The organism is Candidatus Salinivivens marinus, from assembly GCF_965655845.1.
GTDB lineage: Bacteria > Pseudomonadota > Alphaproteobacteria > Rhodobacterales > Rhodobacteraceae > Salinivivens > Salinivivens marinus.
This window is the reverse complement of sequence record NZ_CBFHHX010000005.1, coordinates 1-57,671: the sequence shown is the minus strand read 5'-3', so window position 1 is coordinate 57,671 and position 57,671 is coordinate 1. Positions and strand designations below refer to the sequence as shown.

The following is a 57,671-nucleotide window of genomic DNA, read 5'->3' as shown; positions in this document are numbered from 1 at the left end:
AATTTGCATAATCTTTGCCTCAGATGAAGTGAGATAGATTAATTTTCCATTATCCCATAATTCATTTCGTTCTGTATCAAAACTAACGTCTCCAAATGACAAAATTGGATTATCCTTATTCCTAGTCAATGAGATTTCACCGGTCCGCCTTAAGATAGCCTGTATTCTGAGGAGTAATTCCATAGGTTCAAAAGGTTTTGGCAGGTAGTCGTCTGCTCCTGCTTCAAGCCCCAGTATTCGGTCTTCTGCTTCACCTCTAGCTGTTAATAATAGAATAGGTGTTTTATCGTTTTTTCGTAAGTCCACTGTTAACTCAATTCCGCTTTCCCCTGGCATCATTACATCAAGAATAATTAGGTCAAACTCTAGGGCTAAGAGAAGGCGGCGCGCTTGTTCAGCATTATGAACAGTGGATATAAGATAACCATTTTTATTCAGGAATTTTTCTAAAAGATCACAAATCCTAGTATCGTCATCTACTATAAGTATGTGTTTTTTCTCTTCCTTCATTCAACTGCTGCGTAATTTTTTGTAAGTAACTTGAAGTTTGGGATCCATCATTGCCTCGAGAACCTGTTTGAAGCCAGTTACCGCGTCCGGTCCAACTCGGCGATATGCCTCACGCATTCTGTGACTTTGGGCAGTGGAAAGCTGTTTTTCGAGCGATTTGCCGTTATCTGTGAGATATAAATGCCGTTCTCTTCGATCTTTTGTTCCAATTTTTAGAGTTACTAATTCATCTTGGATAAGCGTTCTTAGGACCCTGTTTAAAGATTGTTTTGTGACCCCTAATATCTTGAGTAAATTGTTAACATTGGTGCCCGGCACACGATTTATGAAATGCATTGCTCTATGATGAGCTCGGCCGTAATTATATTTTTCAAGAATCCTATCGGGGTCGGCTGTAAATCCCCGATATGCAAAAAACATAGCTTCAATACCTTGTCTCAGCTGCTCATCAGTAAGGAAAAGGAGACTTTCGCCGGTTCGATCATTTTGCATTCGCTCAAATTACCTTTTTTAAGTCAAATATTCATGGCTATTTTACGTCAGTCTTGTTGACATTCCAATGCTTAACTGCTAGCGATTATCGATTTTTTTGGTATTTTATATCCGTATCGGCCCTTTAATTCTGCGGGGAGATGCAGATTTTGACTGCTTAGTTGAGAGGGAATAATTATGTCAGGAAGCTACGACGACCGTGATGGCAAAATTTGGATGAATGGTAAGTTGATAGAATGGCGTGATGCAAATGTTCATATCTTAACGCATGCGATGCATTATGCTAGTTCAGTTTTTGAAGGTGAGCGCGCGTATAATGGAAAAATATTTAAAAGTGTATTGCATTCTCAGAGACTTTTAAAATCAGCGAAAATGGTAGATTTTGAAATTCCTTACAGCGTTGATGAAATTGAAAAAGCCAAATACGACGCTTTACGTGCAAACAAACTAGAGGATGCTTATGTACGAGCAGTAGCTTGGCGCGGTGCCGGGGAGGATATGGGTGTTGCATCACTGCGAAATCCTGTAAATCTGGCCGTCGCTACCTGGTCTTGGGGTAATTATTACGGCGACGCTAAGATGAAAGGTGCAAAATTAGACGTGGCAAAATGGCAGCGGCCAGATCCGAAAACTGCACCCTTTGAAGCTAAGGCCGCCGGTCTCTATATGATTGCCACAATGTCAAAGCACACAGCAGAAGCCAACGGGTGTTCAGATGCCATGATGATGGATTATCGGGGCTACGTTGCAGAGGCAACTGGAGCAAATATATTTTTTGTTAAGGATGGTGAAGTTCATACTCCTACGCCAGATGCGTTCCTAAATGGATTAACACGACAAACAGTTATTGAGATGCTTACCAAGATGGGAGTCAAGGTCCATGAAAGGCATATTTTGCCGGGCGAATTGGAAGACTTCAGTCAATGTTGGTTGACTGGGTCTGCAGCCGAGATAACTCCAGTTGGGCAAATTGGTAATTATAATTTTGAGGTGGGAGAGCTTACGCAAGCAGTATCAAAAAATTACGAACAATTAGTTCGTGAATAGTTTCTATAATGTTATACAGAGCTCTTCACTTGCGACACAACGGCGCTAAATAAAAAACCACGTGCAGGAGTGCTGGACGATCGGTTAATTGGGCGCTAAATACTATTCGATTCTAATTGTTATTTTAACAATCACACTGAAATATAATGGAGACATCCTGTGTCAGATACTCACGAAGCAGATGGTACTAGACGAGATTTTTTATATTATGCAACGGCAGGGGCTGGAGCTGTGACGGCTGCGGCAGCAGTATGGCCATTAGTAAACCAAATGAATCCATCTGCTGACGTTAAAGCACTCGCATCTATTAGAGTTGATGTTTCAGAAGTGGAGCCAGGAACACAGTTAACTGTTAAATGGTTAGGTAAGCCAGTATTTATACGCAGACGTACTGAAGATGAGATTCAAGAAGCCCGATCCGTTTCTTTAAACGATTTGCCTGATGGTACTGCACGTAATGAAAACATACCTGAAACAAGCGCAGCTGATGAAAATCGGTCTTTGGACGAAGCCGGTGAATGGCTTGTGATGATGGGTGTTTGTACCCATCTCGGCTGCGTTCCATTGGGAGATGGCGCTGGTGAGTTTGGTGGTTGGTTTTGTCCATGCCATGGATCTCATTACGATTCTTCGGGGCGCATTCGAAAGGGTCCGGCACCAGAGAACTTGCCCGTACCTGTGGCCTCATTTGTTGACGAAACTACGATAAAACTTGGTTAAAGGAATATATTGAGATGGCTGGAATACCTCATGATCATTACGAACCAAAAACTAAAGGCGCAAAATGGCTAAGTAGTCGATTGCCGATTGTTGGGTTGCTTTACGATACAATAATGATACCCACGCCAAAAAACTTGAATTGGATGTGGATCTGGGGGATCGTTTTAACCTTTTGCCTTGCCCTACAAATTATAACTGGGATTGTCCTGGTAATGCATTACACGCCGCACGTGGATATGGCATTTGCTTCGGTTGAACATATCATGCGAAACGTGAATGGCGGGCACATGATACGCTACCTGCATCAAAATGGTGCATCATTGTTTTTTATAGCCGTATACGCACACATATTTAGAGGTTTGTATTATGGCTCATATAAGGCACCAAGAGAGATCACGTGGATCATTGGAATGTTAATTTACCTACTGATGATGGGCACAGCCTTCATGGGGTACGTTTTGCCATGGGGTCAAATGTCTTTCTGGGGCGCGACCGTGATTACGGGCTTATTTGGCGCAATACCGTTTATTGGCGAGCCTATTCAAACATTGTTGTTGGGTGGACCAGCAGTAGATAACGCCACTTTGAACAGATTTTTCAGTTTGCATTATCTATTTCCTTTTTTAATCGCTGGACTGGTCATAGTGCATATTTGGGCTTTTCACACTACTGGGAATAATAATCCAACTGGCGTGGAAGTGAGAAGGACATCAAAAGCAGAAGCAGAAAAGGACACTGTTTCTTTCTGGCCCTACTTTGTGATTAAGGATTTATTTGCATTGGCAGTCCTTTTAGCGGTCTTCTTTGCAATAGTTGGGTTTATGCCGAACTACTTAGGACATCCGGATAATTATATAGAGGCTAATCCTTTATCAACACCTGCTCATATTGTGCCAGAATGGTACTTCTTACCCTTTTATGCAATTCTTCGAGCATTCACTGCTGAGGTGTGGGTGGTACAGTTTGCGTCATTCATAACAGGTGGAATTATTGATGCAAAATTTTTCGGAGTGCTAGCAATGTTTGGCGCTATTATTGTATTGGCTTTGGCGCCATGGCTCGATACATCAAACGTACGATCCGGCCGTTACCGACCTATGCTGAAATGGTGGTTTGGTATTCTTATTTTTGATTTCTTTGCGCTGATGTGGCTGGGAGCAATGCCCGCTGAAGAGCCATATGCAACTTTATCATTGATAGCTTCTGCATATTGGTTTGGTTATTTTCTGATTATATTGCCATTACTTGGTATAATAGAAAAACCAAACGCTCAGCCGACGACAATTGAGGAAGATTTTAATAATAAATATTCAAAGGATGGTGGCAATTCGGATGGTTTTTATTCGAAACCAGATGCTACTCCGGCCGAATAATGATTGGAGACAAGATGTACCTATTTAAGTCAACTTTTGTAGCTTTGGTAGCTGGCTTCTTTTCCAGCGCTACATTTGCTGCTGGGGGTGGTAGTTATGTAGAAGATTTTGATTTTTCCTTCGAGGGGCCTCTTGGTACATACGACCAAACCCAGCTCCAGCGCGGGTTAAAAGTGTACACTGAAATTTGTTCTTCGTGTCACGGATTAAAATATGTCCCTCTAAGGACACTCGGTGATGAAGGCGGGCTAGGCTACTCTGAAGAGCAAGTTCGCGCTTACGCTGAGTACTACGAAGTATACGATGCAGAATTAGACGATTATAGGGCTGCGGTGCCGTCTGATCATTTTCCAGCTGTAGTTGACGCTGGTGCTCCTGACCTTTCACTTATGGCAAAAGCAAGGGCGGGCTTTCATGGTCCCTATGGAACCGGTCTAAGTCAATTAGTCAATGGTATGGGGGGAGCAGAGTATATTGCGTCTTTATTAACTGGATATACTGGGGAAGAAAAAGAAGAGTATGGCTCCGTTTTTTATGAAAATACGGCGTATCCTGGAAAATGGATAGCTATGGCCCCACCTTTGTATGGCGAGGACGTCGACTTTGATGATGGGCACGCGAATGACTTATACAGTGAAGCAGAGGATGTTGCGGCTTTCTTGATGTGGGCTGCAGAACCTAAAATGATGGCTAGAAAACACACTGGTTTTGTGGGAGTATTATTTTTGGTTGTTTTGTCGATTTTACTTTATCTGACTAACAAGCGCTTATGGGCTCCTATCAAAAAAGGAAGAATATCTACTTAAGTAGTATTTTGTCGAATAAGGCATAAAAACCTAATCGTTATCTGAATGTTCAGAACCTGCACCTAGTTGTCGACTCTCTTCGGTAGCCGGCGCATAAACTAAATTTGACCATGCCTCAATAGCTTTCAATGTTGTTTTGTCTATTGAGATCCTCGTTACTAGGTTTTGTTTTTTATCTCTACTATCTACTATTTTACGAAAGTAAATTTCAGTGACTTTCTTCTTAAAATATGAACGATTACCAAAGATTAAGTCACCTTCTAACTTAAATACTTCGTTTTCTAATGTTATTTCTAGCGGAGGTTTTTTAAAATCTCTATCAATAGATATTAATCCTAAGATTATAAGTGGATCGTAAAACTCACCAGCAATTTTATCAGATACTTCATAAACCCGAGTGTCGGGTATGGTCAAAATTTGGTTAATCTTGCTATTTTCGGTGTTCAACGCCTCAAGTAGAATATTTGGTGCTGGGAATTGATTTATTGCAAGTGCAAGGAGAGCACTGGATAAATCTTCACAAACTCCCCAGTGATGTCCTTTTCCTCTAAGGCTTTTTTTACAAAGTGAAACAAATTCGTTTTTTGATAAATTCAAATTGATTTCTGTTCTGGATATGTCCAATTATCGCAATTTTCTTCGTTAAGAGTCTCAGGCATTGGGGCGCCCTTAAACATATTTATTCTTACCCATCTGTCTGATCTTGGATCAAAGTGAAACGCGCCGAAAAATGATAGTTTTGCTCTAAGCAGGTCGATAGGAATGACATCTCTAGAAATCGTATTGTCTTTTATTTCTGCATACGGACTGGTGAAAACTATCTGACACCTGCGTATTATATGACGATGCTCTGGATGCTTCATAAGAAACTCGGCAATACTTTTGTTGCGCTGCCATTTTAATAGGTCAGCGTACATCTTAGCTACATCACGGCCAGGTTGCAGGGGCTGTTCATAAGACCCTATACCATTTTCTTTATAACGGTCCCCAAGGCGCGGTTCCAGTTTCTCTTCAGATATGTACCAGGCAAGCTGATTGTTTTCTGAATTATCCCAATTTATCTTAAGTGCAAAATCATAATGCTGTTCGGTCTTATTTAGAAAATCGCTAATCAGCATTGAGCCGTTAATCTTATTCTTAGATTGATTATTATCACTCATTTCACTACTTAGATTGTCAATTAAGTTACCAAATGGTTCTAATATAATGGATACCAGTAGTTCTTGTGCTTCCTCTCCCAGGGTTTCCTCGGCCCATTTATACAATGCATCAAAGGGATATGGCCTCTTAAAATTAAACTTTCCTATATGATGATCCAAAGTAATTTTGTCTCGTATTAATTCATTTAATTTTGCAATTTGCAATTCATGTTGTGAATGCCAACTCTCAATTAAATAATTGCTCCTTTTTATATAATTTTTAAATAAGTCGACACATTTCTGCTTTGGCGTTTTGAGGCTTCGAATTCGTGCTAAAGCTGTTTCTTTTGCATTTATCCAGTTGTTTAGGAGTTGTGGATGATTAATTAAAAACGGAGCCATTCCGAGTCCAGTAGAGTTTCCTACTCCAAGCATTTTGCTAATTCTTGGCTCAAGATTTACAAATCTCGAGGGATTTTTTATTTTTGCAGCGTGCTGTAATAAATCAACTACAAATGCTCGTATCATATAAACTGTGAGCATCTCTGCCTGAAATGGAGCGGCAAATTCGGAACGATCTGAAATTTCTTTATAATCAATAGCTCCAAATTTTCCGGAACCGTAAACAGCTGTAGTTCGCATAAGATATCCGACTTTTTCTATTTCCTGAATATCTGGTTGTTTACCTTCAGATAAACAGTCAACAACGTAGTCCCAGAGCCGAACGGACTTATTTGCTCTCGATAAAGTAATTTCTTTTTCACTTACCCGACCTGCTTCTTGAACGGGAACATTATTCCTTAACCGATCGATGTCCGTCTTTGATGGAATACCATCAAAAAGTACAAAAGTAGCATCCCATTTTGTAGCAATTACTCGATCTGAACGAGCTTCATCAGAAATTTTATGTGCAAAAGCAACAAGTGAATAAGCTCTATTCAGTAATTGATATGTGTAGACTGCCGTACCAGAACAGTCGACATTTATGTCAAATACTCTTCTCTTAAATTCCCATCTTTCGGCTGAGATCCGCCTCAAAAGAATTCTAAGAAAAGACAAGCGTGATTGGTGAAAAGAACCCAATCTACTTAGGCGCATCACTTTTTCAGCAGGCCGTAGACCCACTTCATAGTCGGAATTATTTTCATCAAATAGTATCGGCATAAATCAGGTTTTCACTTATTCCAAATTCTATTTACCTATTATTTTTATTCTAAATAGTGTCGAGCTTAGTTTGATCTTTATAGTCTTTATTGAGTTGAAAATAAAGTGTAGTGATTATTTTAGCTAAAAGTAATATTTATAGTAGATGAGTTATGTTTTCCCGTCCAAAAGACGTTTGAGTTGAGATAAATGTTAGCCTTTTGCCCAGTATTTCACTTGCGTATAATAAGAAATAATTTCGAGACATTGAATGCACCAGAATCTGTTCAAATGGAGTGACAAGTCATCTTTTATTTCTCCACGCTCTAAATCAAGAGATAAAGCAGATATTGCTAATCAGCTTGCACTATTTTTTGAGATACTTCATTCAGGGAAAACTCCCAGAATAAATTCTGATGGTATCACTTCGCACAAACCAGTAATTGGTGGTGGGTTTCAATCTATATCAGGCGGTTCAACTGGGCTTCCAAAAATCATAGAACGAACTTGTATTAGTTGGATATTAAGTTTCAATATTAACAATAAATTTTTTAACCTTAGCGGCTGTAAGGTGGCTTTATTCGGTTCTTTAAATCATAGTTTAGTGCTTTATGGGGCACTAGAAGGCCTTCATTTAGGTTGTGAAGTTCATTATCTAGAAGGTCAAAGTCCAACCAAGCAATTAGAATATTTGGAGCGTGAAAATATCGAAATACTTTATGTTACGCCTACACAATTAAGGCTCATGTTGACCGCTAAGTATAAGAATTATCGTATTAAAAGTTTAAAATATGTATTTATCGGCGGTGGTTCGACAGAACAAAACACACTAATGGAGCTATCAGAACTAGCCCCAAATGCCGCGTTAAAACAATTTTATGGTTCAAGCGAAACGAGTTTTATTTCCATATCAGATAAATTTACACCTAAAGGTTCAGTTGGTAAGGCTTACAAGGATGTGGAGATAATCCTAGGTGCATCGCCTAATGAGCCGGTAAAAAAAGGTGAAATTGGTAGGGTCTGGGTTCGTTCGCCTTATTTGTTTTCAAAGTATGTTGGTGAGAATGGTATTAATTCAAACCAAGTCTCGGGTTGGGTAAGCCCGGGAGAATTGGCAAAATTTGATCAGGATCAAAACCTGTTTATTTTGGGCCGAATTGATCGAATATTTAAAATTAAGGATCAAAGTATAATACCTGAAGAAATTGAGAGATATCTACTTGCAGAAAAAAAAGTCAAGATGGCTGCGGTAGTAAAAGAATACGATATTCTTAGAGGTAACAAAGCTATTGCTTACATTGCAACAAGTGATGCAGTGAATGTAGAAAAGCTCATAGATGAATGTATTTCACTAATTCCACCACTTGATGGCTCATTAAAAATAATTGAACTTACCTTGGCAAACTTTCCACTTTTGCCATCAGGAAAACCAGATTTTTGCAAGTTAGAACTGCGGGGCGTGTAAAATGCAATCTGCCTATATTGTTGGCGCAAAAAGATCAATTGTATCTCCAATTAATGGCCCCCTTTCCTCATTGAAAATAAATGATTTAGCAGCGCCAGTTATAAATAATCTAATCGAAACCAGTGGAATCAAGTTCGATGACGTTGATGAATTAATTGTATCGAATGCTCTTGGAGCGGGGGGTAATCCTGCGAGATCAATTGCTCTTGAAAGTAAATTGCCAGAAAGAGTTGCTGGTCTTAGCATTGACCGCCAATGTGTAGGGGGGCTTGACGCGATATTGCTTGGTATAAAATTGGTGCAAGCGGGTAGCGCCAATATAGTAGTCGCCGGGGGTGTTGAAAGCTTTTCAAATAGGCCCATTCGATTAGCGCAGGAATATGATAAAATATTAGTTCCCTATGATGCTCCTGCATTTACACCAAATTTGTACCAAGAAATTCAGATGGCAGAAGCTGCTTTTAATATTGCAGAGCAATTTGGATTTACACAGATGGATCAAGATATGTTTGCAATTAATAGTCATGTAAATGCTCTAAAATCAAAAAAATATCTAATCGATGAGATTGTAAACATAGGTCCGGAAAATACTTTATTTGATCCATATGCCAGGAATTTGAATCTCAAACTTTGTGAGCGTGCTCCCAAATTATTTGGTTCGGTAACCTATGCAAATACAGCAATTTCAGCAGACGCAGCATCCTTCGTAGTGATTTGTAGAAATATAATTAAGGGTAGAAAAGCCTTAAAGCTCATTTCTGGTGCTACAGTAGGTGCAAATCCAAAATTGCCTGGTCTAGCTCCTATAACTGCTATTGAAGAGGTTTTCCAGGCCTCTGGTTTAAGACAAAAAAATATTAATCAGGTTGAAGTAATGGAGGCTTACGCATCACAAGCCATGGCATGTCTATCAGAGTCTGGTCTTGGGAATGTCAAAACTAATCCAAAAGGGGGTGCTCTTGCCAGAGGGCATCCTATTGGAGCATCAGGTACTATACTAGTTACAAGACTATTTTCTGATTTATCGCCAGGAGATTGGGGACTGGCGGCCATAGCTGCGGCGGGGGGTATAGGAAGTGCAGCTATATTTGGTTGTTATGATTAACTTAAATCCGTGACAAAACATTTTCAGGACGGAGTTTGAATAAGGTGTGGGTGAGCATGGCACAGAGAAAAGCTTTTATACAATCTCCCGGTAAATAAATTAATGCAATTAATGCAGCTTCGGAAATAGACTTATCCAAAATTATAGACATTCCAACGATACCAGGAATATATAATATAAGAATTCCGCCTATAACGGCTCCAAGCAAGGACGAATAAAATACATTAATAAGTTTTAATTTAGAGGTAATCCAACCTGCGACAAAGGCCGCCAGTGGGAATCCAACAATAAATCCAACACTCGGACTGGCGAACACTCCTAGGCCACCGCGCCCTCCTGATAGTAATGGAAGACCTAATGCGGTGAGTGTTATGAAGAGTAAAACAGCCAAAGCCCCTCTTTTTGCTCCTAAAACTGTTCCACATAACATAATCCCCATACTTTGAGCAGTAATTGGTACTCCTGAAGCAAGCATCATTTTCGGCGCAAGCCCAAGAACTGCAATCAAAGCTGCAAACAAAGATACCAGAACTATCTTTTTTTCCATGTTGTTAATTTAAACCTTTAAATTTGATCTTGATCGAAGTGACTGTGCGACATGATCTGCGTCGTCCATAACAGTTAAAATTAGTGGCAAAATGATTTGCCACGAGGGCCGTTTACCCGATCTGCATTTGTATGCAAGGTGTAAAATTTTATGTCTCTCGAGCACAATCGGTGTGAACCTGATAAAAATTATTACGCAAAGTGACACGGCCTGGATATTTATTTTCGTAAATCGTAATGGGCTAAGTATTTTTTCAATAATTTCAGAAATCTCACCCATGTTTGTTGAGCATGTGACGATGTTAGCGAGACTGACAATTAATAATAGCCTTAGTATAATTGAAAGCCCCTGCGATAAGTCGCCCGTAAATAGATGCCAAAATGCTATAATTGCGACAAAGGGTAACAAGGGATTTAAAAGCCCCAAGCTAAATTTTAGAATTTGCCATCCGAATAGAAATTGAAATGAAATTGTTGCCACAAATAAGAGAAACATAATTGTAGTTGAGTCTATGAAAAAAATTCCACTAGTTGCTATAGCTAGAAGTGCCATCTTTAGACCGGCTGGCATTTTCTCTAACCAAGTTTGCTTAGGATAACGAAGAGCTAACATTATAGACTTAAATGTTTATGCATATGCTTGGAATATTCTGGTAATACCGACTTGGGTGGTCCATCTAGAAACATCTTTCCATTATCTAACCAAATGATGCGTTCACAGCTTTGAAGACTCGGCAAGTCATGAGTTATGTGTATCACCATCTGCGGTAAGTCTTTTATATAAATATCTAATGCTTTTTTCGTTGGTAAATCTAATCCTGAGAAAACCTCATCTAAAATTAAAATAGCCGGGTCCATTGCAAATACGCTCATTATACATAAGAGCTGTCTTTGCCCTTGAGATAATGTTGCTGTGGACAATCCAATCCAGCTAGATTTATTGAATTTTTTTAGAGTTTCGTTAGTTTTCTTTTTTATTTCTGATTTCGAATACCCCAAATTTTTCAGTCCAAATCCGATTTCATCCTCAACTGTTCCAAAAATTATTTGATGGTCAGGATTTTGAAATACTATTCCAATATTCAAACTGGGATGGTTTCCAGTAATTTTGTTAGTATGTACTTCGAGCTCACCTTTACTTGGCTCAATCAATCCACATAAAATTTTTGCTAATGTGGATTTCCCCGAACCATTTCTTCCTATAATGCCAATTGATTTCTCCTCCAACGTAAATTTTAGGTTTTCTAGGATAACTTTTCCGAAAGCAGTGTAGGAGACTTCGTTTAAAACAAGTTTAGGCATAATCAATCGGTTGCCCTTTTTCAGTTTTATCAATGTACTTTAAATAAGTAGTACCTGGGTTCCTACTTTGGTTAAACTGAATAATTCGTTAATATGTTCGTTATATAATCCAATGCAACCATTGGAAGATCTGCGTCCAATTTTTCGAGTATCATGTGTGCCGTGAATTCGGTAATATTGCCAGCTCAAATACAGAGCATGAGTGCCCAGTGGGTTGTCTGGGCCAGGTGGCATAAATTCTGGCCAATCAGGGTTTCTTTCAAGCATAGATGGTGTAGGCCGCCAGCTTGGACCTTCAACTTTTTTGATAACTTTGGTACGGCCGCGACGGGTCAATTCGTCTGACATTGGCACACTAGATGGATATAGATTGTAAATATCCGCATCTTCTGACCAAAAATGTAACGCTCTTGAAGTCATATCTACGAGGATTGCACCATTCTTCAAATTGCTAAAGTAAGGACGCCAATCCAGTGCACGGAAACTTGAGAGATTGTGGCGTTGAGATTTTGTAATTTCTTGCTCAATTTCAGTAGTGTCTTCAGAATTAACATTTGACTGTGACCAGACGGGAGTACTCACAGAGGCAAATGACGCCATTACAAAAGATCTTCTTGACCAAGTTCCCATAACTAATTCCCAAACTTTAAATTTGATATTGCCATTATGTTTTATTTACAATCTAAGCAAAGAGTAAATAGTTAAGTTAAATAAAACTGTGGATGATATGCTTAAAGTATCAATATATTGGCATTTACAGTTCGAACTGGGATAAGAATGTTGAATATTAGGTGGCTCTTAGTTTTTTCGATACTTTGGTTATCAGGCTGCAACGCATTGGGGTCTCCAGAACTAGGTCCAGATGGAAAACCTCTGCCGAAAATATACAAATTAAATAGACAAAATGTTGCCGAAGTTAAATTCCGGATGTTAGACGCAGTAAACGCCCTTAGAGTTGCCAAAGGTATTCAGGTTTTAGAATTCAATTCAGAATTAAACGCGGCTGCAGCTACGCATGCCCGGGATATGTCCATACAAAATCGACCTTGGCATTTTGGTTCAGATGGCTCATCTCCTTTAGATAGAGTAGCCCGAGTGGGATATGAAAAGGTCTTTTTAGGCGAAACAATTTCAGAAACTTACGAAAGCGAGATTACAACATTAACAGCATGGATTAATAGTGAAAACACGAGAGATGTTATACTTGATCCTAGAGCAAACGAATTAGGATTTGCGTGGTATCAAGAGCGCAATGGGAAAATCTGGTGGACTATGATCCTTGGTGGTAAATCACTATCTATGGTTCAATAAAAATTGGCGTACCAATTTTTACTAAGTTATAAATTTCGCGGATTTCTTTATTGCTCACTGCAATACAGCCAGCTGTCCAATCTTTTTGAAACCAGCGGAAAGGTTTATCTGTACCGTGTATAAAAATATCGCCGCCTGGGAGTTTGCCCTTTAACTTTGCAAACTGTTGATCTTTTTGGTTTGGGTAAGAGATTCCAACAGATAGATGATATTTGCTGTTAGCGTTCTTCCTATCAATTTTGTACGCTCCCTCAGGAGTCTTGCCATCGCCCTCAAAATTTTTGTGGCCCTTTGGGGCGAAGCCTAGATCTACCTTGTACGACTTAATCACTTCATTACCGCTAAATAAATATAGTTTTCTCTCACTTTTCTTTACGACAATTTCAGTTACTTCGCGCGATTTAGTTGCTGAAAGTACAGAGCTAGTGGTTAAAATCCAACCAATGCCGGAGAAAATAAAGTCTCTTTTTAACAAAACGGACCCCTGTCTGTAGCAAGTGCAAAATTAATATTTATTCATTATTTAGCGTGAAAAACTTATATGATTTAGATTTAAAGTTCAAACTGCCATCTGGTCAATGCCGATAAAACCACCTGCTTGTTGCTCCCAATACTTTGAGTATAATCCACTGTTCTTTAGTAACTCGCGATGTGTCCCCTGTTCCAGTATTCTCCCCTCATGTAGTACAATAATTCTATCCATTTTTACAATGGTAGATAGACGGTGAGCTATTGCAAATACAGTTTTGTCACGCATTACATAATCTAGAGCGAGTTGAATTTTAGCTTCGGTATCGCTATCCAGAGCACTAGTAGCCTCATCTAAAATTAATATTGGAGCTTTTTTCAGGATTGCGCGCGCTAAAGCAATTCTCTGACGTTGACCGCCCGAAAGCTTCACACCTCGTTCTCCAAGGTATGCGTCAAAACCCGTACGGCCTTGATTGTCAGTAAGATCCATTATGAATGGATATGCTTGAGCCTTCTGTGCTGCGTCAATAACATCATCATAGGATGCAATAGGATTGCCATATAATATATTTTCATAAGCAGACCTGTTGAACATAGATGTATCCTGCGTTACCACCGATATCTTACTTCTAAGGCTGTCCTGGGACACTTGCGATATGTCTTGGTCCGATATTAAAATTCGTCCACCTTCTGGATCATAAAATCTTAATACCAGATTGACTAATGTAGATTTTCCTGCACCTGATGCTCCGACTAAGCCAATTCTTTCCCCCGCAGAAACATCAAGTGAAAGGTCGTTTATCCCTCCAATTTCTTGCCCATATTTAAACTTTAAATTTTCAATTTTAATTCTTGGCTCTGCAATTTTTAATTTTTTTGCAGCCTTTTGATCTATAAGGGTATATCTTGGCGTAAGCGTTTTGATACCATCCTCAATTTCACCTATCTGAGCATAAATATTCATAAGAGTGAAACTTACCCAGCCCGTCATTTGTGCGAGTCGCAGAGCTATAGCTCCAGCGATTGTGACCTCGCCGACTGAGGCAAGGTTATTGACCCAAGAGAGCAACGACAAACCGATGAGACCTACTGGTATTAAACCAGCTAGCGTCAAAAGCACGATACGAAACTCTAACATAGTTTTTTGTCTATCGATGGAACGGCTAAGGTATTTATCCATTGCCAAAACTGCAGCATCGTTTTCATGGGAAATATGGGCGAATTGCTTCACCGTTTTTATGTTGCTAATGGTGTCTATAATTTGGCCGGATACCATCGCCTTTGAATCTGCATAAGACTTTGACTTTCGTCTTATCCTCGGCATGTATATTTTAATAAGTGCAATATAAGTTATTAACCAGACTGCTACAAATGCTGTGCTCTTTAAATCAAAAGAACCGACAATTACCATTGCAGCAATTACCGACGCCAAAGCATAGACACCTGTTTGTAAAAAATCTGTAATTAATGTCGACAAAGAATTGGCAGTTTGCAGTTGTTTCTGGGCTATCCTGCCGGCAAAGTCGTTATCGAAAAAACTTACCGATTGGCCAAGGGTCCATTTATGAAGTCTAAGAAGGGTCATATTAAGTATTTTTGGGCCCAGAACTGCTTGAAAAAGTGCGCTTAGACAAAAGCTTAGTGGCCTGAAAAATAAAAAAATTAATACACAAAAAAACAAAAGAAGTTTATTTATATTGAAAAAAAAGGTGCGATCATCAGCGACTTGTGCTGCATCTACTACCCACCCAAGTGCAATAGTAGTTATCATCTCAAATGATCCGGCTAATGTGCTTGCCGCTGCACCAAGAAATATGAATTTCCAAGTCCCACCACAAGACCAAACTATAAACTTCCAAAGTTCTTGCGGCGGCGGAGATGCACTTTCTTTCTTGTAGTCAATCTTATTGGATAACCAGCTAATCATTTAACAGTCGTTTGTATGAATCCACCAGACTGCTGTGCCCACAATTTGGCATATAGACCGTTATTTGCTAATAGGTCAGTGTGAGAGCCATCCTCGATAATGCGTCCATTATTCATAACAAGTATCCGATCCATATTGACAATTGTTGAAAGCCGGTGTGCTATTGCGATCACAGTTTTTCCCTCCATCAAATACGAAAAAGTTTCTTTAATCGCAGCTTCTATGTCGCTATCTAGCGCACTTGTGGCTTCGTCCATAAGCAAAATTGGCGCATCCTTTAAAATGACACGAGCGAGTGCAATTCGTTGCCTTTGGCCTCCGGATAATTTAACCCCACGCTCACCAACTTTAGAGGAGTAGCCTTGATTGCCATCAGTATCTCTTAAGTTAATGATAAATTCGTGGGCGCGTGCTTTTCTAGCAGCATTAATTATTTCTTCCTCTGTCGCATCTGGCTTTCCATAGCTTATATTTTCTCTAATACTTCGATGTAAAAGGCTACTGTCTTGCTGTATTGTTCCAATATGATGCCTCAGACTTTCCTGCTTTATGAGTGAAATGTTTTGGTCATCTATTAGTATTTTCCCCTTTTCGACATCATAGAAACGCAAAAGCAACTTAAAAAGAGTTGACTTGCCAGCCCCTGAGGGTCCAACTAAACCGACTTTCTGTCCAGCAGGAATTTTTATATTTAGATTATCAAGACCACCAAAGTCTTTACCGTAATGATGATATAGATTTTGGACTTCTATTTTTGCATTACCAAGGTTCAGCTGGTCAGCTTTTTCATGATCAACTAGTTCAATTTTTTCGGTTATCGTCTCTAGCCCTTCTCGGATAACACCCAATTCGCGGAAGAAAGTAGAAGTAGCCCACATTATCCATCCGGACATTGCGCTTATTCGTAGTACTAAAGTGGCTGCAGCTGCTACTACACCCACTGACGTTTGGCCTGAATACCAAAGCCATATGGCCCAACCTATTGTTCCTGCGGTCAAAATGCCATTTAAAAAGGAGAGTGAAATATCCATTATAGAATATAATCTCAATTCTTTTATAATGGTATTTCGGGTGTCTGCGATAGCTTCTCTGGCATATTCGAGTTCTTTTTGTTCGTTAGAGAATAATTTTACAGATTGGATATTTGTGTAGGCGTCTACAATATAACCGTTTAAATTTGATCGAGCATCTGCAGCAGCCTGCGAGGCTGGTTGAATGCGCTTTACCACAAAAACTATCAGATATCCGTATGCAAACATCCAAAGCAAAAGTGGAATAATGAGTTCCATTTCTGCGTTTAATAGTAAAAACAATGCTCCCACCAGGTAAGCGACAATATAGCTAAACGCATCAAAAACATGATAAATTACTTCACCGGCTGACCGAGGGGTCTGCATGACTCTGTTGGCAATCCGACCGGCAAAGTCGCTTTCAAACCACCCAACTGACTGGCGCATAACCTGCCTGTGACCTCTCCAACGAAATAATGTCGCTATATTGGGCATTAGCGAATTGTTATTAAGTAGAACGGTTATTGATGCAATTAACGGCATTCCAATTCCAGCTAGGATTAGGAAAAAAGCAATAAAGAGACCATTGTCTAAAATTTCTTGTCTCGATCCAGTCTGCATCAGGTCAACAATTTGACCTATGCCATAAATTAGTAGAAGTTCAATTGTTGCCAGTAAAAAGGCAAAGAACGCGGTTACTCCAAAAAGAAAATAAAAAGGTTTAGTATAATCCCTTAAGAAATTCGAAATTTCTCTGGGAGGAGTGTCTGTCTCCTCATATTGACAGAATGGGTCTACAAGGCTCTCAAAAAATTTAAACATAAAAGTTCCGTTGATCGCAAAAGAGTATTACGATAGTAGACAGTCCATTCCTGTCAAGAGTGGGTCGATGTTTTTATCCCTATATCACTGAGTATTTTAGCTTCATCAGATTTGAAATTACTTTTTATCCATGCGCGTTGAGCTTCCTTTATTTTTATCCCTACGGCCGCTCCATCCATATATTTAGATATTTGTGCTCCTGTTATTGGACAGGGAAACAGGCAGGCTTTTTCGATTTTTTTTATATCACTTAGTTTTAGCTTTTCCCCCTTATAAAATGTATAAATTGCAAGCACGGATTGCGCTATTTCCCTGTTGAATTGATAAACCAATTCAGCTGGGTCATGCTTTTTTTTCAGAAGTCCCTTCAGTAGAGAAAACTTTTTTGCCTCCTTGCGGGATAAATTAAGAAATGTGTCTTCGGTATTCTCAGTAATTGCAACAAGCCTTCGAATTGGTTCTGGTTCAAGACCTATTTTTTTTTCAATCAAATTAAATCTCTTTATATTATGGACATTTTTATTTTCCAAAATTATTTTAAGAATGCCTAGCTGTGACATTTTATATAGAGATCGGGCTGGATTTGAGGTGGACAATATTTTTTTTAATTCGCTCCAAATCCGCTCCTTTGAGAGTTTTTTCAGTCCATCTTGGTTTTTCTTGATCGCATCTAATGCGACTTTATCGAATTGCGTTACTAGTTCAGAAAATTGTGCATGAAATCGAAAAAATCTCAAAATTCTCAAGTAATCCTCTTGTATACGGTTATTTGGGTCACCGATAAATTTTATCGCAAGAGGGTTAAAGTCTTCTAGTCCCCCTATTGGATTTATAATCTTTCCAGTGGAATCTGCATACAGAGCATTTATTGTAAAATCTCTTCTTTCAGCATCTTTTTTTATATCATCTGAAAAAACCACATCAGCATGTCTTCCATCAGTATTTTGATCAGAACGCATTGTTGTGATCTGGTAAGGGATGCCCTCTGAAATAACGGTTACCGTGCCGTGTGAAAACCCTGTTGGAGCAACTTTGCAGTTCTCTCTATTAAAAAGATCTACGGTTTGTTGAGGTGTTGCGTCGGTTGAAATATCGATATCGGTTACAGGAATGTTTAGAATACTATTACGAATGCAACCTCCAACGAGGTATGCATTATGATCAGCACCTTCGAATATTTTTAAAATATTTTGCGTTACCTTATTTTTTATCCATTCACTATTTATTTGCATTCTTATAGCCTTCAGCAAAGCCATACAGGATCCTAGCAGTAGCACCCCAAATATAATACGGACCATATGGAACTACATAATAGTATCTTACTTCTTCCTTCCATTTCCTAGCCTGAATACGATAACTTTCGAGATTCAAGATATGCCTGAGGGGTACATAGAAAACTTCGTCCACCTCATTTTTGTCTATTTTTAAATTGAGCTTGTCTGGAAGCTTAAACATGACTGGAGTTACCAGAAATCTTGTAATTGTTTCATGATTTGGTAATACGCCTAACTTTTGTGGTATATATCGATCAAGTCCAATCTCCTCTTTTGCTTCACGCAAAGCAGTATTGGTTAGTGTGATATCTTGCAGTTCAAATTTTCCTCCAGGAAATGCAACTTGGCCAGGATGATTTGTTAGGTGTGAAGCTCTTTTAGTTAGTAAAACTGATGGTTCACCTTGCTGTGGGAAACATATCCCAACTAGAACACCAGCTTTACTAAGTTTTCTATTGTTTGGTAGTCTGGCATTCTGATTAAGATCGAAGTCTGATGAGTTTATACTCATCTCGTCAAGGGCTTTTTTAATTGTAGCTATCCAATCAGTTGCCACTGTTCACTGCCTCAAAACCTACTGATTTTGGGTCTAATTCATAATGCGCACCACAAAATTGACAGTCTGCCGTTACGAGGCCTTCTTCCGTTATCATTTTGGAAATATCTTTTGCGGAGTAGATCGACAGTGATTGGCGTACTCGTTCTTCTGAGCAACTACATCCAAAGCGCACTGATTGAGTATCGAAAATGCGGGGACCTTCTTCATGAAACAACCTCACGAGAAGTTCAGAGGGAGTTACTGATGGTCCAATCATTTCAAGTTCCTCAATTGTCCCAAGGTGATAATTGATACGGTTCCAGTTTTCTGCGTTATCACCATTAAGAAGATCTTGAGAGCTTAGTAGCCCGCTCGGATCTGAGCTGTATTCATCAGATGCTTGAAAAGTAGAAGTTGGTAAATGCTGAACCATTATGCCCCCCGCTCTCCAATTTTCTTTTCCATGCGCTTGTTTTATTTTACCAAATTTTAAATGAAAGGACGTTGGGAGTTGCTCTGATTGAGCGAAATAGGTTTCGGCACTATCCGAAAGAGATTTTCCATTTAACGGTGACAGCCCTTGATAAGGCTTCGTTCCTTCACCTTGGTCTATTAATACCGCAAAATAACCTGTGCCCAGTTGATCAAATGGAGCTTTATCAGTCAATTTTTCTTTGTCAAAGCTGGCATATGCACGAATTTGTGCAGTCTCTCCCGTTGCTTTTGGAGCGTAAAAATCAGTCGCGATCATGCGGACTGGGCCATTTGTTTGTACTTGCAACGATAATTTCCACTGCAGTTTGATACTTTCTCCCATCAATGCCGTCAGTAATGTCATTTCTGCGATCAATGTTTCAACTGCTTCAGGATACTGATGTTGTTTAAGAATACCTTGTAAAACTCCATCTAATCTGGCAATTCTGCCGCGCATATCTGCAGCATCAAGCTGAAATGGCAGGACAGTATCATCCCACGCGATTTTATTTCCCAATGACATTTTTTATCCTTGAATTATCAGATCATGCTTATACGCTCGCAACAAGTAGGACAAGTTTCAAAATGTGAAGTACTTTTTGTATGATAAAGACTTACGCCACAGAAATTGAGCGGGGTAAAAAATATTTTTATCGGCCAGGTGTGTATGTGATTTTGCCTATTGGCAGGCAGATATTGCTCACTTTTCAGGCGGATCCTCATAATGAGTTTCAGTTACCAGGCGGCGGTGTTGATGCTGGTGAGCAACCTATAACTGCTCTTTATAGAGAGGTGATGGAGGAAACGGGATGGATTATCGGGCGACCAAAAAAAATAGGCGCATTTAGGCGCTTTGTATATATGCCGGAATACAATATGAGGGCAGAAAAACTGTGTCATATTTATTTGGCAAAACCTATTTTAAAAAAGTCTGAACCGACAGAAGCCGACCACACTGCTGTTTTTGTAGATATAGATGTGGCCTATCAGATTTTAGCCGTAGATGGAGATGCATATTTTTTAAAAAAGTTTGTGAAAGGCGCTTACTGAGATAATTAAACTTGCTGTAAGTAAGCAGCTTAAAAATGATCGAACTCAAATTAAGCCTAAATATAATAAATTTTGGTTATACAAATTGGGATAGTGTTTCGTCATTTGTAATATCTGAATAAGTAAAGCCTGCATCTTTAAGTCTCTGAAAAAAGTCATTAAAACTATCTGGCGATTTTGTCTCAATACCAATGAGAATGGAACCGAAATTTCTTGCTGATTTCTTGAGATATTCAAAGCGCGTAATGTCATCCTCGGGACCTAAGAAATTTAAAAACTCCTTTAGTGCTCCAGGTCTCTGTGGCATTCGCAAAATAAGATATTTTTTCAAGCCTGCAAATCTTTGGGCTCTCTCTTTAACCTCTGGTAATCGCTCAAAATCAAAATTACCTCCTGAAGTTACGCATACTACGCGACGCCCTCTAATTGCCTGTCCTAAATCTTGCAGTGCGTCGACAGCCAGAGCACCGGCAGGTTCAAGTACAATGCCTTCTACGTTTAACATGTCTAACATAGAGATACATATTCTATCCTCTGGTATTGTTATAACATTTGCTAATCCGATATTACGAAGACGGCTAAATGTTTTCTCACCAATCTTACCAACAGCAGCACCATCGGCGAATGTATTTACAGTATCAAGTTTAGTGGGTTTTCCATTAATAAGCGCCTCACGCAGGCAAGCACCGCCTAAGGGCTCAACTAGAGTGTATGTGCATTGGCTTCCAAAATAGCTGGTTACTCCAGCCGAAAGGCCGCCGCCCCCGACTGGCAGGATAATATGGTCTGGGTTGTTGTTGAGTTGTTTCTTAATTTCTACGCCAACAGAGGCTTGGCCAATTATAATATTTTCATCATCAAATGGAGAAAGAAAGTGTAGACTTTCTTTCTCACAAAAAGTTTGAGCTGTGTGCAAGCAGTCATCAAAGTAGTCGCCAGTTAATCTAACTTCAATAAATTCTCCACCAAAAATTTGCGTTTTCTGTATTTTTTGCTGTGGTGTTGTTACTGGCATAAAAATAATACCATTTACCTTCAACTGTCGGCACATAAAGGCAACGCCTTGAGCGTGGTTTCCAGCGCTAGCACATACAAAAGCCTTTTTATCGGAAAATTTACGCATAGCATTGAATGCTCCGCGTAACTTATATGACCTAACGGGACTCAAATCTTCTCGCTTTAACCAAATGTCGGCATCATAAATTGCTGATAGGTGTTCATTTCTTTGCAGAGGGGTTGGAGGAAAAACGTCTCGTATCGCCTTTTCGGCTTGGTCAGCTAACTCGATAAAATGTGTCATAAATAAGCAATGGCTGAGCATTTTCAGCATTGCAAGTATTTTTAGGGATACTTTTTAGATTATCGGTTATTCCTGATATGCCTTTGGTCAATGGTGATCTTGCCCATACCTTTAAAAAAGGTTAGGGCAATCGAGCGAAAGGGGATTCTAATGTATAAGCCGAAGAAAGTAGTTTTGGCCTACTCGGGTGGTCTGGATACATCGATTATTCTTAAATGGCTTCAAACTGAATACGCATGCGAAGTAGTTACGTTTACAGCGGATCTAGGGCAAGGTGAAGAGCTTGAGCCAGCGCGTAAAAAAGCAGAGTTGTTAGGTATAAAACCTTCTAATATTTTTATTGAGGACCTTAGAGAAGAATTCGTAAGTGATTTTGTTTTCCCAATGTTTAGATGTAATGCACTTTATGAGGGTCTTTATTTATTGGGAACTTCAATTGCGCGTCCATTAATTTCCAAACGGCTTGTTGAAATAGCCCAAGAAACGGGTGCTGATGCAATCGCGCATGGCGCAACTGGCAAAGGTAATGATCAGGTTCGCTTCGAGCTGTCAGCTTATGCGTTAAACCCAGACATAAAAGTTATAGCCCCTTGGCGCGAGTGGAATTTAACGAGTAGATCGAGATTAATAAAATTTGCTGAAGATAATCAAATACCCATTGCAAAAGATAAGCGTGGTGAGGCCCCATTTTCTGTTGATGCTAATCTTCTTCATACTTCATCTGAGGGTAAAATTTTGGAGGATCCGTCAACTGCTGCCCCTGAGTATGTTTATCAGAGGACTGTAAACCCGGAAGTTGCTCCAGAGCTTCCAGAATTTATCGAAGTTGAGTTTAGAAACGGTGATGCAGTCGCCATAAATAATTATAAAATGTCTCCAGCCGAAATTTTAACTAAACTTAACGAATTAGGAGGAGCTCACGGCATTGGGCGACTTGACCTGGTTGAAGGTAGATTTGTTGGTATGAAGTCCAGAGGTATTTACGAAACTCCTGGTGGGACAATATTACTGGAGGCACATAGGGGTATAGAGCAAATTACTCTAGATCGTGGTGCAGCGCATTTGAAGGATGAGTTAATGCCAAAATATGCGGAACTCATTTACAATGGCTTTTGGTACAGCCCAGAAAGGGAAATGCTGCAATCTTTGATTGATAAGTCACAAAAATATGTTTCTGGGACAGTAAGGCTTAAGCTATATAAGGGTTCGGTAAGTACTGTTGGAAGATGGTCAGAATACAGTTTGTATTCTGAAAAACATGTAACTTTTGAAGATGATGCTGGGGCTTACGATCAAAATGATGCAGCAGGTTTCATTCAGCTTAATGCATTACGCCTTAAGTTATTGGCCCATCAGAAGTTAAGAAATAAGTAGCAACCTTCATTGGGATAAAATAGATCAGGTCTAAGCTCAAATGCCAGTTTCAAGAGTGATTTCTTTTCTTGATTTACGCTGTCGCTCTGTCTCAGACTTTAGTTGCCCACAAGCTGCCATAATATCTTCTCCTCTTGGAGTGCGTACCGGACTTGCATAACCGGCTCGGTGGATTATGTCGGCAAATTTCTTTATTTGAGACCAATCGCTTCTTTTATATGGAGAACCAGGCCACTCATTAAATGGAATTAAGTTTATTTTTGCGGGAATGCCGGCAATTAGTTTGATTAAGCGGAAAGCATCCATTTCGCTATCGTTGACGTCCTTGATCATCACATACTCAAACGTGATACGTTCTGAATTAGATAATCTTGGATAATCCCGTAGCGCCTTGATAAGGGTTTCAATATTCCATTTTTTGTTAATGGGTACTAGTTTATCTCTGATTTCGTCGGTTGTGCCATGAAAAGAAACCGCTAGAAGACATCCAATTTCATCCGCTGTCCTTGATATTTCTGGTACGACTCCAGAAGTAGATAAAGTGATCCTTTTCCTCGATAAACATATTCCCTCAGGGTCCATGACAATTTTGAGCGCGTCTCTCACATTTTCAAAATTGTATAGAGGCTCACCCATCCCCATGAGTACAACGTTAGAGAGCAATCTGATTTCATTATTAGTGCCGTTCACATTGGTCCATTCGTCTAAGTCATCCCGTGCGATTAATATTTGCCCCACGATTTCCCCAGCGGTCAGGTTCCGTACCAGCTTTTGTGTGCCAGTATGGCAGAATGAACAGGTAAGAGTACATCCGACTTGAGAACTAATGCAGAGTGTTCCACGACCTTCCTCTGGAATATATACTGCCTCAACCTCATGTCCTCCAGTCAACCTCAGAAGATATTTTCTTGTTCCGTCTTTGGAGCATTGCTTTGAAACTACTTGGGGAACTTCAATTACGAAATTATCAATTAGAAGGTCACGATAACTTTTTGACAGGTTTGTCATCTCGTTAAAATTTCGAATACCTTTTTGATAAATCCATTGCCAAATTTGGGTTACTCTCATTCTCACCTGTTTCTCAGGGGTCCCTATTCCCAATAGCCTTTCAGTCATCAGCGATCGACTCATCCCTATTAAGTTTATCGGCCCAGAGGGTAAAGTACGTGGTACGGTCAAGAGATCCTGAGTTATTGGTAAAGATGGTTCCATTAGGTAGGCGCTATCCAGATCCAAAAGTAGTTGTCGTTTCTTACTAAACTTTAAATTAAGCCGTGATGGCCATACCTTTACTTACATCGTTTTGAGGCATCTTCAACGGCTGCGGTAAAACCTTTAAGTGAGAAAGTGTCTTCAGTTTTTGTACCTCTAGAGGATCTGCCTGTTAGTGTAGCTTTGGCCCCACGTTTCATGGCTTGAACCATTTTTTTATCGGCCTCATCTGTAGGAGCCCATGCCCATTCGCCATTTGTAAACATTTGGTATCTTGTACCATCTATATTTACATCTACATTGCTACCATCGTCGAAAGGGTATCCACCAGTAAATGAAATTTGTCCCTTTATTCCTGAACCGGGAATATAAGATACAAATAACAAAATATCGCTCCGTTTCACCGAGACCATTCTCCCATCACGTGTATTGACAGTTTCAATTGGTTGGGATGCAGCCCAGCATTCCTTTGGACTATCTTCCACAAATACCACCCAATCGGCTTGCGTTGATGCTACATTAGTACTTGAGTCTTGAGCAAAAAGAGCGCCTCCGCTTAACAGTAAAATAAACAGAATTAACAAATTTTTGGATACTTGTTTAACCATATTTCCTCGCGTCATTGATTTCTTGGCTCACTATACTGAAATAGCCATTCAAAAACAGATTATTTTATTCTTTATCTTCCAATTTTATTTTAAACTGAAGGTGATTTAAATAAAAGCCCTGATAATAACAATTAGCTAGGACAAATTTTTAATGTTTAATTCTGCAGTGGAGCTCTGTGAAGTTTGGAGAGGCTCCTTAAAAGAAAGTTTGCATGTCGGGCATGCTGTCGTGGTTGATAGCAGTGGAAGTATCGTAAAGTCATGGGGCGATCCAGAACAGATTTTTTTTTCGAGATCATCATCTAAAATGATTCAAGCACTACCGTTGGTATCTTCTGGCGCAGCAGATAAATTTGGCTTGTCTTCTCAGCATATTGCTCTGGCTTGTGCATCTCATAATGCTGCTAATATTCATACCGTTCTTGTGGAAAAATGGTTGCTTGAAATTGGTTTGTCAGATTCTGATCTTTGTTGTGGTCCCCAGACGCCGCGTGACCGTGATGCTAAGATAGATTTATTCAAGGCTAATCTTAAGCCTTGTCGAATTCATAATAACTGTTCTGGAAAGCATTCTGGCTTTTTAACATTGACCAAGCACCTGAGAGCTGGTGCTAATTACGTAAGCATTGATCATCCAGTTCAAAAAGCTTGTTTAGAGGCCTACGAAATGACTACAAATGAAATAAGTCCAGGTTTTGGAATAGATGGATGTTCGGCGCCAAATCACGCATTTACTTTGAAAGGTATTGCAAAGGCAATGGCTTGGTTCGCTGATGCTAATAGCAGATCGGATATATCTTCTAAAAGTGCGGTAAGAATAATAGACGCCATGATGAGGTATCCGGAGTTAGTGGCTGGTGAGGGTCGCGCTTGTACAGAATTAATGAGAGCAGCGCAGGGTCAAGTTGCTCTGAAGACTGGAGCAGAAGGTTTTTTTGTTGCGATAATTCCAAAGAAAAAAATGGGTGTGGCACTAAAAGTCTTAGATGGTGCGACCAGAGCCAGCGAGTGTGTAATAGCATCAATTTTAGTTGGGCTAGATGTGTTAAATCCTGCTAATCCAATTGTAGAGAAATATTTACAACCTTCGATTTTGAACTGGGATGGGCTAAAAACTGGTTTCATAAAACCACTGATAAAGTAGTTATGCTTATTAAGTTTAATAAACCATTTAATGTATTGTCGCAATTTAGTGATAAGACGGAAAAATCGGCTGATCGAGGTAATTTGTCTGACTTTATCTCAATTCCAAATATTTACCCAGTTGGAAGACTTGATAAAGATAGCGAAGGATTGATGTTGCTAACTGATGACGGGAAATTACAGTATAGCCTTTCAAACCCAAAAAATAGAGTTAGAAAAACCTACTACGTGCAAGTTGAAGGTGAGCCGAAGCAATCAGATTTGGATCTTTTTAGAGTGGGATTAAAATTAAGGGATGGAATTACGCGTCCATCTGAGGCGAAGTTAATAGAGCCACCATTACTCTGGGATAGAGTGCCACCGATACGAGTGCGAAAAACAGTTCCAGATTCTTGGTTGGAAATCATTATTTCTGAGGGAAGGAACCGGCAAGTTAGAAGAATGACTGCGGCCATTGGATACCCGACATTGCGGTTAATTCGCATAAAAATAGGAGATTATGATCTTAAAAATTTAATGCCTGGAGATTTTGAAAATATTTCATAGCTAGGCGCCAAATGCTAATTATTGGTCAAATTGCTGTTAACCCCTCGTCTAAAGCACCTAGTATCTGATTCACTTCGTTCTCAGAAATTGTTAATGGAGGTGACATCAAAATATTGTTCAAGCCCAGCCGGACCATGGCACCAAATTCATAAGTTTTTTGATGTATTTTTTTCATATCACTCGTGTCCAATGGTGTTTTTTTACTTTGATCTGAAACGAGTTCAACCCCAAGCATCAGGCCATGTCCACCTCTTACATCTCCCACTATAGTATGTTTTTTAGCCAACTCCATTACGCCATTATATAATTGTGTTCCGCGCACTTGGGCGTTTACCTTGGTATCTAGGCGTTCAGTTTCTGATAAACATGCTATCACAGCTGCTGCTCCGACGGGATGGGCAGAATATGTATAACCATGAAAGATTGCTGCATCACCCGTATCGTCATTTTCAAAAACTTCCGCGATTTTATCGGACATCAATGCAGCTCCAACAGGGTAGTATCCAGAGGTAATACCTTTGGCAATACTCATCATATCGGGCTGGACTCCCCAGTGGCGCGCGCCTGACCAGTCTCCGGTGCGACCGAAACCAGTTATGACTTCATCCGATATAAGTAAGATGCCATGTCTATCGCATATTTGTCTCATGAGGGTCATAAATATTGGATCAGGAACGATTACGCCCCCGGCACCTTGAATAGGTTCCATTATAAAAGCGGCAATACTATTTGCTCCTTGAAATGCTATTTCATCTTCGAATGCGGCAGCGATATTTTGAGCTAATTTTAAGGAGTCAGCTTCATTATATGGATTTCTATACGTATAAGGGCTTGGAAGATGGAAACAGCCTGGCAGGAGAGGCTCATAGTTTATCCTGAACCGATTATTACCATTTACTGACGCACCGCCAAAGTGAGTTCCATGATAACCTTTTTTTAACGAAATAAATTTTGTACGGGTTGGTTCGCCTTTTAATCGGTGATATTGGCGGGCTAGCCGAAGGCATGTGTCGACAGAGTCTGAGCCCCCCGAAGTAAAAAATACGCGGCTCATGCCGTCTTCAGAAAATAAATTTCGCACCATGTAGGATGCTTCAATTGCCATAGGATTGGTAGTCCCCGCAAAAGATGAGTAGTACGGAAGGTCAGAAAGTTGTTTTGTTATTGCTTCCTTAATGCTTCGATTAGAATACCCTAAATTTACACACCATAGTCCACCGACGGCATCTACGGTCTGGTGCCCGTCAATATCTGTTATTTTCACGCCTTGTGCTTTGGTAATTATTCTAGGGGGAGCCTCTAATGAGTCTTTTGGATGACCCATAGGATGCCATAGGTGTTTGGCATTATTAGCCTTAAGAAAATTATCATCTTTCATCTTTTAAGCCCGCCTGTAAATTCAAATTAAAACCATTGTTAATCTCTCTTTTTGCTTTGTCTATAGTTTCAGTAAAACTGCTGGACAATTTTAGTAAGTTATGTCTAACCATCGGTTGCTATGAACAAAAATAAAACTAATCCAAATTACAAAATTATAGCTGAAAACCGACGAGCTCGCTTTGATTACTCAATCGAAGATGAAATTGAATGTGGCCTCTCCTTGGCCGGTTCTGAAGTAAAATCACTTCGACAAAAATCTGCGAATATTGGTGAGTGCTACGCAGAAGTTGAAAATGGTGAATTATGGTTAGTCAATTCATATATCGCACCGTATGAGCAAGCGAAAACCTGGGGCCATGAGGAAAGGCGGAGAAGAAAACTTTTAGTGACGAAACGTGAACTTAGCAAGCTGTGGACAGAGACACAGAGAAAGGGAATGACGCTGGTTCCCTTAGTCCTCTATTTTAACCATAGGGGAATTGCCAAATTAAAAATAGGTGTGGCAAAAGGTAAAAAGAATTTTGATAAAAGATCAGATCAAGCGAAACGTGATTGGGGCAGACAAAAGCAACGTCTGTTGAAACAGGGAGACTAATGTGAAGTCTTGTCCAATTACTCGATTTAAAATAATATTTTCTTAAATGGTAAAATAGCTTAGTTAGCAAGCTTCTGGAATTTATGGAAACAATATGATGATGAAAGAGGACGCAAGGACTCTTGTTTCAACCAAGTGGTTGGCCAAAAGATTAGACAACGCTGAGGTGAGGATACTTGACGCATCATGGTATCTCCCTGGTTTGGATCGAAATCCAGGTGCCGAGTATGCAAAAAGGCATATCCCTAATGCCCGTTTTTTTGATATTGATGATATCTCTGATAATAGATCTGACCTTCCTCACATGGTTCCACCAGTAGAAAAATTTATGTCTAAAGTTCGCAAATTAGGCGTTGGAGATGGTCATCAAATTGTCATTTATGACGGTTTAGGTATGTTTTCTGCCGCGAGAGTTTGGTGGCTTTTCAAGATGATGGGTCATAGGGATGTAGCTGTACTTGATGGTGGTCTGCCCAAATGGATTGCTGAAGGGCTGCGAGTTGATGACGAACCTCCATCAATACGTGATCGACATATGATGGTTGATCAGAGGGCTTCATTTGTAAAGGACGTAACCGAAGTGGCTGCGGCATCAAAGTTGGGGGATTATGAGATCATTGATGCAAGGTCACCAGAGCGATTTAGAGGTGAAGAGGATGAGCCTAGAGAGGGATTGCGAAAAGGGCATATTCCAAATTCAAAAAATGTATTTTTTAAATCCCTGCTCAATGATGATCAAACTTTTAAAAATATATCTGAATTGAAACAGATTTTCCATTCTGCTGGAGTTGATATGTCCAAGCCAGCGATTACTACATGTGGGTCTGGTGTTACTGCAGCCGTGTTGAATCTTGGGTTGGAGCTTATTGGCAAAACTGATCACTCTTTGTACGATGGAAGTTGGACTGAGTGGGGAATGTCACCCATTCTCCCAATAGCGACTGGAGATAAAAAATGATTTTCAAGAACCTTCAGCAGCAGCCTCCTGATAAGATACTCGCATTGATCACTGCGTTTAAGGAAGATCCAAGAGATCAAAAGCTTGATCTCGGTGTTGGTGTTTATAAGGATCCAACCGGTATTACTCCCATAATGAGGTCAATTAAACTTGCTGAAAAAAAATGGTGGGAGATTGAAAGTAGTAAATCATATGTTGGCTTGGTAGGAGACCCCGCGTTTTCAGACGCCATAATTTCATTAGTTTTGGGTAATAGTATTCCAAGAAATTTAATAGCTTCAGCAGCAACTCCTGGTGGAACAGGTGCTGTTAGACAAGGGTTTGAGCTATTTAAAATCGCTAATCCAGGCGTTCGAGTTTTTGTTTCAGATCCAACATGGCCCAATCATATTTCAATACTGCAATATCTTAATATCCCATCTGAAAACTATAGATATTTTGATAATGAAACCCGCGGAGTTGATTTTGACTCGATGGTATCAGATTTATCGCGCGCGAAGGCAGGCGATGTCATCTTGTTGCACGGCTGTTGTCATAATCCAACGGGAGCTAATTTGGATAAGCAACAATGGAAGATCATTATTGATTTATTAAATAAGAACGGTGCAACACCTATGATTGATCTGGCGTATCAAGGGTTTGGCGATGGACTGGAAGAAGACGCATATGCCACTCGTTTGATTGCCGAGTCCGTACCAGAAACCGTAATAGCATCAAGTTGTTCAAAGAATTTTGGGATTTATAGAGAACGGGCAGGGTTACTAATGCTAATTTCGCAGGATAGTTCAAAGCGGAATATTAACCAAAGTATGCTAGCATATTTGAATCGTCAGAATTACTCTTTTCCTCCTGATCATGGCTCCAGACTTGTTTCAATAGTTTTAAATGATAAAGATTTACGTTCTGATTGGATGTCTGAGTTAGAAGATATTCGTAATTCCCTGCTAAATTTAAGGGTACAGCTTTCTGATGAGCTGCAAAAAATCTCTGGGTCTAATCGCTTTAGCTTTATAGCATCACATAGGGGAATGTTTTCGCGGCTTGGGGCTACGCCTTCACAGGTCGAAAAAATGCGCAAAGAATTTGGGATCTATATGGTTTCGGATAGTCGTTTTAATGTTGCTGGGCTGAATAATGAAACAGTGCCAGCGTTGGCAAAAGCAATTATTGAAACTGGAGTTTGATGATACCAAGGACCCGCGATTTCTCACGTCCTAATTCCAGAAAATATCATCAAAACAGATTTCTTCAATATTTCTTCGTCCAATCATGGCCATTGCGACTGATGTTTCTTTGCAAAGATACTTAATATAATTATCTATGCCATGTCGGTTGTTTGCCGCGTATGCCATAGACCATGGCCTTCCCATGAATGCAAAATTTGCCCCTAAAGCATAGGCTTTAACCAAATCTTCTCCGCTTCTTAATCCTGAGTCATAAAAAATCTGCACATCATTTCCTAGCGCTTTTCTGATTTTTGGGAGCATTTCAATTGGGTGCGGTGCTGAGGCTAATTGTCGGCCTCCATGGCTTGAAACGTATATTCCGTCCACACCGATGCCTTTCATGTTTTTTGCATCTTCAGTATTTAATACGCCTTTTATAACTAAATTATTTGGCCAATGATCTCGGAGATACTTTAAGAACTCCCAATCTGCACCTGCGCGTGAAGCGTTACGGTTAAAGCTATTTGTATCTGAAAAGTTTCCAAATTTTGGAGCCCCATGCAATAATGTCTTTAGTGACCAGGATGGATGTATAGCAAAGTCAAAAATTTGCCTTGGTCCAAGCTTGAAGGGCATCGTTAGACCATTTTTTATTTCGTTCGGTCTAAAACCAACTTCCGGGACATCTATGGTAAATACTAAAGTTTTATACCCAGCCTTAAGTATCCTATTCAGGAGTTTTTCAAGCTCTACATGGTCTGCCATGTAGTAGAGTTGAAACCACGCATATCCTCTTGAGTATTCTGCGTACTTTTCCAGAGACATTGAAGCAGCAGTAGAAACGCCAACTGGAATTTCGTATTTTGCGGCGTATTTTGCTAGTGCTTCATCTGCTCCTACGCCAGCCATTTGCACCATGCCCATTGGAGCTATGCCAACGGGTAACTTTGAGGGAATTCTGAAAACTTTGTGGTTCAAACTCCGGTCTTCAACATTGATTAAAGCTTTTGTCTTGAGTCTTAGTTTTCTAATTAGCTCTCTATTATCAATCTCCCCACTACTATCAGATGCTGCACCATCAATGTATTCGAACAACAATTTTGGGAGACGCTTTTTAGCAGACTGCCGAAAATCATCGAAACTAATATCAACTTTAGAAAAAGGATTTAGCAAATTTAGTTCCTGGCTTCCACTTCTTTCATAAAGCGGTATCTTATTACTGCTGGATCAATGTCAATAACAGGTACAGGAATATTACCACTTTCGCACTTTGATACAATTATTGTCATTTTTTTGCTTTTAATCGCCGTTTCTAAAATGTCCTTTGTTTCTGATGCTTTGCATTCAATAACATTCTCACAGCCGCATGCTTCTGCAACTTTAGCAAGAGAGGTTTTGCCACCTGCATAAGTTGGCTGATCTCCAGTTGATCCGTAACTACCATTATCAATAATCAATAAAATGAAATTATCCGCTACGTTGTTAGCAATCGTCGGGAGGGTCCCAAAGTTGGTAAGAACAGAGCCGTCTCCATCTATAGCAATCACTGTTTCTTTTTGGCTTAATGCAAGTCCCAATCCGATTGAAGAGGCTAATCCCATTGTACCAAGCATATAAAAATTTGTTGGTTGGTCATCTAGCATATGAAGTTCTTGAGATGGAAGTCCTATATTGCTTACAACAAATTCGTCAGAAATAACTGGGATTATTGCTTTTAAAATATCTGCACGTATCATGATATTGAACTCCAGAAGTTGGCGTCGGTTAGAATGGCAACCGGTTTTTTTGCCATAAACGTATGATTTAAAATACCATCAAATTCGTCTGCATCTTTGGGCTCATGAAAATGATATGTAGGGATCTTGAGCTGTTCCAAAAGAGCCTTAGTGTGAACTGCCATTTCAACTTGGCATTGAACTTTTTCTCCAACTTCGCCCCGATAACTTATTAATATTGGAAGAGGCATACGGTAATATTGGATTAAAGTTACTAGGGTGTTGATGGTAACCCCAATCGCTGTGTTCTGCATTATAATACATGGGCGTTTCCCACCCATATACGCACCTGCACAAAGCCCCATTCCCTCATCTTCTTTATTTGAAGGAATATGGAGTATTCTTTCATCGTTTTCCAATAATTCAATAATACCAGATAATTGTTTACATGGAACAGTTGTGACAAACTCTATTTTATTTTTTACCATCGCATTAAGCATATTTTGGGTAATTGACATTCCACAGCCCTCTAAATTTATCTTGGTTTAACATCATTATTTTTTAACAAATTGCCAATTAATAATTTTTATCTGTGACTTAAGGTTTTCTTAAGTAAAAAGGCTTTTGCTTTTAATTTGCTATCACGGTGTTAAAACTTGTAGCGAATGTTTCGATTAAGGAATACTTTCTAGAGCTTTTTTTATATAGGATACCAATTTCGCGTTTGTATTTTGGCATTTCTATAGAAATAAATTTAAGGTTAGCTGAGATCTCATTTGCAGCAATTGGAATTGGTAGAATTGCAACACCTAATCCATGACTTACCATAGATGCTACGGATGCCAAGCTATCTAGCTCTGTACTTGTAGTTGGGTTAACTTCCAATTTAGTAAAAATTTCCTTGATAGGTCTATTTATCCACGCGCCTGATGGCAATTTTAGATACTGGGTTTCAGAAAGTATCTCCCGGACATTAGTTCTTTCATCCCTCTCGCTTATTGCTAAAGCTAGTGGCTCAAAGCCTATAGTGAACCACGATAACCCTTTTGGAAGTTCTGATGGTCTGCTCATAACAGCCGCATCAATTTTTTCTTTATGAACGAAATCCCACAATTCAGCGGAAAGAGCAGGGACGACCCTTAATTTTAAACCTGGAAGTTTACTTCTTAATTCAGTAAGGGCCTTGGGAACCAACGCGGTCAGTTCAGATGGAACCGAACCAAGGCTTAGTTCTCCTTTAATATTATTTTCAATTGTAGCCAAATTTATGAATTTATCATACGCGTTTACCGCATCTCGAATGGCGGGCAGCAATTCTATAGCGGCCTTAGATAATACTGGCGTTCGACCGCTGCGGTCGAATAGTTTGAGACCCAAATCATATTCTAGTTGGCGCATTTGCTGGCTCATAGCGGATTGAGAAATGTGTGCCCTTTCTGCGGCTTGTGAAAAAGAGCCTGTTTCTTTTATCGCTATGAGGCTTTTTAGGCGTCTTATTGTCATTCGCATTCCTTGCCAGAAAAATTACTGATGAAAGCAATTTATCTCCATAACTTATAAGTAACAATTTACAGGAATTAAGCAAACTGTTGCACTAATTAGTTCGCCAACTATGTTGCACTTCTTGCTTCAGGGAAAATTGTCATTAAAAGTTGCATATAAATTTTAATAAGGTTGGGTTTGGAATGGGATATATTATCGCAATTGATCAGGGGACTACGTCGACCAGATCTATAGTTTTTGATGATCAGTTTGCAATTGTGGGGCAAGGTCAGGAAGAATTTGAGCAACATTTCCCAAAGAGTGGATGGGTTGAACACAAACCACAAGATTTGCTGACGTCAGTGATCACAACCTGTAAAAAAGCACTCAATGATGGAAAAATAAGAGCAAAAGATATATTGGCTCTAGGCATTACCAATCAACGTGAAACCACATTGTTATGGGATAAGGTTTCTGGTGAACCGATTTATAATGCAATCGTCTGGCAAGATCGACGAACGTCTAAGTTCTGCGATAAACTTAGAAGTGACGGGGTAGAGGAGTTAATAACCCGTATAACTGGATTATTACTAGATCCATATTTTTCCGCTACTAAACTAAAGTGGCTTTTAGATAACGTTGAGGGAGCACGGGCTAAGGCTGAAGCTGGAGAGCTTCTATTCGGTACTGTTGATACCTACTTGATTTGGCATCTTACTAATGGAGTAATTCACGCCACTGATGCGACAAATGCCTCTCGGACAATGCTCTATGATATAAATGAAAGCAAATGGTCTAGTGAAATTTGTGATATGTTGAATATCCCAATGTCAATTTTGCCAGAGGTACGAAATTGCTCTGATGATTTTGGAGTATGCGACGAAAAAATACTAGGTCATAAGATCCCGATAAAGGGAGTGGCTGGTGATCAGCATGCAGCAACTATAGGCCAGGCTTGTTTCAAGCCAGGTATGATGAAATCGACCTACGGTACTGGGTGTTTTGCCCTGCTTAATACAGGACAAAGCATAGTAAGGTCCAATAATAAGTTGCTCACAACTATCGCCTATCAATTCGATGGGAAACCAACTTATGCCCTTGAGGGTTCAATTTTTATTGCTGGTGCAGTTGTGCAATGGCTTCGAGATGGTTTGCAAATTATTAAGTCAGCAGCTGAGACACAGGATTTAGCAATACAAGCTGATAGTAATCAACAAGTGATTATCGTTCCTGCATTCACTGGCTTGGGTGCTCCTTACTGGAATGCTGATTGTAGAGGAGCAATATACGGTTTGACGCGAAATTCTGGACCAGCTGAATTAGCAAAAGCAGCTTTGGAATGTGTAGGCTTCCAAACAAGAGATTTGTTAGAAGCTATGCAATCAGACTGGCATGACGACGGGGAAGAAAAGCCAGTTCTGCGGGTTGATGGTGGGATGACATCAAGCAATTGGGCGATGCAGTTTTTAGCAGACATACTTAATGCTGGTGTTGACAGACCAAAAACGCTTGAAACAACGGCGGTTGGAGCTGCATGGCTTGCCGGATCAGCAGTCGGGTATTATCCACCATTTGCCGAGTTTTCTAGATTATGGAAGAGTGAGTCGCACTTTACTCCAATGATGCAAGAAGAACAAAGAGAGCGGAAATACTCTGCCTGGAAATCTGCTGTTGAAGCCACAATGAGGGTCTAACTATAAGATTTACATAAAAAATATAAAATAAACTGGAAATTATTAAAGAAATACTTGACCGCATCTGCCACTATCTTAGGCTAGGCTATGTTGCTTTTAAAAAAGCCAATTTAAGGGAGATATTAAATGAAAAAATTCATAGTTGCAGCAATCGCCGCATCCATGGCGTTGCCGGTTTATGCTGCAGATTTAGGTGGTCGTGTTTTAAACATTGGTTCTGATACAACTTATCCTCCACACGAGTTCATTGAGGATGGTGTGGTAAAAGGTTTTGACGTTGATGTTGTCGCAGAAATATGTGAGCGAATAAATTGTACTCCGAACTGGGTAACAACAGCTTGGGATGGTATTTTTGCGGCACTTGCAGATGGTCAATTTGATATGGTTGTGTCGGGTGTTACAATAACTGATGAGCGCGATAAAATAGTAGACTTTTCAGATCCTTACATCATTGTTCAGCAGGGTGTATTGATGCGTGTAGAAGATGAGGGTGCAACTATTGATGCTTTTAAAAGTGGTGATTTAAGACTAGCATCCCAGAATGGAACCACTAACGCAGCTTTGGGAGAAGAATTAGTAGGCAGAGATAATCTTCAGCTATTTGACTCTTTCAATAATGCGGTAATTGCTGTTCAAAATGGTGATGTTGATGGCGTAATCATAGACTCAACCTCAGCTGCTGCATATGAGCAAGAATTTGCTGGAGAATTAACAGTTGGAATAACTGGATTGTCTTCAGATCCTCTGGGTCTTGTCTTTCAGGAAGGCGATGGTATCCAAGACGCTTTTAATGAGGGTTTGGCGATGATCAAAGACGATGGAACATTGCAGAAATTGGTTGTTAAATGGTGGCCAAAATAATCTGAGTGAGAATACAGGGGAATTAGTTCCCCTGTATTCTGCTTGAAAGCAAAATAATGAGCAATTTGATAAGTGTTTTGCGCAACATGCGCGCAAGCTCTCTTATGTTTCTTCTGGTCTTTCCAGTTATAGTGTATCTGCTGGTAATATCCCGAAACTATGGTGCTGCTATTTATGAAGTCCTTGGCATAGAAGATAACGCCACACTTTTACTTAGTAATTTTATCATTTTTTGTTTTTCGGGAGCAGTAGGTTTTTGGGGTGCATTACAAGTCCTAAAATCCCTTAGTCCTGACATAGTACCTGGAGATAGGTCAAAATTTCGACAAAAGGCATTTTTCGCTTTTGTCTTGCAAGCGGCGATACTTTTATTTCTATCTCAAGCAGACTGGATAAATCCTTACATCAAATCTATAGCAGTGAATGCCTATGATCCAAGAAGCGTAGATTGGCTCATTATGGTCGATCAATCGTTTACATTGAGCCCAGAATTTGAAGTACAGTTGTTGCGTTGGACGCGGAATAGCCTTTGGCAATTATCTATGGTTTCTGGGTTACTTGCGCTTTTATCAATCTTTGGATCACGGATACTCGATTCTAATGTCGGTTTCTGGTTTGCCTTGTTGATATTGCTATTAGAATTTGCTTTTCTCTTTTATTTCCTAATGATAGCCCATGCTGGATTTGCCGTAGGTCTAATGATTACGATTAGGGCGGCAATTTTTGCTTATTTAGGAGCATCTATTCTGGGGCTTGTTTGGGCATTTTTGTCTAGGCTAAAAGTATCGCTACTTGCCGAAAGGATCATCTTTTTAATCGGGGTCATCCTTATTATTGCCGCTACTATCTTTGTCATGCAACCTAAAAAAGAGATTGTATTGGTTGGTGATCTTTCTGGCCGAATTGGTATAGCCTCTGGTATACCCTCTCATATTTCTGACACGGTAAGATATGGTGATTTTTTAGACGAACCACCGGAAAATCCATTTAAAATCCGCTCGCTAAAAAGTCTAGATCAGGCAGTTAAACTGCTCGACGAGGGTAGAATATCTGGTGCACTCTTGCCGCCTGACCTTGCAATTAAGTATTTGAGTGTTTGGAATGCGAAATATCTTACTCCCTTTTACGCTACTATGGCTAAAGTCTTCTACGTTTTGGGTGTTTTGAGTATTCTTTTAGTAATTGTTGGCCGAATGACGTCAGCGCATCCACTTGCAGTTTTATCGGATTTCTTTGTCGATACGCTTCGCGGTGTACCAATGTTAGTTATTATTTTATATGTTGGGTTGCCTCTGGCTGGAGCAATAAAAACTGCAACAACTGGGTATATAGATATCCAAATGATGACTCGTGGTATTGCTGCAATTGCGATCGGTTATTCTGCTTACATGGCTGAAATTTTTCGAGCCGGGATAGAAGCCATACCCAAAGGTCAAATAGAGGCTTCTAGAGCACTTGGATTGCGTGAAAGGCATATTGCCAGATTTATTGTTATACCGCAGGCAATCGCAATAGTATTACCAGCGTTGGGCAACGAGTTTATAGCGATGCTCAAAGACACCTCTCTAATATCAATTCTCTCCATTCGTGATTTAACCCAAAGAATGAGAGAGTTTCAGGCTCAAAGCTTTTTGGCTTTTGAACCTTTTAACTCAGCTGCTCTGATATATGTACTACTGACTTTAATTGCCGCCTCGGGCGTGAAAGCGCTGGATAACATTATTAATAAATCTCGCGAACGAGAATGAGCGGTGTTTATTCAAGAACCTGGTACGATGACACATGTGTTTCGCCTAGTGAGCAATCCACGCAACAAATCCAAAAAAACTTTGAATTCTGTATTATAGGCGGCGGTTTAGCTGGGCTGTCATGTGCTTATCATTTAGCTAAAATGGGTGCTAGCGTAGTTCTGTTAGAAAAGTCTGCGATAGGTGCTGGGGCCTCTGGGCGAAATGGCGGATTTTGCTCAGCTGGTTGGGCTGCCAATACCTCACAAATCAACAGAATGATCGGTAAAAATAATTGTATAGAATTTGAAGAACTTGGGTTAGAAGGTTTGAGCTGGATGCGTCAACGTGCTTTCAGCCCACAATATTCTAAAGCTGAAGCAGTTAATGGCGTAATATCTCTTGGATTAACAAAAAATCTTCCTGAAAAATCAGAAATTATAACTCAGAAGAATTTGGAACAATTTGTTCGTGGGCCTAGGTACCGTTGGGGCATCATTGATAAGAGTGCATTTCATTTCCATCCGTTAAATTTCTTACGAATATTTGCGGGTGAGGTTAAAAAAATCGGTGTAAAAATAATTGATTATGTGGGTGATGTTCAAATAGATACGGCGAATGTGAGAACTTCAAGCGGTACCGATTTTCGTTGCAATCGGATAATTTGGGCAACGGGTGGATATGGTTTGGAAAGTAATTCAGTTCTAAAAAATTTAGTATTGCCAATCCAAACATTTATTTGTGTTACATCACCGATGGGTGACATATTAGACGAATATATTCCAACAAATATGGCTCTTGGAGATGATCGAAGGGCTGGAAATTATTTCAGAAGATTGTCTGATGGAAGATTACTGTGGGGTATGGGTGTAAGCGCGATGCGGCAGAAATCTAGTCAACAAATTAGGTTAATGGGTTGGAAGAATATAAAAGCGCACTTTCCCAATATGGTTCAAGATATGGAGAAAGATAGAATCGTTATTGATTATGCGTGGTCCGGGCTAATGGCCTATGCCTCTCATTTTCTTCCAGTAGTTGGCCAAATAAGTGACAGGGAACTTACACTTTGTGGTTTTGGAGGTCACGGCATGAATACTGCACCTATCGTTGGAAAAAAAATGGCAATGTTTTTGAATGGAAATCTCAAAAGCTTAGATTTATTTTCCATAATTCCTAAACGAAAAACCTTTGGTTTATTAGGTAGGCTTGCAGCCGAAATTGAATATCGGAGGCTTTCGTTTTTAGATATGGTAAATGAACGATATTAGTGGCGGTAATCTTGGCTGGGGTGGTAGGATTCGAACCTACGGTACACGATACCAAAAACCGTTGCCTTACCACTTGGCTACACCCCAACACAAAAAATTGTTTACGATGGTGATTAAAAAACATCAAGGGGTAATGGTGTAAAACGGCTGTGATATGATAATTTATATCTTTGTTCGATCAATAAGCCTGTCAGCTATATATTTTTAGAAAAAAGTATTTTCTTTTTGTAATCTTCTTTTAAAGGGTCTAGACACCGCTCAAGCGACTCCGTAGCTCAACTGGATAGAGCAATTGACTTCTAATCAATAGGTTGAGGGTTCGAGTCCTTCCGGGGTCGCCATAAAAACCATTGTTTTCGTATTTGATTAATCGTGTATCAGCTGAAAAATTTCAGGCAAATTTAATTTTTTCTTTTGACGCTTTGCAATTTGACGGTGTTATCGTCGTCGTTATCGAACTCTGTTTTAATCGACTTACTTGCCTTTGCTCCCAAGGCTTTTAACGAATCAACTTGAGAAATTATATTACCTCTTCCTTTCGAGAGTTGACTGAAGGCTTGTGAATATGAGTCGTGTGCTTGATCTAATCGCTCTCCAACACGTTCCATGCTTTGAACAAAGCCATAAACCTTATCGTAAAGTTTGCCAGCGCGATCCGCTATTAATTCAGCGTTTTGATTTCGCCGATCAACTGCCCAAACGTTTGCAATTGTTTTCAAAGCCATCATCAGTGTTGTTGGAGTCGCTATGGTTATATTTTTTTCGAGAGCATATTCTGTTAAAGCAGGATCCTCTCTGAGTGCTTCGGATAGAGCGCCCTCGATTGGTACAAAGAGAATTACATAATCTAGTGTTGAATTTTCAGCTATCTGATACCCTTTTGAAGATAGTGCGTTAATATGGTTTTTAATTGAGGTCAGATGCCGTTTGCGTGAAGTTAATGCATCAACTTCAGTTTCAGCGTTAACGGAGTCACTATACGCCAAAAGAGAAACTTTGCTGTCGATAACTAAACTTTTACCTCCTGGAATTCGAACTACTACGTCTGGACGCAACCTTTCGCCGTTTGCCCCTATTCTATGAGCTTGTGTTTCATATTCCTCACCATCTCTAAGCCCTGAACGTTCTAGTATATTTTCGAGAACCATTTCACCCCAGGCGCCTTGAACTTGAGTATCGCCTTTGAGTGCTTTAGTAAGGGAAATTGCTTCCTGAGATATTGCCTCTGAACGTTTAGAAAGCTGAGAAATTTCTGCTTTTAAGCGTTCACGGTCTTTCACTGTTTCTTCATGAACTTGTCGAAGCTCTTTTTCGAAATGTCCTACATGTTCTTTAAGAGGTGTAAGAGTTGCTTCAAGTTTTTCTATATTTGCTTTAGAAAAGCTTTCTCCTTGTGCCTTTAGGGCATTTTCTGCCAATTCCTTAAACTGGACTTCCATATCAGTCCTAACTTTGGAGAGCATTTCTATTTTTTCATTCGCCGCATTGTTTTCCGCTTCACGTTGTGCATGAATTTTTGCTATTGTGTTGGAATGTTCGCGCAATTGTATGTTTTGTTCATCAATTCTTTCTCGAAGATCTGTAAGCTCACGTTTTAGTTGTTCAACTTCAAACTTTCGTTCTTGCGCTAAAGCAGTAAATTTTGCCGCTTCTTCTTTTGATTTGGATAATTCAGAGAACACTTCATCGCTGTTAATAATCTGATTTTGGGATTGATCAGGTTTGCCAAAACGCTTGAATAGTATAAAAGCTGCTGACCCAAATATTAATAGAGACAAAATAACGAAAAGGTTTTCTTGTATCTGCTGCAATATTATAGCTCCAAATAGTCTCTACAGTGAGTTTTGATTTTAATTACTACCTTTTCCCAAAAGGATACCTTCCAAAAAGTCACCTGCTGGACCGTAATTAAAATAGCAGTTTTCTATATTAGATAACCGACTTGTGATACTTATTTCAGGAAAACCAATGAACTCCATGTCTTTAACTAAAGTATTTATAAATATTTCATAATCAAGAGTTTTCCTCATCCATTCATCTCGCATACGTAAAATTGCTAAACAGTCTGCTATACTTTCATTCATTAAATGTTCGTAGCTATTTCTTGGAGGATGAGGTTGATCTACATGGCCTATTTGATGGTGAGCACATTCATGGTAGTCCACGAAAATTTGAAATTCTGGAGGTGATTTTTCATAGTTGAAGCGATAGATTATAGGTTTTCTGTCAGGACCTCTTATTGCCATTCCGGCGGCAACCTCGGAATTTGGGTTATTCTTTTGTAAAAAATTAACTTTCTCACCTAAATTGTTATAGCAGATGGGAGGTTCTGCGATTGTAAAGGTTTCAGCGGTTTCCTCGCCGATTAGCTTACCAAATATACAAATATGCATGATAAAAAAAGTCAGAGTGACATAAGTAATCTTTAAGTGTCCAAGTAGAATAACTAGTCTCCATTTTTACAAATTTATTCGTTGCACGTTACCGTTTCCATTCAAAGCGAATTTCTGGGATTCCATCTGCTCCAAGTTGATTAAATTCTTTTTTTACAAAACCCTCTCGCATATAAAATTTGTGAGCTTTTAAATTAAAAGAATGGCTCCACAATTGAAGGAATGATGAGTGGCATTTAATATGATTAATTAATCGTTTCCCATAACCTTGGCCGGGGTTTTTGCTATATAATGCCGCAATTGAATTATTGGGTCTGTCAAATGATAGATAAGCAAAAATTGGATCACCCACTACCCATATATCTCTCTTTGGCATTCCCTCTTCTATTAATGTTTCAAGTTCTGCTAATGTGAAGCGATTTGGCATCCACGATGTGGTCTGGACCCATGAGTGAACGATTTCTGCGCAAAAATTAGCATCACTTATATTTGCTTTACGAATATTTGCCATGAATTACCCCACTAAAATTTGCAGGCGCTTTTTCATTTGAGTAGGTGCCTGGAAATGGACAGCACATGTAAATTTCAAAAAGTATCATAAACTGTTTTCATAAAAATTGAATAATGCTTTTCTCGTACTATTTTTGACCGATATAGTGAAGGCTTGGAACTGGCTGTTACGCATTTTTTTATTTTTACTGAAATCTCACAAACAGGATTTTAATTATGAAGTATCTCGCTACCGTTGTGTTGTTATTATTTATTTCAGGCTGTGGGTTAAAGCCTTCTATAGATGATCCGAAGCTATCTGATGTGCAATTAGACTTAGAAAAGTTTTTGGTTGGTGATTTGGTAGCTTATGGGCAATTTCAGGATGTTCTTGGAAATGTGAGCCGGCGTTTTGTAGTGGATATGACTGGTGAGTGGGACGGATCTAATCTTAAATTAACTGAAGATTTTGAATATTCAGATGGAACAACTGATCAAAGAATTTGGTATCTTAAAAAAGTGGGAGAACAAGGTTGGAGCGGCACAGCAGATGGAGTTATTGGCGAGGCCAAAGGCTTAGAGAATGGAGACACGTTCTATTGGAACTATACTATTGATCTACCGGTTCCAGACGGCACCATGCGTGTGACTTTTGATGACTATATGTGGCTCATATCTAAAGATAGAATGCTTAATAAAGCTTACATGTCAAAGTTTGGAGTTCCGTTAGGAGAAGTAACAATTATGTTCGAGAAATTGTAGAACATATTAGATTTAATTCACCGCTTTTCTCATGATATGAGCTCCTCTAATTAAGTATCTCTGGTAACTTTGCGCATCAATATTAGCTCCGCAGATAACTAATCCAATTTTTTTTCCAATTAATTTTTTGTTTAAAGGCCAGATAGCCGCAGCGACAACAGCACCAGCAGCTGGCTCAACTGCAAGCTTAGCTTCCTCTTGTAATAGGGATAAACCTGCACAAATTTGATCATCTGTTACCGTCACAAATTGATCGACAAATTTTTCACAAACAGAATAGCTAAAGGGAAGTGCCATCGGCGGTGCGAGACTATCGGCGATGGTATCAATTTTGTTCAAAGTAACGGGCTTCCCTACTTTTATAGATTGTGACATGCTATTTGCACCGATTGGCTCAACAGCATAAACTTCACAGTTTCGATTTTTAAGTTTAACTGCCGCTGCAACTCCAGACATCAGTCCACCACCCCCCACCGCTACAACGACCGCATCCAAATCAGTATGATCGTCTATTAGCTCTAAACCGACACCAGCTGCTCCCAATGTTGTGTTAATGCCTTCAAATGGATGGATGAATGTTCTATTTTCCTCCCGCATTAGTCTATCTGCCTCTGCAAAAGTCGCCACACCACCTTCTTTCATAATTATTTCAGCACCAAACGTTTCCGCAAGTGACACACGAAACGGGTTTGCTGATGTCTGCATGACCACTTTAGCAGATAATTTTTCAACTTTTGCAGCCCATGCAGCGGCGATAGCGTGATTTCCAGCACTTGCAGCTGTGATCCCAAACTTCTTATCTTCCTCGGTAATTTGTTTGGTTGCCGAGAGGGCACCTCTGGCTTTAAATGTTCCTGAATGCTGAAAGCATTCAAGTTTCATATACAGCTCGCTTTCTTTAATAAGATTACTTAAAAGGGGCGATGAGAGTCTAATAGTTGGAGTATGCAATATTGACGCTGATAGCTCCGAATAGCGCCTTTCTATCGATTTAATACTTATGGCTTGCAAGCTCGAGTTATCCAACTCAGTTTCCTTCCTAAATCGGTGTTAGCAAATTCATTTTGGTATATACGCTTAGCACGCATTGGAGTAAAATCCTTATTCGATGAGCGGCTACTTTAGTTTAAAAAAATTTTCAAAGTTCATCGGTACGGATAATATAAGCTATCAGTAAAACGGCTGTTAGCACTCCAAATAGTGCCGCATATTTTAAAAACCATAAAACTGGATCGATGGAGAAAATACTTACAAAACAAAGTAATAGGTACAGGCAAGCAAAGAATAAAGGCGCTTTTTTTCCTTTAAATTTGGCTTTGTTATTGCTGTGTGGTTTCATAAAAAAAGTAAATTCTAATTATATCACTCTTTGGGAAAGTTAGTTTTTTGATTGCTTTCGTAAATATTGCTAAGCGATTTTTTCGCGTGCGTACCAAAAACAAATTTTTGTAACCTAATTATTTAGCTTTTTTAAATTTTATGTTATCGTTCGGTTGTGGATGACGGCCTCTGCTGAACCGACACTACAGAAGATGACCTTAAAATGCTGCGTGGTCCAAGTACACCGTCATCCAACTTAACAGTAAAAATAATGTGGTGTTTGGTTATTCCTGCCCGGGCATCGGATAGCCCCCAGCAGTTTTTGCTGCACTTATTGCCTTATCTACGTTCATTTCTGGCAGTATTAGTAGTTCATCCCAACCTCCAGAAAGCATCATAGTTGCATGTAAACCAGAAGCGGTTTCATAATCATCGACCTCGATATCCGCAATGACATCGAAAGGACCCTGTAGATACGTCACAGTCCCGAGTTTTCCACCTACCTTCTCAACCATTTTCATTACAGCTGAAACTCTGGCGGCATAGGTGCTATTCATCATGCCCTGCATCCCAGCCGCACTATATGCTCAAAGAAAAAATACTTTCATTTGTGACTCCTATTTTCCCAACTTCTGGAAAGGTCGCAATCGCAAACCATTTTGTCAACAAATCTGATTATTGAGCCTTGACAGTTTGATTAGCAGGTAGCTTCCTCGAAAATAATATCGAGTGTTTCAATTATCATATCGATATCTCCTATTTCGATGGATAATGGCGGACGAATTTTTAAGACATTATCCATCGGGCCTTCACTCCCAATTAGGATCCTGAAATCGCGCATGCGATTTTTGACGAAACTACATAATCGCGTATTTTCTTTACCAGTTTCGTCGATGAGCTCGATGCCTACGAAGAGGCCCATACCCCGTACGTCTCCAATCGATTGATATTTATCCTTAAGATTTTTTAGCCCTGTTTTAAGTTTTGCCCCCATTTTTTTTGCATTGGCCTGAAGCGCCTCCTGATCAACTACTTTTATTACCTCATTTGCAATCGCGCATGATAATGTCGAACCTCCAAACGTAGAAAAAAATTCAATTCCGTTATCAAAATTATTTGCAATTTCCTCGTTAGTAGCAACAACTCCAATGGGATGACCGTTTCCAATCGGTTTGCCAAGTACAACGATATCGGGGCAAACTTCTTGATATTCAAAGCCAAAATAGTAATCCCCAAGGCGTCCTAACCCAGTTTGCACTTCATCCGCTATACAAACCCCACCATGTTCTCGTATTTGTCTATAAACTGCTTCCAAATAACCTGGCGGTGTAATAATTTGTCCCCCAACTGACGGAAACGTTTCTGCAATAAACCCGCATAATTTTTGATTTTTTGATTTCAAAACTTCTATTGCATGATTTATTTGATTAGCAAATTTTGCTCCACAGTTAGGATCATCTCTTTTGTAGGTACCTCGATAGTCATCTGGTATTTCTACCAACTCAAGCCAGTCGGGTTGTCCTACGCCATTTGGTTTATTAAATTTGTAAGCTGATAAATCGATAGCACCGGTGGTATTTCCAAAATAGCCATGATCTGTGGTGATCATACCTTTTGCTTTTGTATGTTCCCGAGCCAGACGCAGAGCTAACTCGTTAGCTTCTGAGCCAGAATTGACGAAAAAGCAAACCTTAAAACTTTCTGGTAATTTTGACAGAATAGTTTCTGCTAAATCTGATTGGTAAGGGTGTAGATATCTTGTATTGGAGTTAAGCTTTCTAAGTTGTTCAGATGCTATATTTTGTATTCTAGGATGTGAATGTCCAACATGAGGAACATTATTATAAGCATCTAGATACGGTCTGCCCCATTCATCGAATAGATGAGTTTTCCAGCCCCTTAAAAACAAAATTGGATCATCATATGAAAGCTCCAAGTTGCCGGCGAATTTTTCTTTTCGCTTGGCATATATTTCAGCTTTCTGTATCGGTCTAAATTCGACACGTTCATCGGTTAAATTTAAAATTGCTGCGGGGTTGGGGCAGATAGCATTAAAGAATCCTAGGTCATCAGGATCTGTCACTCCTGGCCAGTCGTTTTCAAGGCCATTAATGGTCAGTGCAACTTGAAAATGTAAATGAGGGGCCCAGCCTCCATTTACACCAATGTCGCCTAAAACACAGAATTGTTTTCCTTTTTTTATTTTTGTGCCGACTTTATATTGCTTGGGAAAATTTGGATCCAGATGCCCATACAAGGTGTAAAAAACATCGTTACAATCAGTTTTATGTTTGAGAATTATCATCCCACCGTAGTCAAGTGCGTTTTCGCGATTTTCTATGGCTAAAATTTCTCCATCCAGAGGTGCAAAAACAGGCGTTGCTGCAGGTGCAAAAATATCAACTCCGAGATGCACCGTACGTCGCTCGCTCGCTTTGTAAGGTCCAAAGCTAAATTCTTGAGCGGTATAAATTAGTCTTGGTTCGTTATAATATCCCAGACATATTTCATTTTCGCACGTTTCAGCAGAGCCAATTTCTTTTGCCTCTTGCCTTGATAATTTGAAGGGATTCTTTGGAATAGAAGAATTTTCAACTGCCAAAGATACCAAAGGTACACTTGCCAGTGGCTTTCCAATAACCTGGGCAAAGTTACCACAATTTTTATAAATCCAAGATCGTATTCTTCTTTCATTGGGTACAAATTCCTGGCCGCAAGCTTTTCTAAGTCGACATTTAAGAAGTTCCGCGTTTATTTTATGGTTTTCAAGAAAATCCCAGGCAGGCTTTTGTGATACAGTTACATATGGGTCATTCGGAAATTCTAATGCTAACATTGTAGAATTTACGACGCTAACTGCTAGACGCATCAATAGCAGGTCCCAAATAATGTCAATCTCTAGTTTTGTCAGGGGGCACGTCTGGTTAAACCCAGATACCAACGCAACTAAGGATTTTTCGGGGCTAGGAGAGTCTAGGACAATGTATGCTCCAGCTATGGCAACTTCACAGACACGGGGTGCGACACACATATCCCCAAAATCAATTATGCCCGACACTGTTTTTTGCTCGTCATAATCACCAGCAATTATGATATTATAATCATTTGGATCATTTTGTATGACTTGTCGATTTAACGATTTCAGCTCAGGTAAGCGTCTATTGAAATTGACTGAAATATTTTTAATTAGCTCGTAGCGTTTTTTATTTTTAATACAAGTTAGCTGATCATCTATCCACCCAGATTGTAGAAGATTCCACTTAAAGTTTCTATCAAGCTTTTTATTTTTATAATTGCTCAACGCTTTTGTAGTTGCACCCAGCGCTTCACCAATTTCTTTTATTAAACTGGGCGGTTTTGAATGTAACTTTGCTAAACACTTTCCCGGAATATACTCTAAAGTCCAAACGTATCGCAAATTTCCGGTTTTGTCAGCAACCTCTATACAGCTCTGTCCATTAAGGCTCAAAAAAACTGTAGGTGTGGTCGGCAAATTCGCAATTTTTTCTATGTGCTGCATCGCTGAAATTTGTGATTTAACTAGCCATTCAGGGCAATTTTCACGCATAACTTTAAAGATTAAAGGTTTTTTTGATGCGTTAATCGCTAAAAAATTTAAATCGTATTCGCCGTCTAACCTGGTTAGCTTTGCCTTTACACCCCAGTTTTTGCTTAAAATGTCAGCCCAATATTGAGTGCTGTCATCAATTTTATTTGGAGTTGCCATCTGATTGCTTTCTTATGGGCTTGTTACTGTTTAAAAAGTTTTTATTTTAGTCTACAGATTAGAATATTGGTACATTTGTCATACCAGCTGTAGTGACGTACCACACCTGAAAATCGTTTTAAAATCGAAATTAATCATTTAGCAATAATGTAATTTAAACTGTAAGCGATTAGTTATCAAAAGCTATTGTTTGCAGTGCAAAATGATATGTATTTTATTAGTAAAATATAGAAGTAAAATGGTGACCGAGAAATTACACTCAGTGGTGTAATTGGTGTCTAATACTGTTACTCAGTTTCTCTGTCTGCTTCACCTTTAGGACGCACTAAATTTATTAAGTTCCAACGGATCGCCAGAGCGGATAGTGCCAGCAGTAATATCGCCCCACTTTCATACAGTAGATCTACCGTATTTATACCCTTGCCCTGCAAAATAATTAATCTGCAGAGAGCCGTTATAGCTATGAAAATCGGTACTGTTATAGGGATTTTGCGGAATTTGTAAAAAGCAGCTACCATTCCTAAAACTTCCGCGTAGATAAATAATAGTAATAGGTCTGTTAACTTGACAGCGCGGATAGAAACGACAGTAATTATTTCAACTACTACGGCATAAGTTGTGAGAAAAGCGATAATAACGAGGAGAGTTTTCTCCATCATTGTTATTATTTTATACCAGTCTACTGAGGCTTTTTCTTTTTCTTCCATAGCTGATAGGTAGGTCTCAAATTGAAAATGTCGAAAGTATTTACATGCGATCTTTTCAAATTGTCTAAAATGCTTTTAACATTAGATTTTTAAATTAATGTAGATAAGCCTGATATAATCAATATTTGCATTCTTAACTTTTACTATTTGTTTTTCCTGTTAGATAAATAGATCATGTTTCGGTAGTGAGCGAATTGATGGCAAATAAATTTCAAATTACTTTAGCCCAGTTAAACCCTACGGTGGGAGATCTCGAGGGCAACTACAAAGTTGCTATTGAAGCGTGGGACCAAGCACAAAAGATGGGTAGCGATCTTATAGCATTTACTGAATTATTTATTACGGGTTACAATACTCAGGATCTGATAAAGAAACCTTCTTTTTTCAAAGCAGCACAAGATCAAATTTTAAAATTGGCAAAAACCTGCAAAAATGGACCTGCTATAGCGATTGGTGGCCCAGCCTATCTTAAAGGAAAGCTTTATAATGCCTATTATATCTTAGCCGATGGTAATGTTGCTAATATAATCATGAAGCATCATTTGCCAAATCAAAACGTCTTTGATGAAAAAAGAATTTTTGATGAGGGAGAAATATCAGGACCCTATCAGATCGGTCCAATTAGAATTGGAAGTCCAATATGTGAGGATGCTTGGCATTCTGACGTATCAGAAACATTATCAGAAACGGGCGCACAACTTCTGCTAGTGCCCAATGGATCGCCTTATTATAATGGCAAAAATGATGTTCGATTAAACAAAATGGTCGCTAGAGTAGTAGAAACAAATCTACCTTTGATCTATTTGAATATGGTTGGCGCACAGGATGATCAAGTTTTTGATGGCGGCACTTTCGCCTTGAACCGAGGCGGGCGCTTGGCAATCAAACTACCTTTATTTGAAGAAGCCTTAGAGCATATAGTCCTTGAGGAATCCGATATGGGTTGGAATATAATTAAAGGTGAATTAGCCAAAGTTCCTTGTGACAAGGAGTTGGATTATCATGCTATGGTCATGGGCTTGCGGGACTATTGTAAAAAATCGGGTTTTGAAAAGGTGGTACTTGGGCTCTCAGGGGGTATCGATAGTGCCCTTGTTGCGGTAATTGCTTCCGATGCAATAGGATCGGCAAATGTGCGATCGATTATGTTGCCATCCCCATACACTTCGCAGACCTCGCTAATTGATGCTACCGATCTTGTAGACAATTTAGGCTGTAAATCTGATACTTTACCAATAAATGATAGTCTTACGGCTATTGATAAAACGCTATCTAGTACGTTTGAGGGTCGTAAAATTGATCTTACTGAGGAAAATATTCAGTCACGGCTTCGTGGCTTATTGCTAATGGCTGTTTCAAATAAGTTTGGCGAGATGTTGTTAACAACTGGGAATAAATCGGAAGTAAGTGTCGGTTACTCGACAATTTATGGTGACATGGCGGGTGGGTTTAACCCAATAAAAGATCTCTATAAAACAAAAGTGTTTGAAATTTCTAAATGGCGGAATAAAAACCATAGACCCTGGATGAAAGGGCCGCCCGGTTCTTTAATTCCGGACAGCATCATAACCAAAGCCCCCACAGCTGAATTGCGTCCAAATCAAAAGGACAGTGATAGTTTACCTGATTATCCAGTTTTAGACGCAATTCTAACTATTTTGGTTGATGAGGATGGGTCGACGAGTGATTGTTTGAAAGCAGGTTACAATAAAAGTGACGTAAGCAAAGTTGAGAAGTTACTCTATGATAGTGAGCACAAGAGGTTTCAGTCGGCTCCTGGTACGCGTTTATCACAACGTGCTTTTTGGTTGGATAGGCGTTATCCTATAGTTAATAAGTGGCGAGACAAATAGTAATTTTAGTTTTACTCTTCTTATAACATACTAGCCTTGGCACTGACTCAACGGTTTAAGATATAGTAATATTTTTGTTTGATTAGGTTTCTTATTGGAAAATCAAAAACTTTGTCGAAAGTGTTTTAGGCTTTTTGAAAAATTGGAACGATGCCCCAATTGCCGTTCTCCAATAATTATCTCGCACCCTGAACTGCTCTCCCTAAATATTGCTCACATGGATTGCGATTCATTTTATGCTTCTGTTGAGAAAAGAGATCGACCTGAGTTGATCGATAAGCCTGTTATAATTGGCGGGGGTAGGCGTGGTGTTGTTTCCACCGCTTGCTATATTGCACGTATCCGTGGCGTCCATTCAGCAATGCCTATGTATCGTGCATTAAAATTGTGTCCAGATGCTGTTATATTAAGACCAAGAATGAAACTATATGCAGAAATCAGTCTGCAGATAAGAAAAATGATGCTTGAGTTGACACCTGCCGTCGAGCCTATTTCTTTAGACGAGGCTTTCTTAGATTTAACTGGCACTGAAAGGCTTCACAAAAAGCCACCTGCCGTCTTGCTTGCAGAACTCACTAGCAGACTGAAGAATGAGCTCGGGTTGACAGGGTCAGTTGGGCTTTCGCACAATAAATTTTTGGCAAAAGTAGCCTCAGACCTTGATAAGCCAAGCGGGTTTTCCATAATTGGCAAATTTGAAACAGAAAAATTCCTATCTACCAAACCGGTAAATATTTTGTGGGGTGTCGGCGCTGGAACTAAAGAGAAGCTTGCGGCAATGGGGATTAAAAATCTCAACGATCTGAAACGATGGGATGAGAATGATTTTGTAAGAAAGTTTGGCTCCTCTGGCAAAAGATTAAAGGCTTTGGCGTCTGGCAAAGATAATCGACGCGTTTTGCCGGAAAGATCGATAAAATCTATTTCGAACGAGACAACCTTTGGAAACGATGTTGGCCAGATCAGTATTTTAATTGGTCACTTATGGCGTATGTGTGAAAAGGTTTCAGATAGGGCAAAGTCTCGCGAAATAGCTGGTAAGGTAGGAGTGCTGAAGCTAAAAACTAACAAACACCGATTGATTACTCGAAGATTAACTTTCAAAGAGCCTACTAATATTGCTGATAGATTATTTAACGCCTTGGAGCCCTTATTAAAAAATGAAATAAAAGAAGTACGATTTAGATTGCTTGGTGTTACATTGATGGATCTGTGTGATCAGAAGTATGCAGATTTGACTGGCGATTTACTAGACCCACATTCAACGAATAGAGAACGGGCGGAGCTTGCGAGTGATCAAATTCGTAAAAAATTTGGTGGTAACGCGATTATTAAGGGCAGAAGTTTAAGATAAATTACTCTGCAGCAATTGAAGTTAAACAGGTATGGATTTGTGAAAAATCTCGCATGATACTTTGCAACTTATTCTTAAGTTCGTGAAATTTCTCTAATTTTTGGATTTTGCGTTCATCCATATAAATTGATCGATCAATTTCTAGTTGGATCGCATGACGGTTTACTCCAGGACTCCCATATTTTTGAACAATGTAGGCGCCAGAAAATGGAACATTGCGACTGGCGCGCAGACCATTCTTAGATATTAACTTGATCAAATCGTTAATAATTTCGGGAGCACATGTAGCTCCATATCTGTCGCCTAGTACTATTTGACTGGTGCGAAAACTAGAAGATGCATTCAAAATTGCCTCATGTGGCATAGAATGTGTATCGATTAAAATGGAATACCCAAATTGCTGTCGAGCTCGATCTAATAATTCTGCAAGTTTAGAATGATAGGGATCCCAGAAGTTCTCTAATCGCTCAATAGCTGCTTCTTTGGATAGCTTTCCTGAGTAAATTTCTTTCCCATTTGCAACTACTCTTGGGATAACACCCAATCCAGATATGACACGAGGATTTTGTCTGTTAGGTTTGATTCCTTCTATTATTGCTGGGTCCAGTTCATCTCTTGCTCTGTTTAAATCTACGAAAGCTCTTGGTATTTCTGAACAAATTAGAGGAATGCCTAGGGCTGGAGCAAAATCCATAAGCTCATCTACAAAGGCGTCTTCGGAACTTCGCAACGTTGTAGGGTCAAGGATAGACTGCTCTTTAACTGATGATAGATAGTTTCGGCCTGAGTGCGGAGACGCAACGACTATTCCAGAAAGCAGAGCTACAGGCTCTATCAGTTTGTAAGGTTTTGTTTCTAAACTTCTATACTTCATAATTAGACCTTAGCTCGTAATTTTTGAATCGAAAACCCCTTGAACAAACTTGTAAAACTTTTTATAGACCTCCCACCGGCGCGGGACCCCCGCCGCATTTTGGGCGGTTAGCTCAGCGGTAGAGCACTACGTTGACATCGTAGGGGTCACTGGTTCGATCCCAGTACCGCCCACCACGCAGTACCCACTTTGTGGGGTTAGATTGGCGCTTTTGCGCGTCTGAGTTTAAGGAGAGGCCTTATGAAGGTTAAAAATTCACTTCGCTCATTAAAGCAGCGCCATCGTGATTGCCGTGTGGTAAGGCGTAAAGGCCGAGTTTATGTTATTAACAAAACCCAGCGCCGTTTTAAAGCTCGCCAGGGATAACTAACTTCAGCTTTTGTCAAAAAATATTGGCTTATGGGCTTCAAAGTTTATAGTTTGGGTAAATTTAGAGCTGCCGTATATCGTCAAGTATTTTGACAGCGGCAAGCTTTTTGTTTTTAGCATTCACAATCGGACGACCAACAACTATGTGATCTGCGCCATTTAATATCGCTTCCCTTGGAGTAGAAACTCGTTTCTGATCACCGAATTCTGTTCCTACAGGTCTAATTCCAGGCGTAATAATTAACTTATTTTTTGAATTTGGAAGATCACGTATGCTTATACATTCCTGCGGAGATGCGATAACACCATCGGCACCCGCTTCAAAAGCTCTCGACGCTCTTTCAGAAACTAAATCCTTAATGTCTCCATTTTTGATCATGGAAGCATCCAAATCTTTTCTGTCTAACGACGTTAAAATGGTCACTGCTAGTATTTTTAGATTAGATCCAGCCGCACCGTTCTTGGCAGCGGTTACCACGCTCGGGTCCCCATGGACGGTTAGGAAATCTATATCAAATTTTGATATTCCCTTAACTGCGGCCTCGATAGTCGCGCCGATATCAAATAATTTCAGATCTAGGAAAATGCGTTTGCCATATTCGCCCTTTAGTTCATTAGCGAGTGCAAGGCCTCCTGAAGTTAACATTCCCAAGCCAATTTTATAAAATGATACAGCTGTATCTAGTTGCTTAACTAATTCTAATCCAGCAATTACATTTTGGACGTCTAACGCAACAATTAGTCTATCATCTGGCATTGTCAGTTCTTTCACCTATTAATTAATTTTCCCTTATCTATATGACAAGGAATTTGGTCAACCATTTATGAGTTTATTTAAGTTAAGAGTAATTTAAAACGAGAGTTCTTGAAAATCACGAGGCACCTAACCACATATAAAAGGAGGCCAAAATAGTTCTTGCTTCATTGTAAGGAGATCTGGAATTGGCTGGCGCTTCAAAAGGAGTTTGAGATGAATTTAGAAAAATTCACTGAGCGGTCGCGTGAATTTATACAAGCAGCGCAAGCGGCAGCGCTAGCTGCAGAACATCAGCGAATTTTGCCCCAACATCTTTTAAAAGTTATTCTTGAAGATGAGCAAGATTTTGCAAAAAATTTGCTAAAAAAGATTGGTGTAGACTCGCACAAAATATTGGTAGAAATAGATCTATTGCTCGGTAAAGTTCCAAAAATTAAATCTGAAAATTCACAAATGTTCTTTGATACGCAGACTTTGCGTGTTTTAGAACAGTCACAAGCACTTGCCAAAAAAAATGCTGATAAATTCGTATCCTTGGAACGGATATTGTGTGCCCTAGCAACCGTAAAATCAGATGTAAAAAATATTTTGGATAGATCAGGTGTTTCAATGACAGCCTTGGAAATGGCGATCTCTGACTTGAGAAAAGGCCGTACTGTTGAAAGTGCAAATGCTGAAGATAGTTTCGAGGCTTTAAAAAAATATACGACAGATCTCACTCAAGCCGCCAAAGACGGTAAAATAGATCCGATCATTGGTCGAGATGATGAAATTAGACGTTCAATGCAGGTTTTAAGCCGGCGTACTAAGAATAATCCAGTCTTAATCGGGGACCCTGGTGTTGGCAAGACAGCGATAGCAGAGGGAATGGCCCTAAGAATAATAAATGGTGACGTGCCAGAAAGTTTAAAAAATAAAAAGCTTTTAGCTCTGGATATGGGAGCTTTGATAGCAGGTGCAAAATTTAGAGGAGAGTTTGAAGAGCGTTTAAAAGGCATCCTAAGTGAGATGTCAGCTTCATTAGGCGAGGTGATACTTTTTGTAGACGAAATGCATATGTTAGTTGGCGCTGGGAAAACCGATGGAGCCATGGATGCGGCGAATTTGATTAAGCCTGCTTTAGCACGAGGCGAATTGCATTGTATAGGGGCAACTACCCTTGATGAGTATCGTAAGTATGTAGAGAAAGATGCAGCTTTGGCGCGTCGTTTCCAACCAGTTATTGTCGCTGAGCCTACGGTTGAGGATACGATATCGATTTTGCGTGGGATCAAGGAAAAGTATGAACTTCACCATGGGGTTAGAATTACTGATAGTTCTTTGGTGGCTGCGGCCACGCTATCGAATAGATATATTACCGATAGGTTTCTCCCTGATAAAGCGATTGATTTAGTAGATGAGGCTGCAAGTCGTTTGAGGATGGAAGTTGATAGTAAACCCGAAGATCTAGATGCGCTTGACCGAGAAATAATGCAAAAGCAAATAGAAATCGAAGCCCTTAGATTGGAAAGTGATAAGGCGTCAACTGAAAGGCTGACACGGCTTGAAGAATCTCTTGGTAAATTACAAGAGAATAGCTCTGTTTTGACTGCCCAATGGCAAGCAGAGCGAGATAACTTGGCCAATGCAAGGGTAATCAAGGAAAAATTAGAAACTGCGAGAGCGGAGCTGGATGCTGCAAAGCGAGATGGAAATCTCGCAAAGGCTGGTGAGCTGTCGTATGGAGTTATACCTCAACTTGAAAAAGAATTGAATCTGGTTGAAGTCGAAGACGGTGGGGGCGAAATTATAAAGGAGGCTGTAGCCCTAGAGCAAATTGCTCAAGTTGTTGAGCGTTGGACTGGCGTACCAACATCTAAAATGCTTGAAGGTGAGAGAGAGAAGTTACTTAAAATGGAAGATCATCTCGAGGCTAGAGTTGTTGGGCAGGAAGAAGCTGTTCATGCTCTGGCTAATGCAGTGAGACGAGCAAGAGCTGGCCTAAATGACGAAAAGCAACCATTAGGTTCTTTTTTGTTTTTAGGACCTACTGGTGTTGGAAAAACAGAATTAACGAAAGCCATAGCAGAATTTTTGTTTGATGATGATAATGCCATGGTGCGCATTGATATGTCAGAGTATATGGAAAAACATTCAGTATCTAGATTGATTGGCGCGCCTCCTGGATATGTTGGTTACGATGAGGGAGGTGTGTTAACTGAGGCTGTTCGGCGGAGGCCATACCAAGTAGTCCTTTTTGATGAGGTGGAAAAGGCACATCCAGATGTTTTTAATATTCTCCTTCAAGTATTAGACGACGGTATCTTGACCGATGGCCACGGGAGAGTTGTTGATTTCAAACAGACAATAATTATCCTTACATCGAACTTAGGCGCACAAGCTCTGAGCGATCCAAAAACTCTTCAAAACATTGAAATTGCAAAAGCAAACGTGATGGACGCGGTGCGATCCCATTTTAAACCTGAGTTTATAAACAGGCTTGATGAAACTATCATTTTCAATCGGTTGTCAAAAGAGCACATGTCTAGAATTGTGGATATTCAACTTAAAATACTTCACGATCGTATTTCCTCTCTTAATTTAAAAATTGAGTTAGGGGCGGGGGCAAGAGATTGGATTGCTCAGCAGGGGTACGATCCAATATATGGCGCAAGACCCTTAAAACGCGTTATTCAGACCTACTTACAAAACCCAATAGCTGAGTTGATCCTTGCAGGGAAGATTTCGGAAGGTAAGGTGATCGAGGTTACTAATGGTCCTGAAGGATTGCTCATAGGTGAGTACGCATCTTCTAGACAGAATGTAAAACCTGATTCAGTGGTTCTTCATTGATTTTTGAGATTTTACAAAATGTTAGATTAGTAATTTAACTGGTTTAGCTAATGTTTTTATGGTAAATTATTGTTGAAATTTTACTGCATCAGCAAAATTAAGCAGATTTTTAATTAAAAATTGCTTTTTTGCTAAATTAGGGCTTGCGACTCTAATTCATTGTGTCTAGAAGCCCCTTCACTGGGTGTTTTTAACGATACATTTGGTCGCTCTAAATAGAGTTATAATTTTTAGAGCGTAAAATCTAGATTTGAGGAGCGGTTTGGTGCCTAGTTATGTTGGCGCAATCGTTTTTTTTGTCTGGAACGATATTTGACATTGATGGAACACTGAAGAGATATGCGGGCAGTTTGGTTCGTTGATCGATGGATCAGCCTTTGCATATCGCGCTACTAGGATTTAATCCGATAATGTAGTGTCAGCTTCACTGTTTGTCGGCTTTCGGTATCTTTTGATACTGATGCAACAAACAGTTTTGATTGGTTTGAACAGCCAATCAAGTGATGTGCAGAGGTTCGAACGTCAAGGATAGCATAGTGATATGCTTTCAACTTGAGAGTTTGATCCTGGCTCAGAACGAACGCTGGCGGCAGGCCTTATACATGCAAGTCGAGCGCATCCTTCGGGATGAGCGGCGGACGGGTGAGTAACGCGTGGGAATGTGCCCTTCTCTACGGAAT

Annotated in this window: 53 protein-coding genes, 3 tRNA genes, 1 rRNA gene and 1 pseudogene (1 of these 58 running past the window's edge); 26 read left to right on the top strand and 32 right to left on the bottom strand. The window is 39.7% G+C overall.

The window, feature by feature from the left end; all coding sequences use genetic code 11:
• A protein-coding gene (locus ACTF5Q_RS06005) for a response regulator (protein ID WP_438953739.1) crosses the window boundary here: on the bottom strand, positions 1–510 show its 5' portion. Its footprint begins 195 nt before the window's first position; only the first 510 of its 705 coding nucleotides appear in the window; it begins with the start codon at positions 508–510; the stop codon falls past the left edge of the window.
• Complete coding sequence (locus ACTF5Q_RS06000; protein WP_153691384.1) at positions 511–1,002, bottom strand: MarR family winged helix-turn-helix transcriptional regulator; 492 nt, start codon at positions 1,000–1,002, stop codon at positions 511–513.
• Between the two features lie 177 nt (positions 1,003–1,179).
• On the opposite strand from ACTF5Q_RS06000, the gene ACTF5Q_RS05995 reads away from it, so the two are divergent.
• The 4 genes from ACTF5Q_RS05995 to ACTF5Q_RS05980 all read left to right on the top strand — a co-directional run bounded on the left by ACTF5Q_RS05995 (position 1,180) and on the right by ACTF5Q_RS05980 (position 4,948).
• Positions 1,180–2,049 (top strand): branched-chain amino acid aminotransferase, encoded by an 870-nt coding sequence (locus ACTF5Q_RS05995; protein WP_154038184.1) that lies wholly within the window; start codon positions 1,180–1,182, stop codon positions 2,047–2,049.
• Positions 2,050–2,208: 159 nt separating this feature from the next.
• On the top strand, positions 2,209–2,769 hold the full coding sequence (gene petA / locus ACTF5Q_RS05990; protein WP_438953738.1) for a ubiquinol-cytochrome c reductase iron-sulfur subunit: 561 nt from the start codon (positions 2,209–2,211) through the stop codon (positions 2,767–2,769).
• Between the two features lie 14 nt (positions 2,770–2,783).
• Positions 2,784–4,142 carry a cytochrome b gene (gene petB / locus ACTF5Q_RS05985; RefSeq protein ID WP_438953737.1) on the top strand — a complete coding sequence of 453 codons (1,359 nt, stop codon included), beginning with the start codon at positions 2,784–2,786 and terminating at the stop codon, positions 4,140–4,142.
• A 14-nt stretch (positions 4,143–4,156) separates the two neighbouring features.
• The gene (locus ACTF5Q_RS05980; RefSeq protein ID WP_438953736.1) at positions 4,157–4,948 is read left to right on the top strand and encodes a cytochrome c1; all 792 of its coding nucleotides are present in this window, start codon (positions 4,157–4,159) and stop codon (positions 4,946–4,948) included.
• Positions 4,949–4,978: 30 nt separating this feature from the next.
• Here the strand turns inward: ACTF5Q_RS05980 and ACTF5Q_RS05975 are convergent, their stop codons facing one another.
• Positions 4,979–5,545: a DUF3726 domain-containing protein gene (locus tag ACTF5Q_RS05975; protein WP_438953735.1), complete on the bottom strand. Its 567-nt coding sequence runs from the start codon at positions 5,543–5,545 to the stop codon at positions 4,979–4,981.
• Positions 5,542–7,251, bottom strand: a complete 1,710-nt coding sequence (locus ACTF5Q_RS05970) for a hypothetical protein (RefSeq protein WP_438953734.1) — start codon at positions 7,249–7,251, stop codon at positions 5,542–5,544. Before ACTF5Q_RS05970 ends, ACTF5Q_RS05975 begins: the two co-directional genes overlap by 4 nt.
• A 250-nt stretch (positions 7,252–7,501) precedes the next feature.
• On the opposite strand from ACTF5Q_RS05970, the gene ACTF5Q_RS05965 reads away from it, so the two are divergent.
• Positions 7,502–8,695, top strand: coding sequence for an AMP-binding protein (locus ACTF5Q_RS05965; protein ID WP_438953733.1), 1,194 nt, complete (start codon positions 7,502–7,504; stop codon positions 8,693–8,695).
• Position 8,696: 1 nt separating this feature from the next.
• Positions 8,697–9,800 carry an acetyl-CoA C-acyltransferase gene (locus tag ACTF5Q_RS05960; RefSeq protein ID WP_438953732.1) on the top strand — a complete coding sequence of 368 codons (1,104 nt, stop codon included), beginning with the start codon at positions 8,697–8,699 and terminating at the stop codon, positions 9,798–9,800.
• A 1-nt stretch (position 9,801) separates the two neighbouring features.
• Here ACTF5Q_RS05960 and ACTF5Q_RS05955 read toward each other — a convergent pair whose 3' ends face one another.
• From ACTF5Q_RS05955 to ACTF5Q_RS05940, 4 genes are read right to left on the bottom strand one after another with little or no spacing between them, the layout of a single operon-like run.
• Entirely contained in the window at positions 9,802–10,347 is a 546-nt protein-coding gene (locus ACTF5Q_RS05955) for a biotin transporter BioY (RefSeq protein WP_438953731.1), read from the bottom strand.
• A gap of 9 nt (positions 10,348–10,356) precedes the next feature.
• Positions 10,357–10,917 (bottom strand): CbiQ family ECF transporter T component, encoded by a 561-nt coding sequence (locus tag ACTF5Q_RS05950; protein ID WP_438953730.1) that lies wholly within the window; start codon positions 10,915–10,917, stop codon positions 10,357–10,359.
• A gap of 41 nt (positions 10,918–10,958) precedes the next feature.
• Positions 10,959–11,648: an energy-coupling factor ABC transporter ATP-binding protein gene (locus ACTF5Q_RS05945; RefSeq protein WP_438953729.1), complete on the bottom strand. Its 690-nt coding sequence runs from the start codon at positions 11,646–11,648 to the stop codon at positions 10,959–10,961.
• A 39-nt stretch (positions 11,649–11,687) separates the two neighbouring features.
• On the bottom strand, positions 11,688–12,278 hold the full coding sequence (locus ACTF5Q_RS05940) for a L,D-transpeptidase (RefSeq protein ID WP_438953728.1): 591 nt from the start codon (positions 12,276–12,278) through the stop codon (positions 11,688–11,690).
• A 147-nt stretch (positions 12,279–12,425) separates the two neighbouring features.
• Here ACTF5Q_RS05940 and ACTF5Q_RS05935 point away from each other — a divergent pair, with 147 nt between their 5' ends.
• Complete coding sequence (locus ACTF5Q_RS05935; protein WP_153691396.1) at positions 12,426–12,959, top strand: CAP domain-containing protein; 534 nt, start codon at positions 12,426–12,428, stop codon at positions 12,957–12,959.
• Here the strand turns inward: ACTF5Q_RS05935 and ACTF5Q_RS05930 are convergent.
• From ACTF5Q_RS05930 to ACTF5Q_RS05905, 6 genes are all read right to left on the bottom strand, one after another.
• Entirely contained in the window at positions 12,946–13,434 is a 489-nt protein-coding gene (locus tag ACTF5Q_RS05930) for a L,D-transpeptidase family protein (protein WP_438953727.1), read from the bottom strand. The genes ACTF5Q_RS05935 and ACTF5Q_RS05930 overlap by 14 nt on opposite strands.
• A gap of 84 nt (positions 13,435–13,518) precedes the next feature.
• Entirely contained in the window at positions 13,519–15,357 is a 1,839-nt protein-coding gene (locus tag ACTF5Q_RS05925; protein ID WP_438953726.1) for an ABC transporter ATP-binding protein, read from the bottom strand.
• A complete protein-coding gene (locus ACTF5Q_RS05920; protein ID WP_438953725.1) occupies positions 15,354–17,189 on the bottom strand; it encodes an ABC transporter ATP-binding protein in 1,836 nt (611 codons plus the stop codon). Before ACTF5Q_RS05920 ends, ACTF5Q_RS05925 begins: the two co-directional genes overlap by 4 nt.
• Positions 17,190–17,242: 53 nt before the next feature.
• Complete coding sequence (locus tag ACTF5Q_RS05915) at positions 17,243–18,421, bottom strand: CCA tRNA nucleotidyltransferase (protein ID WP_438953724.1); 1,179 nt, start codon at positions 18,419–18,421, stop codon at positions 17,243–17,245.
• Complete coding sequence (locus ACTF5Q_RS05910) at positions 18,408–19,019, bottom strand: CoA pyrophosphatase (RefSeq protein WP_438953723.1); 612 nt, start codon at positions 19,017–19,019, stop codon at positions 18,408–18,410. The genes ACTF5Q_RS05915 and ACTF5Q_RS05910 overlap by 14 nt, the downstream gene beginning before the upstream one ends.
• Positions 19,009–19,998: an Hsp33 family molecular chaperone HslO gene (locus ACTF5Q_RS05905; RefSeq protein ID WP_438953722.1), complete on the bottom strand. Its 990-nt coding sequence runs from the start codon at positions 19,996–19,998 to the stop codon at positions 19,009–19,011. The genes ACTF5Q_RS05910 and ACTF5Q_RS05905 overlap by 11 nt, the downstream gene beginning before the upstream one ends.
• 80 nt (positions 19,999–20,078) lie before the next feature.
• Between ACTF5Q_RS05905 and ACTF5Q_RS05900 the strand changes: the two genes are divergently transcribed.
• Complete coding sequence (locus ACTF5Q_RS05900) at positions 20,079–20,525, top strand: NUDIX domain-containing protein (RefSeq protein ID WP_438953721.1); 447 nt, start codon at positions 20,079–20,081, stop codon at positions 20,523–20,525.
• 76 nt (positions 20,526–20,601) lie between these two features.
• Here ACTF5Q_RS05900 and ilvA read toward each other — a convergent pair whose 3' ends face one another.
• Positions 20,602–21,825 carry a threonine ammonia-lyase IlvA gene (ilvA, locus tag ACTF5Q_RS05895; RefSeq protein WP_155537117.1) on the bottom strand — a complete coding sequence of 408 codons (1,224 nt, stop codon included), beginning with the start codon at positions 21,823–21,825 and terminating at the stop codon, positions 20,602–20,604.
• 150 nt (positions 21,826–21,975) lie between these two features.
• On the opposite strand from ilvA, the gene ACTF5Q_RS05890 reads away from it, so the two are divergent.
• The gene (locus ACTF5Q_RS05890; RefSeq protein ID WP_438953720.1) at positions 21,976–23,199 is read left to right on the top strand and encodes an argininosuccinate synthase; all 1,224 of its coding nucleotides are present in this window, start codon (positions 21,976–21,978) and stop codon (positions 23,197–23,199) included.
• A 36-nt stretch (positions 23,200–23,235) separates the two neighbouring features.
• Here ACTF5Q_RS05890 and rlmN read toward each other — a convergent pair whose 3' ends face one another.
• Positions 23,236–24,411: a 23S rRNA (adenine(2503)-C(2))-methyltransferase RlmN gene (gene rlmN / locus ACTF5Q_RS05885; RefSeq protein ID WP_438953719.1), complete on the bottom strand. Its 1,176-nt coding sequence runs from the start codon at positions 24,409–24,411 to the stop codon at positions 23,236–23,238.
• A gap of 77 nt (positions 24,412–24,488) precedes the next feature.
• Positions 24,489–25,019: an invasion associated locus B family protein gene (locus ACTF5Q_RS05880; protein ID WP_153691405.1), complete on the bottom strand. Its 531-nt coding sequence runs from the start codon at positions 25,017–25,019 to the stop codon at positions 24,489–24,491.
• A 151-nt stretch (positions 25,020–25,170) separates the two neighbouring features.
• Between ACTF5Q_RS05880 and ACTF5Q_RS05875 the strand changes: the two genes are divergently transcribed.
• Together ACTF5Q_RS05875 and ACTF5Q_RS05870 are read left to right on the top strand one after the other, a co-directional pair.
• On the top strand, positions 25,171–26,163 hold the full coding sequence (locus tag ACTF5Q_RS05875) for an asparaginase (protein ID WP_438953718.1): 993 nt from the start codon (positions 25,171–25,173) through the stop codon (positions 26,161–26,163).
• A 2-nt stretch (positions 26,164–26,165) separates the two neighbouring features.
• On the top strand, positions 26,166–26,708 hold the full coding sequence (locus tag ACTF5Q_RS05870; RefSeq protein WP_438953717.1) for a pseudouridine synthase: 543 nt from the start codon (positions 26,166–26,168) through the stop codon (positions 26,706–26,708).
• A gap of 25 nt (positions 26,709–26,733) precedes the next feature.
• On the opposite strand, the gene ACTF5Q_RS05865 is transcribed toward ACTF5Q_RS05870, so the two are convergent.
• Positions 26,734–28,086 carry an aminotransferase class III-fold pyridoxal phosphate-dependent enzyme gene (locus ACTF5Q_RS05865; RefSeq protein WP_438953716.1) on the bottom strand — a complete coding sequence of 451 codons (1,353 nt, stop codon included), beginning with the start codon at positions 28,084–28,086 and terminating at the stop codon, positions 26,734–26,736.
• Between the two features lie 120 nt (positions 28,087–28,206).
• Here ACTF5Q_RS05865 and smpB point away from each other — a divergent pair, with 120 nt between their 5' ends.
• The 3 genes from smpB (at position 28,207) to ACTF5Q_RS05850 (ending at position 30,825) form a co-directional block, all read left to right on the top strand.
• A complete protein-coding gene (gene smpB / locus ACTF5Q_RS05860; protein ID WP_438953715.1) occupies positions 28,207–28,683 on the top strand; it encodes an SsrA-binding protein SmpB in 477 nt (158 codons plus the stop codon).
• A gap of 100 nt (positions 28,684–28,783) precedes the next feature.
• Complete coding sequence (gene sseA, locus ACTF5Q_RS05855) at positions 28,784–29,641, top strand: 3-mercaptopyruvate sulfurtransferase (RefSeq protein WP_438953835.1); 858 nt, start codon at positions 28,784–28,786, stop codon at positions 29,639–29,641.
• Positions 29,641–30,825, top strand: coding sequence for an aromatic amino acid transaminase (locus ACTF5Q_RS05850; RefSeq protein ID WP_438953834.1), 1,185 nt, complete (start codon positions 29,641–29,643; stop codon positions 30,823–30,825). Before sseA ends, ACTF5Q_RS05850 begins: the two co-directional genes overlap by 1 nt.
• A 30-nt stretch (positions 30,826–30,855) precedes the next feature.
• Here the strand turns inward: ACTF5Q_RS05850 and ACTF5Q_RS05845 are convergent, their stop codons facing one another.
• The 4 genes from ACTF5Q_RS05845 to ACTF5Q_RS05830 form a co-directional block, all read right to left on the bottom strand.
• Positions 30,856–31,980 (bottom strand): alpha-hydroxy acid oxidase, encoded by a 1,125-nt coding sequence (locus tag ACTF5Q_RS05845; protein WP_438953714.1) that lies wholly within the window; start codon positions 31,978–31,980, stop codon positions 30,856–30,858.
• 2 nt (positions 31,981–31,982) lie between these two features.
• A complete protein-coding gene (gene comE, locus ACTF5Q_RS05840) occupies positions 31,983–32,543 on the bottom strand; it encodes a sulfopyruvate decarboxylase subunit beta (RefSeq protein WP_438953713.1) in 561 nt (186 codons plus the stop codon).
• Entirely contained in the window at positions 32,540–33,040 is a 501-nt protein-coding gene (gene comD, locus ACTF5Q_RS05835; RefSeq protein WP_154033060.1) for a sulfopyruvate decarboxylase subunit alpha, read from the bottom strand. The genes comE and comD overlap by 4 nt, the downstream gene beginning before the upstream one ends.
• A gap of 112 nt (positions 33,041–33,152) precedes the next feature.
• Positions 33,153–34,025, bottom strand: a complete 873-nt coding sequence (locus tag ACTF5Q_RS05830) for a LysR family transcriptional regulator (protein ID WP_438953712.1) — start codon at positions 34,023–34,025, stop codon at positions 33,153–33,155.
• A 182-nt stretch (positions 34,026–34,207) separates the two neighbouring features.
• Here ACTF5Q_RS05830 and glpK point away from each other — a divergent pair, with 182 nt between their 5' ends.
• The 4 genes from glpK to ACTF5Q_RS05810 all read left to right on the top strand — a co-directional run bounded on the left by glpK (position 34,208) and on the right by ACTF5Q_RS05810 (position 39,554).
• A complete protein-coding gene (gene glpK, locus ACTF5Q_RS05825; protein ID WP_438953711.1) occupies positions 34,208–35,698 on the top strand; it encodes a glycerol kinase GlpK in 1,491 nt (496 codons plus the stop codon).
• 126 nt (positions 35,699–35,824) lie between these two features.
• Positions 35,825–36,559 (top strand): transporter substrate-binding domain-containing protein, encoded by a 735-nt coding sequence (locus ACTF5Q_RS05820; RefSeq protein WP_155494691.1) that lies wholly within the window; start codon positions 35,825–35,827, stop codon positions 36,557–36,559.
• 56 nt (positions 36,560–36,615) lie between these two features.
• The gene (locus ACTF5Q_RS05815) at positions 36,616–38,307 is read left to right on the top strand and encodes an amino acid ABC transporter permease (RefSeq protein WP_438953710.1); all 1,692 of its coding nucleotides are present in this window, start codon (positions 36,616–36,618) and stop codon (positions 38,305–38,307) included.
• Positions 38,304–39,554, top strand: coding sequence for an NAD(P)/FAD-dependent oxidoreductase (locus ACTF5Q_RS05810; protein WP_438953709.1), 1,251 nt, complete (start codon positions 38,304–38,306; stop codon positions 39,552–39,554). The genes ACTF5Q_RS05815 and ACTF5Q_RS05810 overlap by 4 nt, the downstream gene beginning before the upstream one ends.
• Positions 39,555–39,566: 12 nt before the next feature.
• Here ACTF5Q_RS05810 and ACTF5Q_RS05805 read toward each other — a convergent pair.
• A tRNA-Gln gene (locus ACTF5Q_RS05805) sits at positions 39,567–39,641 on the bottom strand.
• A 177-nt stretch (positions 39,642–39,818) separates the two neighbouring features.
• Between ACTF5Q_RS05805 and ACTF5Q_RS05800 the strand changes: the two genes are divergently transcribed.
• Positions 39,819–39,895 (top strand) — tRNA-Arg (locus ACTF5Q_RS05800).
• Between the two features lie 60 nt (positions 39,896–39,955).
• Here the strand turns inward: ACTF5Q_RS05800 and rmuC are convergent.
• The 3 genes from rmuC to ACTF5Q_RS05785 form a co-directional block, all read right to left on the bottom strand.
• Complete coding sequence (gene rmuC / locus ACTF5Q_RS05795; RefSeq protein ID WP_438953708.1) at positions 39,956–41,365, bottom strand: DNA recombination protein RmuC; 1,410 nt, start codon at positions 41,363–41,365, stop codon at positions 39,956–39,958.
• A 39-nt stretch (positions 41,366–41,404) separates the two neighbouring features.
• On the bottom strand, positions 41,405–41,947 hold the full coding sequence (locus tag ACTF5Q_RS05790; protein ID WP_438953707.1) for a hypothetical protein: 543 nt from the start codon (positions 41,945–41,947) through the stop codon (positions 41,405–41,407).
• 88 nt (positions 41,948–42,035) lie between these two features.
• On the bottom strand, positions 42,036–42,458 hold the full coding sequence (locus ACTF5Q_RS05785) for a GNAT family N-acetyltransferase (protein ID WP_438953706.1): 423 nt from the start codon (positions 42,456–42,458) through the stop codon (positions 42,036–42,038).
• Positions 42,459–42,673: 215 nt separating this feature from the next.
• On the opposite strand from ACTF5Q_RS05785, the gene ACTF5Q_RS05780 reads away from it, so the two are divergent.
• A complete protein-coding gene (locus ACTF5Q_RS05780) occupies positions 42,674–43,198 on the top strand; it encodes a DUF3833 domain-containing protein (protein ID WP_438953705.1) in 525 nt (174 codons plus the stop codon).
• Between the two features lie 12 nt (positions 43,199–43,210).
• On the opposite strand, the gene ACTF5Q_RS05775 is transcribed toward ACTF5Q_RS05780, so the two are convergent.
• The 4 genes and pseudogenes from ACTF5Q_RS05775 to ACTF5Q_RS05760 all read right to left on the bottom strand — a co-directional run bounded on the left by ACTF5Q_RS05775 (position 43,211) and on the right by ACTF5Q_RS05760 (position 48,952).
• A complete protein-coding gene (locus ACTF5Q_RS05775; protein WP_438953704.1) occupies positions 43,211–44,224 on the bottom strand; it encodes a pyridoxal-phosphate dependent enzyme in 1,014 nt (337 codons plus the stop codon).
• A gap of 578 nt (positions 44,225–44,802) precedes the next feature.
• A pseudogene (locus ACTF5Q_RS05770) lies at positions 44,803–45,090 on the bottom strand (GYD domain-containing protein); the annotation flags it as partial.
• A gap of 125 nt (positions 45,091–45,215) precedes the next feature.
• Entirely contained in the window at positions 45,216–48,245 is a 3,030-nt protein-coding gene (locus ACTF5Q_RS05765) for an aminotransferase class III-fold pyridoxal phosphate-dependent enzyme (RefSeq protein ID WP_438953703.1), read from the bottom strand.
• A gap of 287 nt (positions 48,246–48,532) precedes the next feature.
• Positions 48,533–48,952 carry a phosphate-starvation-inducible PsiE family protein gene (locus tag ACTF5Q_RS05760; protein WP_153691424.1) on the bottom strand — a complete coding sequence of 140 codons (420 nt, stop codon included), beginning with the start codon at positions 48,950–48,952 and terminating at the stop codon, positions 48,533–48,535.
• Positions 48,953–49,149: 197 nt separating this feature from the next.
• Here ACTF5Q_RS05760 and ACTF5Q_RS05755 point away from each other — a divergent pair, with 197 nt between their 5' ends.
• Together ACTF5Q_RS05755 and ACTF5Q_RS05750 are read left to right on the top strand one after the other, a co-directional pair.
• Complete coding sequence (locus tag ACTF5Q_RS05755; RefSeq protein ID WP_438953702.1) at positions 49,150–50,805, top strand: NAD+ synthase; 1,656 nt, start codon at positions 49,150–49,152, stop codon at positions 50,803–50,805.
• 94 nt (positions 50,806–50,899) lie between these two features.
• Positions 50,900–52,159 (top strand): DNA polymerase IV, encoded by a 1,260-nt coding sequence (locus ACTF5Q_RS05750; protein WP_438953701.1) that lies wholly within the window; start codon positions 50,900–50,902, stop codon positions 52,157–52,159.
• A gap of 1 nt (position 52,160) precedes the next feature.
• Here ACTF5Q_RS05750 and ACTF5Q_RS05745 read toward each other — a convergent pair whose 3' ends face one another.
• Positions 52,161–53,033 carry an N-formylglutamate amidohydrolase gene (locus tag ACTF5Q_RS05745; protein WP_438953700.1) on the bottom strand — a complete coding sequence of 291 codons (873 nt, stop codon included), beginning with the start codon at positions 53,031–53,033 and terminating at the stop codon, positions 52,161–52,163.
• 101 nt (positions 53,034–53,134) lie between these two features.
• Between ACTF5Q_RS05745 and ACTF5Q_RS05740 the strand changes: the two genes are divergently transcribed.
• Positions 53,135–53,209 (top strand) — tRNA-Val (locus ACTF5Q_RS05740).
• A 64-nt stretch (positions 53,210–53,273) separates the two neighbouring features.
• Positions 53,274–53,399, top strand: a complete 126-nt coding sequence (ykgO, locus tag ACTF5Q_RS05735) for a type B 50S ribosomal protein L36 (RefSeq protein WP_012177066.1) — start codon at positions 53,274–53,276, stop codon at positions 53,397–53,399.
• 64 nt (positions 53,400–53,463) lie between these two features.
• Here ykgO and pyrF read toward each other — a convergent pair whose 3' ends face one another.
• Complete coding sequence (gene pyrF, locus ACTF5Q_RS05730) at positions 53,464–54,159, bottom strand: orotidine-5'-phosphate decarboxylase (RefSeq protein WP_438953699.1); 696 nt, start codon at positions 54,157–54,159, stop codon at positions 53,464–53,466.
• 213 nt (positions 54,160–54,372) lie between these two features.
• On the opposite strand from pyrF, the gene clpB reads away from it, so the two are divergent.
• Both clpB and ACTF5Q_RS05720 read left to right on the top strand, forming a co-directional pair.
• Entirely contained in the window at positions 54,373–56,991 is a 2,619-nt protein-coding gene (gene clpB, locus ACTF5Q_RS05725; protein WP_438953698.1) for an ATP-dependent chaperone ClpB, read from the top strand.
• Positions 56,992–57,539: 548 nt separating this feature from the next.
• Positions 57,540–57,671 (top strand): 16S ribosomal RNA (locus tag ACTF5Q_RS05720); the annotation flags it as partial.

What these genes read in the sequence shown, in the direction of transcription:
- ACTF5Q_RS05970 (WP_438953734.1), bottom strand. Translation starts at nt 7,251, where the DNA reads ATGCCGATACTATTTGATGAAAATAATTCCGACTATGAAGTGGGTCTA.
- ACTF5Q_RS05875 (WP_438953718.1), top strand. Translation starts at nt 25,171, where the DNA reads ATGTTTAATTCTGCAGTGGAGCTCTGTGAAGTTTGGAGAGGCTCCTTA.
- ACTF5Q_RS05945 (WP_438953729.1), bottom strand. Translation starts at nt 11,648, where the DNA reads ATGCCTAAACTTGTTTTAAACGAAGTCTCCTACACTGCTTTCGGAAAA.
- ACTF5Q_RS05870 (WP_438953717.1), top strand. Translation starts at nt 26,166, where the DNA reads ATGCTTATTAAGTTTAATAAACCATTTAATGTATTGTCGCAATTTAGT.
- ACTF5Q_RS05890 (WP_438953720.1), top strand. Translation starts at nt 21,976, where the DNA reads ATGTATAAGCCGAAGAAAGTAGTTTTGGCCTACTCGGGTGGTCTGGAT.
- ACTF5Q_RS05780 (WP_438953705.1), top strand. Translation starts at nt 42,674, where the DNA reads ATGAAGTATCTCGCTACCGTTGTGTTGTTATTATTTATTTCAGGCTGT.
- ACTF5Q_RS05880 (WP_153691405.1), bottom strand. Translation starts at nt 25,019, where the DNA reads ATGGTTAAACAAGTATCCAAAAATTTGTTAATTCTGTTTATTTTACTG.
- ACTF5Q_RS05950 (WP_438953730.1), bottom strand. Translation starts at nt 10,917, where the DNA reads ATGCCAGCCGGTCTAAAGATGGCACTTCTAGCTATAGCAACTAGTGGA.
- ACTF5Q_RS05830 (WP_438953712.1), bottom strand. Translation starts at nt 34,025, where the DNA reads ATGACAATAAGACGCCTAAAAAGCCTCATAGCGATAAAAGAAACAGGC.
- ACTF5Q_RS05765 (WP_438953703.1), bottom strand. Translation starts at nt 48,245, where the DNA reads ATGGCAACTCCAAATAAAATTGATGACAGCACTCAATATTGGGCTGAC.
- comD (WP_154033060.1), bottom strand. Translation starts at nt 33,040, where the DNA reads ATGTCAATTACCCAAAATATGCTTAATGCGATGGTAAAAAATAAAATA.
- ACTF5Q_RS05810 (WP_438953709.1), top strand. Translation starts at nt 38,304, where the DNA reads ATGAGCGGTGTTTATTCAAGAACCTGGTACGATGACACATGTGTTTCG.
- ACTF5Q_RS05815 (WP_438953710.1), top strand. Translation starts at nt 36,616, where the DNA reads ATGAGCAATTTGATAAGTGTTTTGCGCAACATGCGCGCAAGCTCTCTT.
- ACTF5Q_RS05995 (WP_154038184.1), top strand. Translation starts at nt 1,180, where the DNA reads ATGTCAGGAAGCTACGACGACCGTGATGGCAAAATTTGGATGAATGGT.
- ACTF5Q_RS05755 (WP_438953702.1), top strand. Translation starts at nt 49,150, where the DNA reads ATGGCAAATAAATTTCAAATTACTTTAGCCCAGTTAAACCCTACGGTG.
- petB (WP_438953737.1), top strand. Translation starts at nt 2,784, where the DNA reads ATGGCTGGAATACCTCATGATCATTACGAACCAAAAACTAAAGGCGCA.
- ACTF5Q_RS05980 (WP_438953736.1), top strand. Translation starts at nt 4,157, where the DNA reads ATGTACCTATTTAAGTCAACTTTTGTAGCTTTGGTAGCTGGCTTCTTT.
- comE (WP_438953713.1), bottom strand. Translation starts at nt 32,543, where the DNA reads ATGATACGTGCAGATATTTTAAAAGCAATAATCCCAGTTATTTCTGAC.
- ACTF5Q_RS06000 (WP_153691384.1), bottom strand. Translation starts at nt 1,002, where the DNA reads ATGCAAAATGATCGAACCGGCGAAAGTCTCCTTTTCCTTACTGATGAG.
- ACTF5Q_RS05900 (WP_438953721.1), top strand. Translation starts at nt 20,079, where the DNA reads ATGATAAAGACTTACGCCACAGAAATTGAGCGGGGTAAAAAATATTTT.
- clpB (WP_438953698.1), top strand. Translation starts at nt 54,373, where the DNA reads ATGAATTTAGAAAAATTCACTGAGCGGTCGCGTGAATTTATACAAGCA.
- rlmN (WP_438953719.1), bottom strand. Translation starts at nt 24,411, where the DNA reads ATGGAACCATCTTTACCAATAACTCAGGATCTCTTGACCGTACCACGT.
- ilvA (WP_155537117.1), bottom strand. Translation starts at nt 21,825, where the DNA reads ATGACACATTTTATCGAGTTAGCTGACCAAGCCGAAAAGGCGATACGA.
- ACTF5Q_RS05960 (WP_438953732.1), top strand. Translation starts at nt 8,697, where the DNA reads ATGCAATCTGCCTATATTGTTGGCGCAAAAAGATCAATTGTATCTCCA.
- ACTF5Q_RS05905 (WP_438953722.1), bottom strand. Translation starts at nt 19,998, where the DNA reads ATGTCATTGGGAAATAAAATCGCGTGGGATGATACTGTCCTGCCATTT.
- glpK (WP_438953711.1), top strand. Translation starts at nt 34,208, where the DNA reads ATGGGATATATTATCGCAATTGATCAGGGGACTACGTCGACCAGATCT.
- ACTF5Q_RS05935 (WP_153691396.1), top strand. Translation starts at nt 12,426, where the DNA reads ATGTTGAATATTAGGTGGCTCTTAGTTTTTTCGATACTTTGGTTATCA.
- ACTF5Q_RS05955 (WP_438953731.1), bottom strand. Translation starts at nt 10,347, where the DNA reads ATGGAAAAAAAGATAGTTCTGGTATCTTTGTTTGCAGCTTTGATTGCA.
- ACTF5Q_RS05940 (WP_438953728.1), bottom strand. Translation starts at nt 12,278, where the DNA reads ATGGGAACTTGGTCAAGAAGATCTTTTGTAATGGCGTCATTTGCCTCT.
- ACTF5Q_RS05865 (WP_438953716.1), bottom strand. Translation starts at nt 28,086, where the DNA reads ATGAAAGATGATAATTTTCTTAAGGCTAATAATGCCAAACACCTATGG.
- ACTF5Q_RS05785 (WP_438953706.1), bottom strand. Translation starts at nt 42,458, where the DNA reads ATGGCAAATATTCGTAAAGCAAATATAAGTGATGCTAATTTTTGCGCA.
- ykgO (WP_012177066.1), top strand. Translation starts at nt 53,274, where the DNA reads ATGAAGGTTAAAAATTCACTTCGCTCATTAAAGCAGCGCCATCGTGAT.
- ACTF5Q_RS05790 (WP_438953707.1), bottom strand. Translation starts at nt 41,947, where the DNA reads ATGCATATTTGTATATTTGGTAAGCTAATCGGCGAGGAAACCGCTGAA.
- ACTF5Q_RS05925 (WP_438953726.1), bottom strand. Translation starts at nt 15,357, where the DNA reads ATGATTAGCTGGTTATCCAATAAGATTGACTACAAGAAAGAAAGTGCA.
- ACTF5Q_RS05745 (WP_438953700.1), bottom strand. Translation starts at nt 53,033, where the DNA reads ATGAAGTATAGAAGTTTAGAAACAAAACCTTACAAACTGATAGAGCCT.
- ACTF5Q_RS05760 (WP_153691424.1), bottom strand. Translation starts at nt 48,952, where the DNA reads ATGGAAGAAAAAGAAAAAGCCTCAGTAGACTGGTATAAAATAATAACA.
- ACTF5Q_RS05820 (WP_155494691.1), top strand. Translation starts at nt 35,825, where the DNA reads ATGAAAAAATTCATAGTTGCAGCAATCGCCGCATCCATGGCGTTGCCG.
- ACTF5Q_RS05965 (WP_438953733.1), top strand. Translation starts at nt 7,502, where the DNA reads ATGCACCAGAATCTGTTCAAATGGAGTGACAAGTCATCTTTTATTTCT.
- ACTF5Q_RS05915 (WP_438953724.1), bottom strand. Translation starts at nt 18,421, where the DNA reads ATGCAAATAAATAGTGAATGGATAAAAAATAAGGTAACGCAAAATATT.
- pyrF (WP_438953699.1), bottom strand. Translation starts at nt 54,159, where the DNA reads ATGCCAGATGATAGACTAATTGTTGCGTTAGACGTCCAAAATGTAATT.
- sseA (WP_438953835.1), top strand. Translation starts at nt 28,784, where the DNA reads ATGAAAGAGGACGCAAGGACTCTTGTTTCAACCAAGTGGTTGGCCAAA.
- ACTF5Q_RS05920 (WP_438953725.1), bottom strand. Translation starts at nt 17,189, where the DNA reads ATGTTTAAATTTTTTGAGAGCCTTGTAGACCCATTCTGTCAATATGAG.
- smpB (WP_438953715.1), top strand. Translation starts at nt 28,207, where the DNA reads ATGAACAAAAATAAAACTAATCCAAATTACAAAATTATAGCTGAAAAC.